Here is a 57671-nt window from a genome sequence, read left to right as displayed (position 1 = left end):
TTCCGCCATGACTTCCCGGGCCATCGGATCAATGCACTGCGCCGGGGCGGAGCCGGCGGAAAAGGCTTCGAGCGAGGGCAGAAGAAGACGGGCGAGGGCTTCGGCCATCTGACTGCGGCAGCTGTTGCCGGTACAGAGAAAGAGAATGCGTTTTTTCATGCGGTGCTCTGTGCTGAACGGGAGGGATGCCTCTGCCGGACGGCGCAGCCTTGCCGCTTTAGTGTCTGACGACATTGCCGGTCGGAGAGGCGGCAGCCCTTCGGAAAAACTGCCGGAAGCGGAGGCGGACGCGTGGCGAGGGCCGACGGGTCGGGGCGGAGATTCGCGCCGCTTCGGCGCGGACTTTTCCTGCCCGGCGGGGAAAGGCGGAACCGGTTCGTCTTTCCCCGCAGAACAGTTATGCCTTTTCCGCTGCGGTCATGATCCAGGAGACGACTTCTTCTCTGGAGGGCACACGGCCGGAGCAGACGAGCGCGCCGTCGATGGAAACGGCGGGGGTGGAAAGAACGCCTGCGGCCATCATGTCGCGCAGGTCGGACACCTTTTCCACGTCGGCGGGCATGCCGGAGGCTTCCACGGCCTCGCGGACGATGTGTTCGGTTTCTTTGCACTTGGAGCAGCCGGGGCCGAAAACTTTGATGATCATGGCAACCTCTTTATGGGAGTTTGTAGCCGCGTCCGCAAAGGGCGCGGCAGGGAAGAAACGGGGGGCAGAGAGTGCCGGGGAAAGTTTCGAGGCTTCTTTGCACGTTTCTCAGTGCCTCATTGATCGACTTTCTCCGAAATTTTGCTCGGTAGCTGCGCTTCGGCTGACGGCAGGCGAAGCCTGACGGCAGAAATGAAAAGTTTTGGGGAAGAGGGATGGGGGCGCGGGGGAAGGGAGAGCCCCTTTTGAAAAAGGGGGCTCTCCCTTCCCCCGCAAACTCTCTCTTAGAACAGCGCGTTGAGGAGCCAGCCGGTGAGGGTGAAAACCACCCACAGGTAGCCGATGAAGGCGGCCTGGAGTTTTGCGGTCATGATCTGTCTGAGCATGACGACTTCGGGGATGCTGGCGGCGACGGCGGACATGCAGAAGGCCATGGTGGTGCCTATGGGCATGCCCTTGGTGAGCAGGCCTTCCATGACGGGCACGATGCCGGTGACGTTGGAGTAGAGGGGAATGCCCACGATGACGGCGGCGGGCACGGTCCACCACTCTCCCGCGCCGAGGTTTTCGGCGAACCAGTTGGCGGGCACGAGGCCGTGCAGGGCTGCGCCGATTGCCACGCCCACGATGACCCATTTCCAGACGCGGCGGAAAATGGAGATCATTTCTCCGAGGGCGAACGTATGCCGCGCACGCACGGTCAGCCGTTTTCTTCCGCCCGAAAGGGGAATGACGGGCGTTTTCATGGCGTCGAGCACGAAGGGCTGGAGCCAGCGCCCGGCCCGGATGGAATCCATGAAGAGCCCGCCGATCATGCCTGCGGCAAGCCCTGCGGCCACGTACACCACGGTGAACTTCCAGCCGAGCAGGCCCCAGAGCAGCACCACGGCGATCTCATTGATGATGGGCGAGGTGATGAGAAACGACATGGTGATGCCTATGGGAATGCCCGCCGTGGTGAAGCCGAGAAAGAGCGGCACGCTGGAGCAGGAGCAGAACGGCGTGACGGCGCCGAACATGGCGCCGAGCGCGTAGCCTATGCCGCGCTTCTTGCCCGCCAGAAAGTCGCGCACGCGCTCGGCGTTGAGGGCGGCACGCAGCCAGGAAATCACATAGATGAGCGCGACGAGCAGAAGCAGAATCTTCACCGTGTCGTAAAGGAAAAATTCCAGCGACGCGCCGAGGTGCGACTCGCGCGCAAGGCCGAGAGCATCGTACACGATCCATGCCGCCGCATTCTGAATGCAGGAATAGGCCGTCCACCACAGCGCCGCCAGCACAACAATCGTCGCGCCGTAGCGCAGAAGCCAGCGTTTTTCTTCCTTGTCGTCCGTGCCGCGTTCAGGCTCGCGGCCGTCTGTCATACGCATGGAAAAAGCTCCTTTAAATGATACTTGTTGAACTATTGAAATATACTGCGCGAAAGAAGGGCGGACCCTCAGCGTTCGGGCAGAAAGCAGGGATCGACGTGACTTTCCCTGCGGAACTTGCGGCAGCACTCCGGATTGTCGGAACAGCATTCCGAAGTGAGGTAGGCAATGATGTCCAGCATGAGCGGGATGGAAGCCTTGTAGCGCATGTAACGGCCTTCGCGTTCCACGGTGACGAGCCCGCTCTGCACCAGCGCCTTCAGGTGGAAGGACAGGTTGGTGGCGGGAATGTCCAGAAGCCGCGAAATGTCGCCGGCCACAAGACCGTCGGGCGCGTTTTTCACGAGCAGACGGAACACGTCGAGACGCACGTCCGACGAGAGGGCTTCAAAGATTTTGCTGGCGCTTTTGCTTTCCATGGGTGAACAGTTCAACAAAAGTTGAAATATGTCAAGAGCAGGGGGGAAGAAAAAATGGGAATGCCGCGGAATGAGGTTGTGCGCCTTCGAGGAAGGCCGGTTCGTCCTGTGAGCGGACGGAGGGTGCAGAACTCCCCGGGGGCTTGGACAACGCGAATCAAAGGCCCAGCGGCGATCATCCGGCGGGGAATGCTTCCGAGGCTGTGGAAAAGCGCCTTTCTCGGAGCGGGCGAGCGGTTCCGCCCGAAGCATGCCTTCGCGCCTGCGGAAAACTTTCGTGGAAAGGCGTGGCGGCCTCTGCGGCTTTCGGGAATCCCCGACTTACGACCTGCCCGGCGTCCGCCGGAGGGGCGGAGCGGCAGAAGCGTGCGAGTCTGCGAAAAACGGCGGGGCGTTTCGAGGCTCGGCAAGGGACGAGCCGCGCTCTCGGAAAACGCAGGTCGAAGCGCTCGCGGACGAAGCCGCGTGTGCGGCAGGAGCGGGGCGCGCGTGAGGCGTCGCAGGGGCGGAGGGAGCGCCCGGCGCGGCGATGACGCCGCAGCTCGCTCGGGAGGCAGAAACGGGCAAGACCGGCCGTTGCCGCACGGCCGGACGTCTTGTCGGCGTCTTGCGGAGGTCGCCCGGACAGGCGAGGCAAACAGAAGACGCAGCCGTTGTTTTTGATGCGTCGTTGCAGACAAACGCAGGGGCATATGCGTTCGACGCTGCGGGGCGCGCTTTTCCTCTTCTGACGGAAAAGGTGGTACAGATATTATTTTTTACTGTTATATCAATATGTTAATGATGTATAAACAAAAGATGCCGCTAAAATTCCGACAGGGATGCGACAGAATATTGTCTGCATTGAGGAGCAATGCACGAGGATGATCTCTGATACTTTGGAGAAAACAGGGGAAATCGGATGCAGTTCGGCGTCGCATGCCGAAAAAAAATCCTGTTGCCTCTTGACCGGTTCTGTTCGCAGGGATTATAAAAAGGCAGTTGGTCCGAAAACTTGCGGATTTCGCAGGGATCAGATGTTTTTATATTTCATTAATATAATTAAATTGGTGAATTATATGATTTCTTATAAAAAACTCCGCAATTCGTTTTTTAAGCCATCTGCAGGACTCGCTGCGCGATCTGCTTGTTCGGTAGGGCTCTGTTCCGCAGGGGGACAGGGCTCTTGCGTTTAAATGATTGGTTTTTGAGGAGGTTTTTATGAAAATGTCCAAAGCCCTGGTGTGGGCTGTGTCTGTAGCGCTGACCTTTTCTCTGGTCGGCTGCGGTCCCAAGCAGACGGCTCCCGTCTTTCAGGCGCAGTATTATCCCGAGTGCTATGATCCCATAGCCAAGCTGTGCAAGGATCAGGACAACACGCAGGAAGTGAAGGGCGCGGCCACGGGCGCGGTGCTCGGCGCGCTCGGCGGCGCGGTGATCGGCGGCATTGCCAAGGGCGACTGGAAGGGCGCTGCGGTTGGTGCGGCGGCCGGAGCCGTGGCCGGCGGCATGGTGGGCTTTTTCCAGGCCCGCCTGAGCAAGATCAGCGACAGAAACGAACGTCTGGCGGAATACCAGAAGATACTCGGCGAGAACGCCAGAGACTGGGATATTGAACGCGCGTCCGTGGAAAGAGCCTACAAGTGCTACAGCGATCAGATCGTGGCTCTGCGCAAGGCGGCCAAGGCGAAGAAGATTTCCAAGGAAGACTTCCTTGCCCGCATGAAGGAAATCCAGGCCGGCATTGAGAACATCAATACCTACTGGGCCGGCAGCCAGACCAGAATGGACGAACGTCTTGCCGACGGTGAATCGTTCATCAAGCAGCAGGAACAGGAAGATCAGATGCTGGCCAAGGCCAAGCAGCGCCAGGCCAAGAAGGATCTGCAGAAGATCCGTTCCGCGACGAACAGCCAGAAGACCAAGGTGCAGAACGACGCCAACCGCGTGAACAAGGCCAAGGGCCAGACCGAAAAGGAATATCAGGATGCGATGGCGTCCGTGGATCAGCTTTTCGGCGTGGCTGGCAAGCTCGCCTGATCGAGATTCCGGGAACCGAAAGCCGAAAGGCGCGGCGTTATGGTCCCGTCCGGAACACCGGACGGGACTTTGGGCGTATTGCAGAAAGGGTCGTCTGCCAGGCCCGCATCATTAAGGATTGAGTCATGGGAAACAATTACATCACGACAACGGAGAGGAGCGGCCTGACCGTAGCGCAGGTGGGCGGCAACGATATTTACAGAATGCTGCATCAGATTCGGAGCATTCTGGAGCTCGACGGCAAGCTTGGCGAGGATTACCTGTCGCTGTTTGCCGAGCCTGTGGACGGCGGACGCACCATTGACTGGTATGCCGACGAAGAAGGCAAGGCCGTGCGCGTGATGGAGCTTCCCCGTGAGGAGCGGCAGCAGGTGCTGCAAAGGTTCCGGGAAATGTTTGAGTCTCTGCACGACTACGCGGAGGGACTGCGTTCGGAAACCCGGAGTCAGACGTATCGCAACTATGCGGACATTCTGGAAAAAGCGGTGCTTGTGCCGGGAATCGAATACCTGTACGCGGTGAACGGAAAGCCGGTTCTGGTGGGCTGGGGATTTTCCGAAGGCGACAGCAGCGTGGTTGAGGAAGGCAGAAAGCTCATCAAGCAGATAGAGAAGACCATAGCCGAAGACAAGGCGCAGACGCAGCCCGCGCCTGTGCCGACGCCGGCGGCCATGCCCTTTGCCGTGCCCGAGGAGGAGAAGCCCGAGCCGGAACCTGCTCCGCAGCCCGCGCCCGAGCCGAAACCGGAACCTGCGCCGAAGCCGGAGCCTGCGCCTGCCCCGCAAGTGAAGAAGGAGCCGGAAAAGAAGTCGTCGAAGCTGCTTCCCATTGTGGCGGCGATCGTGGTGCTGCTGATTGCGGCTGCGGCGTGGTTCTTCATGAATCAGAAGGACGAGCCTGCGCCGGACACGTCGTTTGCGTTTTTGAAGGGCGACATGAAGGCCGACGGCGTGCTGGCCAACGAGAACAACGAGAACGTGAATCTGCGTCTGAACTTTCCCGGCGAGGACGGCAGGGGCACGAGCTACGTGACCGAACCCTCGCAGACCTGCGAAGGCACGGTGGCGGCCAAGCACGGCCCGGGCAACACGGTGGTGTTCGAGATGAGCGAGATGGTGTGCCCGAACGGCAACAATTATCATCCGTTTTCTCTGGTGTGCGTGAAGGGCGAGAAGTCCTGCACCGGCACCAACAGCAACGGCGAGTCCTGGCATATTGAAATCAATGTCGGAGGAGGTGCGCAATGAGCGCGTTGTGGAAGTCCATAGGCTGCGCCGTCGTGGCCGCGTCGCTGATCATGCCTGCTCCGGTGTTTGCCAACAGTCTGCGTCTGGCCTCGAAGGGCGGGGCGCAGGAGCAGGCCGCGCAGGAATCGCAGCCCGATGCGGGCGGCGAGGTGTCCGAGGCGCTGAAGTCGGCGGAAGCGGCGCAGCAGGCCGCGGAAGCGGCGAACAAGGCTGCGGAGGAAGCGCAGAAGAGCGCTGAGGAAAAGCAGAGCGACGCGGCGCGCCGGGCGGCGGAAGCGGCAAGGCAGGCGGCCGACGAGGCCGGAAGCTCGGCCGAAGACGCGCAGAAGGCGGCGGCCGCGGCGAAGAAGGCCGGAGAGTCCGGCCGTGCCGATGCGGCAAAGAAGGCCGCGGAAGAAGCGGCGCAGGCTGCCGAAAAGGCGCAGAGTGCGGCGCAAAAGGCGCAGAGCTCCGCGAATGATGCGGCGCAGGCCGAAGAAGGCGAGCCGCTGGTGCTGCCTTCCGAAAAGGACGACGCCCAGTCCGGCAAGGCTGATGCAAGTGACGGCTCCGATGCGAAGAATGCGGCCGACGAGGCCGACGCGCAGAAGGGCGCCGACGCGAAGAGTGCGGAAGGCGCTCAGGCTGCCGCCGAAGACGCGGCGAAGCAGGCCGCGCTCGACGCCGTGACCGGACTTCGCCCCGGCGACAAGCGCAGCGACGTGAAGGGCGAGCCGCTGGTCATTCCCGAAGGCGCGGAAGATGCGTCGTTCCTTGCGGGCGACTGGAGTTTCGACCGCATGTTCGTGCGGCCGGACGGCGGCAGACTGCGCGCGGATTTTTCCTTTGACGGAAACGGACGCGGCGTTGCCGCGTTCACCGATGACAAGAACGTGCGGCACACGGCCGAGGCTGCGGCTTCGATGAGCGACGGCGTGCTCAAGATTCAGACCACGCCCTACACGAATCCCGAGTCCTCGCAGGTGTACTATCCCGAATTCATGGAATGCGAAAACAGCGACGGCGCGGCGCTGTGCCGCGGCACGGACGGCTTTTCCGCCTGGGAAGGCGAACGCCTGATGGGCGAGCCCTCGAAGAAGGCCTCTTCGAGCCGCGCGGACAAGGCGGCCTCGGCCGGCGGCGCAAAGAAGAGCGCGGCCCGTCAGAGCGCCGGTCAGAGCGCTTCTTCCGGCGCAGGCGCGCAGCAGTACGCCGAGCTTTCCTCCGGCGGCGCGGAACTTCCGCCCGTGGTCATGGAACAGGCCGAAAAGGCCCGCGCGACTTCCGGTTCCGACCCAGTGTCCGCGCTGGAAGGCGACTGGCGCTTCAGTCGCGATCTGGCCCGCAAGAGCGACGGTCAGAGCGTGGCTCTCGAATTTCATTTCGACAAGAACGGACGCGGCTACTCGGTGATCCGCGACGGCTCCGGCAAGGACTTCAAGGCCGACGCCGAGGCCGGCAGCATGCCCGACGGCTCCCTGCGCGTGAAGACCGACGCCTACGACAACGGCAGCGGTCAGGGCTACTATCCCACGTTCATGGAATGCCGCAAGGGCGCGTCGTCCGAGCTCATGTGCGACGTGTCCAACGGCTGGACGCGCGTGGAAGACGGACAGCTCGTGTCCAAGGATTCTCTGGATCAGCAGGAACGCCAGCTGAATATGGAAGAGCTGCTGCCCGTGGCTCCCGAAACTCCGGGCGCAGCCTCCGCGGACAAGGCCGCCTCTTCGGCGCAGGCGGATTCCGGTCAGGCGGCGGGCGGCAACGTGGACATCGCAGGCATGCTGGCCCAGCTTTCGGACAACAGCGCGGCCGCGTCGAGCAAGATGTCCGCAGCGGCGGAGAGCCGCAGCGCCGCGTCGAAGGCGTCGTCGTCGAAGTCGGCCTCGTCCTCGTCTTCGCGGGGCAGCGCGCTTTCGCTGCCGCCCAAGGACGACACCATGTCCTTCCTTGAAGGGCACTGGCGCTGCAACACCGGGCTTGCCCGCGTGACCGACAATCAGCCTGTGGTGGTGGAGTTCCGCTTCGACAAGAACGGCAAGGGCACGGCCGCGGTGCGCGAGCTCTCGGGCCGCCGCTACGACGCTTCCGCCCACGCCACCTACAAGAAGGGCGTGCTGCGCATCAATACGTCCGATTTTCGCGCGAAGGACAACAGATCCGGCTATCACAAGAGTTACATCGAGTGCTACGACCAGGGCGGTCAGGCACTCTGCAACGGCAAGAATGGCGGCATCAGCTGGTACGGCGCGTCGTTTATCCGCCTGAAGTAGAAGGAGATCCTGGTCATGCATCAAATGCCGGAATATAAGGACACGGTAAGTCTCATCCCTTACGGGCTGCCGCAGTTTCTCGATTTCGAGCTGCCGCCCGAAAAGGCGCGCAAGATAAAGAAAACCTTTGTGGAGCAGGAAGTCTCCCTGCCCGACGGCGGCGCACAGAAAGACGGAGAAAGCGTGCAGCTGTGCGAGCTCATGGAAGATCCCGAAGAAGGCTACCTGCTCAATCCCGACGGACGGGGCGAGTACCTCGGCGAGGACTACTACACCGTGCAGGCCGAAAAGCATTTCGGGCCGTGGCTCGGCAAGTGGCTGCCCGTGCCGTTCTTCCGGCATTCCGGCGACGTTCACGACGACGGCCTGCCGCGCTTCCGCTCCGGCCCCACCAACTGGGCCCGCGCCTACGTGACCCGCGTGCCCTCGGCCGCCGATCCTGAAATATTCAACTGGCGCGTGGTGCTGGCCTTCGACATGCAGGTGGAAGAGCCGCAGAACGGCCGTCACGCCGCGCTCTCGCCCGACGACGTCACCGCCCGCGCCGTGTGCTCCCTCGCCGACCGGGAACGCGACAATTCCTGGTTCCTCACCGAGGGCTGGGTGGACGGCTGGCTCCATTCGCTCTGGGAGGACTACTTCCTCGACAGGGCCCACAGAAACGAACGCCCCCGCTGCATCGGCGAGAAGGAAAACCATCTGGACTATCTGGCGTCCTATCTCGTGTATCTGCAGTTTCTTCAGGCGGCCATCGGCCATCTGAACGTGCGCATCGTCAACCTTTCCGGCACGCAGGACAAGGCATCGGATTCGCAGTCCACCGACACCATCGACGTGGATCTCATTCTCGACATCGGCAATTCCCGCAGCACCGGCATTCTGGTGGAGAATCAGCCGAGCAAAATCACCGATCTCAACGACAGCTACCGCCTGCAGCTGCGCGACCTGAGCCATCCCGAAAACTTCTACGCCGAACCCTTTGAAACGCGCGTGGAATTTTCCAAGGCCGATTTCGGCTCCATGGCCTTCAGCAAGCGTTCCGGCCGCCGGAGCAACGCCTTCACCTGGGTGTCGCCCGTGCGCACCGGCCCGGAAGCCAGCCGTCTGGCCGGTCTTTCCTCCAACGCCGAAGGCACCTCGGGCATGACCAGTCCCAAGCGATACCTCTGGGATCAGGACAAGTCGAGCAATCTCTGGTACTTCAACCGGGCCAACGTCACCGACAGGGAGGAACTCGTCTCCTCGAATTCCATCTGCCGCTACCTGAACAACGAAGGCACGCCCGTGAGCTGCGTGCGCGAGCTCAATCCTACCGGCGAGGCTCCGGCCGCCAAGAGCTACCTCGCCAACCTGTTCAACGCCACGCTCCCCGGCTGCCGCAATCAGGACGCGCTGCCCGCCAACCAGCCGCGCTTCTCCCGCTCCTCCATGATGATGTTCCTGTTCATGGAACTCATTCAGCAGGCGCTCGTCACCATCAACTCGCCGGCCCAGCGCTATCGCCGTCCGTATCCCGACATGCCTCGCCGTCTGCGCAGCATCATCTTCACGGTGCCGCCGGGCATGCCCTTTGCCGAACAGCGCATCTACCGCCGCTGGGCCTACGCCGCCGTGAACATTCTCTGGGAGGCCCTCGGCTGGAAGAAGATATTCTACGCGGAACCGCCTTCCGGCAAGGGCGGACGCCTCCGCGCCGCCGACGGCGGCACGCGCGACTTCCGCATGAATCCCGAAATCCGCTGCCGCTGGGACGAGGCCACCTGCACGCAGCTCGTGTACCTGTACAACGAAATCAACCGCAACTATCAGGGCGACGCGCATCTCTTCTTCGAGAGCATGGGCCGTCTGCGCACTGTTCCCCAGGAATTCGCCCCCGCCCAGACCGAAGTGAAGCCCACCCTGCGCGTGGCCACCATCGACATCGGCGGCGGCACCACGGATCTTTCCGTGACCACCTACGTGCTCGCCAACGACAAGTCTTCGACGAACCGCATCTGGCCCAAGCAGGAAATGCGCGACGGCTTCAACTTCGGCGGCGACGACGTGCTCAAGACCGTGGTTTCCGACATCGTGTGCCGGGCCATCATGGAAGGCCTCGTGAAGCGCGGCGTGGAAAAGAGCGCCGCCGACATGGCCATCCGCGACATGTTCGGCAAGAAGAGCGACAACACCCGCGTGCAGAACAACCGCATTCAGTTCCTGCGTCAGGTGGCGCTGCCCATCGCCTACGAAATCCTCGCCGAGTACGAGAAGAAGGATCTGCACGACGTGTCGGGCGAAATCAACGTGTCGGTGCGGTCGCTGTTCCGGGGCAAGGACGGCGCAGGCTCGGGCATCGGCGCGGCGCAGCCTCAGCAGTCCGTGGTGGACTTCTTCAACGAAACGCTTCAGACCCGCTGCGGCATCGCCATCGACGTGATGGACATGGAACTCAACGTGCGCTGCTCCGAAGTGGACAAGGCCGTGAGCGGCAGCGTGAGCGCCGTGCTCAACGGCATGGGCGAGGTCATAAGCGCCTACGACTGCGACGCGCTGCTGCTGACCGGCCGCCCCTCGTGCTGGAACGCGGTGGTGCGTCAGGTGTTCGCCATGCTTCCGGTGGCCCCCGACCGCGTGATTCCCATGCACACCTACCGCGTGGGACCGTGGTATCCCTTTGCCAACAACACGGGCCGCATCACCGATCCGAAGACCACGGTGGTCACGGGAGCCATTCTCTGCGCGCTTGCGGAAAACAGCATTGAAGGCTTCGTGTTCGATTCGAGCCGTCTGGAGCTCAAGAGCACCGCGCAGTACATCGGCGAACTCGACGTGCAGGGCTCGCTCTCGCGCGAAAAGGTGTGGTTCCCGAACCTGCATCCCGACAAGGCCAGGGGCGAGGACAAATACACCAAGGTGGTGGAATTCAGCGCGCCCATCACCATAGGCTTCCGTCAGCTTGAGGTGCCGCGCTGGACGGCCACGCGCTGCTGGCGCATGGAATTCGCCGACGAGGAGGCCCGTCACGCGGCGCAGGGACACACGCCCTACGAGGTGAAGGTGCAGTTCGTCATTCCCGAGCAGGACGAGGGGCTCGACGACATTCCCGAAACCGGCCGCGACATCAAGGCCAAGCTGGACGAACCGCAGATCGACTACAGCGATCCCGAAGCCGTGCAGGAACGCCGCATGAACGGCGGACAGATGGAACTGGTCCGCGTTCCCGGGCGTCCGGTGCGGATTCTTCTGCGCACGCTGGGCAAGAAGGACGAGGAAGGCTGCTGGATGGACACCGGCATTCTGTTCTGACGCCCCTATCGAAAGCACATTTGAAAAGGAAGCCTTTTTATGGATAAGGATACGATTGTTGCCGAGGCCAGACGCCTTACCGACGCGGCGGAACAGGCCCAGCAGTGGATAGCGCGCAACGAGGAGCGGGTGCGTTCGTGCGGCAAGTCCAGGGAAGACGTGCTCGCCAAGCTGCGCCAGCAGGCAAGGCTGCTGCGCAAGCTCGGCCGCGCCGCGGAACGCAAAATGTGCGCGGGCGTGTTCGGACCGAGTCAGGCGGGCAAGTCCTACCTGCTCTCGTCGCTCGCCCGCGATGAAAACAAGGAAGTGCGCTGCGCCTTCGGCGATCAGACCTACGACTTCCTCCGGGATCTGAACCCCGGCGGAAACAAGGAATCCACGGGTCTCGTCACGCGCTTCACCATGACGCCCCCGGCCAACATGCCGGCGGGGTATCCGGTGCATGTGCGCCTGCTCTCCGAAACCGAGCTCGTCAAGATTTTCGCCAACTCCTACTTCTGCGACTGCGACCACAAGGAAAAGGTGGACAAGACCGCCATTCAGGCCGCGGTGTCGTCCCTCAAGGAACGCGCCGGGCAGCCGTGCGCGCACATCACGCTCGACGTCATGGAGGAGCTGCGCGAATACGTGAGCAATTCCTTCGGCGGCATGAGCCGTGCGGCCGCGCTCGAAGAAGTGTACTGGCGCGACGCCATTGCGCTTGCCCCGCGCCTTTCCCTCGACGACCGCGTGAAGCTCTTCGGCATCATCTGGGACGGCATTCCGGAATTCAACGACATGTTCCAGGCGCTCTCTTCGGATCTGGCGCGTCTCGGCAACGCCGAGGAGGCGTTCTGCTCCATGGACGCGCTCGTGCCCCGCGAGGCGAGCATCATCGACGTGGACACCCTCGGCCGCACGGACTTCTCGCTCTCCCACGTGAGCGGCGAAGTGCAGATGTGTACCCCCGAAGGCCGCAAGGCCGCGGTTTCGCGCAAGAACGCCTCGGCCGTCATTGCGGAGCTCACCCTCGTGATGACCCACAAGCCCGCCGACTACTTCGATCACACCGATCTTCTGGACTTTCCGGGCTACAAGGCGCGTCTGGAATGTTCGGACATCCGCGACTACCTGCACAAGGGCCGCGCCGACAGCGCGGTGGAACAGTTCTTCCGCCGCGGCAAGGTGGCGTACCTGTTCCAGCGCTACAACGCCGAGCGCGAGCTGACGAGTCTGCTTCTGTGCGTGGCCACCACCGACAACACGCCCGGCCTGCCCGCCGCCGTGGAGGAATGGATCACCGCCACCCACGGCAAGACCCCGGAAGACCGCGTTCACGCCAAGACCGCGCTGTTCTACATTCTCACGAAGTCGGATCATCACTTCGAGGAGAAGAGCGGCGCCAAGTTTGAAACCCGCTGGGACGACGTGGTGAAGGGCGTGTTTCTCGGCCACTTCTCCGGAGCGTACAGTCAGAACACCCGCTGGGTGGAGGAATGGACGCCGAATCAGCCCTTCAACAATCTGTACATGCTGCGCAACGTGAACATCCGCTGGGACAACATGATGACCTACAACGCCGAGGGCCGGGAAACGGGCGTGCGCGAGGACAAGGAACAGTATCGCGACGAGCTGCGCAAGGCGTTCATTGAATCGGCGCTGGTGCAGCGTCATTTCCGTTCGCCGGCCACGGCCTTCGACGAAATCATGAATCCCAACGACGGCGGCATCGAGCACATCAAGCGCTGCCTCCAGCCGCTGTGCGATCCCAATCTCAAGCTCGGTCAGATATCCAACGCCCTCTATGCCGCGAGACAGACGCTCTACGCCACGCTTGCGCCGTTCTATCATTCCGGCAATCAGGAGGAGGAGCTCAAGAAGAAGATGGCGCTGTTCGGCCGCTTCGGCAAGCTGTTCATGAATCCGAACTTCCAGGAACGCTTCCCCGAACTGCTGAACAACTTCAAGATTTCTCCCGAGCAGCTCTACTATCTGTACAGCGAGGCGGAACGCAGCTACGACGAATATCGGGAGTCGTCGTTCAGCATGCCGGAGGAGGCGGAAAGCGCGCCGGAAAGCGATTCTCTCGACATGTCGGAGGTCGATCCTCTGGACTTCTTCGACGAGCCCGCGCCTGCCGCGCCCGGCAAAAAGGAACCCTCGCCCGCGGACAAGGACGAGCTTTCGTTCTACGCCGAGCGCATCATCGAGGCGTGGAGCATGCGCATGCGCGCGCTTGCCGACACCACGGAATGCACGAGCTACTACCTGTTCCCGAAGACCATCTTTCTTGCGGTGCTCGACGAGTTCGACGCGGCCGTGGCCCGTCTGAACATCGAGGGGCGTCTGGAAAGCAAGTTCCGGGAAATCGCCCAGCCCGTGGACGTGCCCAAGGAAAGCAAGATACGCAAGCAGGCGAGCTACGCCATAGGCGTGCTCAACGATTTCGTAAGCTGGATGGGCAAGAAGCCCGCGGAAAGCAACGAATCGCAGCGCGTGGTGAACTATCGGGGGCAGAACGTCACGGTGTTCCGCGACAAGCCGCAGATCACGGGATATCCCGTGCTGCCGGAAACGTTCAAGCCTTTCGTGAAGCAGTGGTACAAGGACTGGCTCACCACGTTTTACGGCATGCTGGTGGACAACGTCACCTTTACCGACGGGCTCAGGATCAATCTTGAGGAAAACGCGAAGCTCGGCAGGATCATCAATCAGATTAACGGGGAACAGGCAAGCGCATGAGAGCGGAATTTACACAGGACGGAATGAATCAGGGCTATGCCCGGGTAACGCTGACGCGGGAAGCAGGCGACGCCGCCTTTTACGAAGAGGGCGACAGCATTGCGCTGGGGCATTTTTCGGGAAACGGGTGCGAGTATCTGTGCGTGAGCGGGAACAAAAACTGGAGCGGCGCGCCGGAAGCGCTGGCTCTGGAAGTGAAGCCCGAAGTGCAGGGCGAGAGCGTGTCGTTTGAGCTCCAGCCCGCCTATGTGGACAGCATGCCCGACGGCACATATCGCGTCTGCCTCATGGGCGCGGACGGGCGCGTAAAGGCGGAAAACAGTCACATGCCCGCCTACAGTATAGCCTGGTCAGAGATGGAAGGCACGAGCACCATCAAGGATTACCGCCTTGAGGAAGCCCGCCTCCGCGAAGAAGAGGAGGCCGCGCGCCGAAAGGAACGCGAAGAGGCGGAACGGCGCAGAGCTGAGGAAGAGGCGGCAAAGGCCGCAAGCGCGGCGGAAGCCGGATCTTCCGAGGAGCTGCCCTCGCTTGACGCGGGCGGCAGCGCGCCTGAGGCCCCGCAGGGCAAGAGCCGCGCGCCGCTCATTGCGACGGCCGTGGTGGTGGCGCTTCTTGCGGCCGGCGGCGCGTATTTCATGACGCAGGGCGGCAGCGAGCCTTCCGCCGAGCAGGCCGAGCAGGACAAGGCGGCGCAGGAAAAGGCCGAGGCCGAGAAGAAGGCCGCGGAAGAAGCCGCCCGTGCCGAAGCCGAAAAGAAGGCCGCCGCGGAAAAGCAGGCGGCCGAGGAAGCGGCGAAGGCCGAAGCGGAAAAAGCTGCTGCTGAAAAAGCCGCGGCGGAAAAGGCGGCTGCGGACAAGGCTGCGGCCGAAAAGGCTGCCGCGGAGAAGAAGGCCGCGGAAGAGGCGGCCATGCGCGCCGACGCCAGGGGACGCGTGGCCTCGTTCTTTGCCGGGGAACGCAATCCCGAGGCGGCCATGAAGCTTGCGGGCGAACTCGACGCCGACACGCCGGAACAGCAGGACGCCATTTTCCGCCTGTACTACTACGCTGCGGGCGAAGACAATGCGCAGGCCGCGCAGCGCTATGCCGAATGCGTGGATCCCTCGCGTCCGGCGTGGGGCAGCATCAGCAAGGACGGCGCGGAAGCCTGGTACTATTACGGCAAGTCGCCCGACGGGGAAAAGGCCCGCGCCTCTCTCAAGGCCTGGACGGAAAAGGCCGCGGCCGAAGGCAACGCCGAGGCGGCCGCCTGGCTCAAGGACATGAAGTAGGTTTCCCATGAAGCATGTTATTGCAGCATCCATGTTGTGCGCGCTGACGCTTTTCGCGCCCTGCCTTGCGCAGGCCGAGCAGCCTCTCGTGCAGGAAGGCAAGACCACGGTGTTTCAGCGCGTGGTGTCGCATCCCGGGGCAAAGCTCTACAGCGACGCCTCGGCCTCCAAGGTGGTGGGCAATCCGCGCACCTTCACTTCCTATTACGTGTACGCCCGGCAGAACGACATGCTGCGCGTAGGCGTGTCCTCCACCGGTTCGGACGGCTGGCTCAAGATCTCCGAAACCACCGAATGGCCGCAGGCCATCACCATGGTGTTCACCGATCAGATGGGGCGTCAGCCGGTGCTGTTCTTCCGCAGTCACGACGCCATCGTGGATCTGTGCACGGCCGACAGCATCAAGGACACCGTGGCGCAGTACGTGGAGCTCTTCAACACGCCCGGCGCGCGCAAGCCCGCGGATCTGCCGGTCATTGCCGCCGAACCCATGGAAAAGGACGGACAGGTTTCGCAGAAGAACTTCTATCTTCTGCCCGTGCTCTCCACGGACGATCAGTTCAAGGACAGCGGCACGCAGCTTCTTCAGGTGGCCTGCATCGATCCCGGCGTGCAGAAGGATCCCGAAAAGGACGCCGACAAGGAAAAGGCCAAGGGTTCCGACGGCATGACCACGGGCATCGTGTTCATCATCGACACCACGAAGTCCATGAAGCCCTACATCGATCAGACCCGCGAAATCATCCGCACGGTGTACGACAGACTCCAGAAGTCGCCCGCCAAGGACAAGGTGGCCATTGCCGTGGTGGCGTTCCGCAGCAACGTGGAAAAGCGCCCGGCCACCGAGTACAACACGCGCATCGTGAGCGATTTCGCCACGGTGGAGGAGCGCTCGTCGCTGGAGCGCATGCTCGATCAGGTGGAGGAATGTCAGGCGTCCACCCACGCCTTCGACGAAGACTCCCTTGCCGGCGTGAAGGAGGCCGTGGATTCCTTGAGCTGGAACCGCGTGGACGCCAAGACCATGCTGCTCATCACCGACGCCGGGCCTCTTGCGGGGAGCGATCCCACGTCGAAGACCGGCATGTCGCCGGAAGGCATGGCCGACTACCTGCGCACGAACAAGATATTCCTCACGGCCGTTCACGTGAAGACGCCCGCAGGCAAGAAGGATCATTCCTACGCGGAAGAGAGCTACCGCGCGCTTTCCATGTTGAGCAACAACCGTTCGAGCTACATTCCCATCAACGCGCCCACGCCCGCGGAAGGCGCGCGTCAGTTCCAGGCCGTGGGCAAGCTCATTGCCGAAACCTACTGCAACATTGCCGAACAGCAGCTCAAGGGCGGCATGCTGAACAAGCCCAAGACGCAGGATCTGCCCAAGTCCGCCTCGCCGGAAGAGCGGGCCCGCCGCACGGCCGAGGCCATCGGCTACGCCATGCAGCTTCAGTTCGTGGGCGACAACCGCGGCACCACGGCTCCGCAGGTGGTGAGCGCCTGGATTGCCGATTCCGACCTCACGTCGCTGGAAGAGAATCCCAACGGCGCGCCCGTGCCTGCGGTGTATCCGGCGGTGCTGCTCACCAAGCTGCAGCTCAGCCAGCTGCGCAAGCAGCTCAAGCTCATCATTTCCACGGCCGAAGAGGCGTTTTTGCAGGACAGCGAACACTTCAACTTCTATGAACAGCTCATATCGGCGGCCGCGCAGATGAGCCGCGACCCGTCGAGCTTCAACAAGGATCCGGAAGCGAACCTCGCCCAGAAAGGCGTGCTGCTCGAAGTGCTGGATGGCCTTCCCTACAAGAGCCAGGTGCTGCGCCTGCGTCAGGAGGACTGGACCGACATGAGCACCGGTCAGCAGCAGGAGTTCATCCGTCGCCTCAAGGGGCTCGTGCGCCGCTATGAGGAATACGACCGCGACAACACCCACTGGGAGGGCTTCGGTTCCCCCAACACCAACGAATGGGTGTACCGCGTGCCGCTGGACATGCTGCCGTAATGATAGCGCATCTTGAAAACGTGACCAAACAGCGCGACATGGGGGCGGGCTACCGCCTCCATATCCGCCGTTTTTCCGTGCAGGAAGGGGAGAGCATCGCCATCACCGGGCCGAGCGGCTGCGGCAAGAGCACCACGCTCGACCTTCTGGGCATGGTGCTGCGTCCCGACGAGGCGGAAACCTTCGTTTTTTCCTTCGACGGCAAAGAGGCGGACGTCGCCGGACTGTGGAGCCGGGGCAGAACCGACGCGCTCACGGATCTGCGCCGCCGTCACCTGGGCTACGTGCTCCAGACGGGCGGCCTCTTTCCCTTCCTGACCGTGGAGGAAAACGTGAAGCTCACGGCGCTTGCCGCAGGCATGGAGCCCGTGCAGGCCGCAAAGCGCGCCGACGCGCTCATGGAACGCCTAGGCATCGCCAGGCTGCGCCGCGCGGAGCCTGCGTCGCTGTCCATAGGCGAGAGGCAGCGCGCGGCCATCGCCCGGGCGCTTGCGCCGCAGCCGCGCCTTCTGCTCGCCGACGAACCCACCGCCGCCCTGGATCCCGGACTCTCCCGCACGGTCATGAAACTGTTTCTCGACGTGGTGCGGGAAAGCGGCTCGTCGGTGGTCATGGTGTCGCACGACGTGTCCCTCGTGCATGAGTTCGCCTTCCGCGAAGTGCCCGTGGTCGTGCGCAGCGAAGGCGATCACTTGAGCGCCTTTCTGGACGATCAGGCCGGAGGTCGCTGATGTTCCGTCTGCTGTTTTTGTCCCTGCGTCTTGCCCTGCGCGACTGGCTGCACGAACGCAGCCTCTCCTTCTGCGGCGTGCTCGCCCTGGCCAGCATGCTTGCGCCGCTGCTCGTCCTGCACGGGGTGCACATGGGCGTCATCGAGCGCCTCAGGGAAAATCTCATGCGCGATCCCGCCGTGCTGGTACTCATTCCTTCCGGGGGGAGCGGCGCAGGCTTTGAGGAAGACTTCATCCGCAAAGTCGCCGAGCAGCCCGGCTGCCGCTTCTGCATCGGCCGCACCCGCGACGTGGCTTCCGAACTGCAGCTCTCGGCGGGCGAGCGGCGGCAGACCGTCACCCTGGAAGCCTCGGCCCCGGGCGATCCCGTGCTTGAGGACTACGGCGCCTCTTCGCCGAAATCCACGCCGGAGCGCTTTGAAATCGTGCTTTCTTTCAGCGTTGCCGACAGGCTCAAGGTTGCGCCCGGAGACACGGTTTCGGCGTCGCTCGGGCGGCGGCTTTCGTCGGGGCAGTTCCAGCGACGTGCGCTGGAATTCGTGGTGACGGGCGTGCTTCCGCCCTCGGCCACGGGCATGGACACCGCCTTCGTGGACATGAACACCCTCACCGCCGTGCAGGATTTCCGCGACGGCGTGAGTTCCGATCTTCTGGGCTTTGAAGGCGATCTGCCGCCGGCAGAGGCGCGGCACTTTGCCTCGTTCCGCGCCTACGCCCGCTCGCTCGACGACGTGGAACCCCTCGAAGACTGGTTTGAAGCGCAGCATGTGAGCGTCAAGACGCGCTCGCGCGACATCGCCAACATCAGGAGCATCGATTCCACGCTCTCGTCGGTCATCATGCTCATTGCGCTTGTCGCCTGTGCGGGCTTTTTTGCGTTCATGGCAAGCACGGCGCAGGCGGCCGTGCGCCGCAAGTGGAAGCTCATGGGCATGCTGCGGCTCATCGGCTTCACGCGCTCGTCGCTGCTGGCGTATCCCGTGGCGCAGGCCATGGCCACCGGAGCCGCGGGCAGTGTGCTGGCCTTCGCCTTTTACGGCGCGGCGGCGCATGCCGTGGACATGATGTTTTCCGCGCAGACCGGGGGAGAAGCCATCTGCACGGTTTCGCCCGCGTTTTTCGCGTTCACGTTTCTTTGCGTGCAGCTTCTGGCCGTGCTGGCTTCGCTGCACGCCGCCGTGCGGGCTTCGGCCATCGAGCCGTCGGCGGTCATCAGAGAGTTGTAGAGAGTTCGGGGGTATGTCATGCTGAAAAGAACGGTCATTGTTTCCATGCTTGCTGCGGGGCTTCTTCTGTTGCCCTCCGTGGGCGAAGCCGCGCTCAAGTCCGCCAGGAAGGAAGCCGCTCAGGCGGCGGATCCCGCGGCCCTCTGCAATCCCCGGCCCGCGCCCGACGATCTGGAACTGCCCATGCCCTGCGGCATGAAAATGGTGCTGCGGCCCGTGGCCATTCCTGTGAACGGCCTTCTCGGCGATAAGTCCTTCAACATGGGCCTGAGCTCCACCGACGAAAACCGCGGCTTCTACGAAAAGCGTCGCACCGCGCACGTGAGCGCGCCGTTCCGGCAGGAAAATCTGCCCGCGGCCTGGGCGGGCAGACTTCCCGCCGATGAAAAGGACGCCTATTGCTATTACTTCATCGGCAAGTACGAAATCACCAACGCGCAGTGGGCCGCGGTCATGGACGGCGCTGCGGTCACGGAAAAGGGCGATCTGCCGAAGAGCGACATTTCCTGGTATGATCTTCAGGAATTTCTGCGCCGCTACAACGAATGGCTGCTCTCCGAACACGCGGGCGACGTGCCCGCCATCGACGGCGTGCCGGGCTTCTTCCGCCTGCCCACGGAAACGGAATGGGAATTCGCCGCGCGCGGCGGCAATCTGCCGCCGGAAATGGAAGTGGACAACGACTTCATGCTCGGCGACGGCAAAACCGTGGAGGACTACGCGGTGTTCGGCTCGCGCTACGAGAACCCTCTGCCCGTGGGCTCGCGCATGGCAAACGCGCTGGGCATTTACGACATGGCGGGCAACGTGGCCGAACTTGTGCAGAGCGGATTCCGCTTCACCATTTCCGACAGTCTGGAAGGGGGAGGGCACATCCGTCGTCTGCACGGCGCGGAAGGCGGTCTGCTGGCCAAGGGCGGCAGCTTCCTCTCCGGCGATGAAAAGGACGTCTATCCCGGCAAGCGCGTGGAAGTGCGCATGTTCCAGAAGGAGCGCGACGGCAGGTTTCAGCCCTACAGCACGCGCTCGCTGGGCGCGAGAGTGGTGCTCGCATCCATCAACATTCCGGGCATGGGCCGCGCCGAGGCCATCAGCAAGGAAGATGAGCGCCTGAGCGGCAGCGCCGCCTCCGCAGAAAAGGCGGCCGAAGCGCCCGCGACTGAAGTTGCGCAGGCTCCGCAGGCTGCGTCCGAGGCCGCGCCCGCCGCAGACGAGGCGAAAAGCGCCGCAAAACCTGCTTCCCGCGGGGACAGACTGGTCACCGTCAAGCTGGACGGCGATCCGCTCAAGGAACTGGAAAAGATCTACGCGGCCACGTCGTCGCCGTTCGTGAAGAGCAATCTGGATCAGTTCCGCGACCTGCTCAAGGACGTGAACGCCTCGCTGGCGCGCGAAAGAGACGCCAATCTGCTGAGCTCGCTGCGTTCGGCCGTGTACAAGGCAGACTCGCTGTCGAACATCGCGTTCCGCTGCTATCAGCTCGACTTCACGCTTCGGGACGTGAAGCGGAAGATTCCCAATCTGCCCGCGGACAAGGAACGGCAGATGCGCGAACAGATTCTCGAACACTACAAGAATCTGGAAGTCTCCACCAACTTCTACCGGCTCAGCGTGAAGGAAATTGCGGCCTATCCGCGCAAGGACGTGGAAAACAAGATTCTTCAGCTGCGCAAGGAATACGTGGGCGACGACCGCCTCAACACCAACTTCCGCAACAATCTCGCGGCATTTGCCGAGCACGTGGAATTCGCCAGGTCGCAGGGCACGAGCCGCCTCACCAACAAGATGGTGTGGAACAAGATCATACCTTCCAAGGAAATGCTTTCGCTGCTGGACAAGCTTGGCAAGGAAATGAACAAAAAGAAGGGGAGATAGCTCATGGGCGGAAATGCGGGAGCCGGGCGGGAGCCGAAACGCGGCATCGGCGGATGGTTGCTGGTCTATGTCGTGCTCACGGCCCTGGGCATAACGTTCACGCTGCTGCGAAGCCTGATGGATCTCTCGTCGGCGATGCATCCCGTGCTGTGGCGCTGCGAGCTTGTCGCCGCGCTGCTCACCTTTGCGTGGTATCTCACCTACGCGGCGGCGCTGTATCGTCTGGTCAGGCTGAAACCGGGAGCCGTGTCGAGCATCAAGACCATGATCGCTCTCACGCCCGTGTTCAGTGCGAGCCTGCCGTTTGCGTACTCGGCCGTGCTGACGCTGTCCGTGCCGGGGGCGTCGCTTCTGCAGGTGCTGCTCGCTGTCTATTCCTCCCCTTCGCTTTGGGGAACTCTCGTCGGCATGGCTGTTGTGGCGTTCGTGTGGCATCGTTATTTCTCGGTTTCCGAGCGCGTGCGCAACACCTGGCCGGAAACGCGCTTCTAAGGCGTTTCTCGCATCATTCCTTTCTTCCTTTTTGCCTGAGAGAGGCTGCGGCGGCTTTGGCCGTCGCAGCCTCTCGGCGTCTGGTCGGCGGAGTGCGCCGGAAGTGCCTTTTGGCAAGGTGCGTTGGGCAGGCGAGCCGCAAAGAGGGGAGGCGTGACAGCAGGAGCGGGAAGCGCGCAGGGGAAAGAGCCGCAGGGGGCACGCCCGGCCCGAAGAGCATGGGAGAGCTGGAGCGCGACAGGAGCGGGCGAGCGTGAGGCGGCGCAGGGGAAAGGGGAGTGCCCGGCGCAGTCATGACACCATAGCTCGCGTGGAGGGCAGTCCGGGGCAGGCGGGTGCTCAGAGGGGAGGGGGGGACGGGGAGAAGAGAATATGAGGAGCAGAGGCGTTCGGGAGGAAAACTCGCCTTCTGCGGACGGGCAAAGACGTTCCGGCAGTCCCGCCCGGAGAGGCGCGCTTCGGAAAGGTGTTCCCGTGCGCTCCCTGCGGGAAAACAAAAAGCCCGGAACAATGTTCCGGGCTCGAAATATGGTGCCGAGGGACAGAATCGAACTGCCCACACGGGGATTTTCAGTCCCCTGCTCTACCAACTGAGCTACCTCGGCGCGACGAAAGATTCGTATAGGAAGGCTCCGCGTTTGGCAAGAGGCAACAGCTGTTATTTTGTGGAAAAATACGGAAAAGGTGCTGTTGCGGATTCCGTCCGGAGGGGCGGAAAACCGTTCGGGAGAGGTGCATGGCTGCAGAGCTTTTCACGACGAAAGGCGCTGTTTCCTCCGTGCCGCTCCGTCATGCCGCAGCGCCTGCGGACGGCGGAACGACCCTTACCATATGCGGTTCAGCAGTCTTTCCGCGTTGCCGTGGAAGAATTTTTCCAGATGCCGTTCGGAAAATCCGAAGCGTTCCACGTCGTGCACAGCCTGCTCCATGTTGTAGCAGGGATAGGCGGAGCTGAAGAGCACCCTTTCTCCGTCAAGCCAGCGCATGGCCTCGGCGTACATCTGATTGCCGGGGGCGTCGGGATTCATCATGTAGATGTCCGGCAGCAGCCACACGTTGGGGCAGACAAGACAGACCTGAAAGACATGGGGAATCCAGGGATAGCAGCTGTGGGCCAGCACTATCTGCAGATCAGGAAAATCCTGGGCCACATGCTGCACGGCCGTGGGATTGGAATAATCCAGATTTCCTTGGAAGAAGCTCATGGTCAGTACGACGGGAAGTCCCGCCTTTTCGCAGCGGGAATAAACGGGATACAGTACATTGGCGTCGGCATGTCGGGGTGGCATGAAATAGGCCGGTTCCATGGCAACGCCCTTGAATCCCATATCTATGCAGCGCTCAAGCTCATCCATGGCTGCCGAAATGCCACGGGAGACGTCCAGACTGCCGAAAGGAATGATCTTGTCGGGAAATTCCATGGCAAGGGCATGGATGTCGTCGTTGCTGACGGATGCTGTATCGTCGGGAACCTGTCGACCAATGGCCACGCCTTTTTTTATACCGGCCTTATCCATTTCTTTCCAGAACAGATCCATGGACCGCTCTTCGGCCGAACGGCTGGGAACGGCGTGATGTTTCTGGGGCGCCGATTCATTGCAGACGGGATGAAATATGCCGAGTCTGGTGAAGCTCCGGTAGGGAGGCCGCAGACGAAAATCCAGAATTTCCATAATAACCTTCCGTGTGAAATATTGAAGACAGAGAAAATGCGGACGCCTCGGAGGCTGGCTGGAGGCGATGCGTGATTCCCGTACAAGGAGATGCCGCAGAAACGCGGCGGAAAATCACTTCGTCATGCTCGTCCCGCGTGAACGGACAGTGTCCGACAGAAGAGAGGGCCTGCCGGAACCCTGAACGGATGCCCCGGCAACGAGTCGTGCATCGCGGACGCCGAGTCGTCAGGCGAGATTCTTCGTGGCGTCGAGCCTTCTGACGAGTCGCGCCACAGCTCGTCCCAGCTCCTCCGCATAACGGAGGCCTCCGGCATCCTGTTCCACGTCTCCGGGCTGAAGCCCGGTGGCCACGGGCCAGTAGCTCACGCCCGGAACGATCATCTGAACATTGAAGAACATGCTGTGCATCTGCTGAATGGCATTGACGCCGCCGGTGAACGCATGACAGGCAAGCGCGCCGCCCACCTTGTTCTTCAGAGAACCTTCGAGGTTGCCTGCACGGAGTCTGGCTCTGGCAAGATAGGTGGCCCGGTCGAGGAATATCTTCATTTCGCCCGTGACGCCCCAGATATAGGTGGGAGAGGCCAGAATGATGCCGTCGGCCTCCTTCATTTCCGCATACCAGGCGTTCAGAGGATCATTTTTTATGATGCACTCTTCTCTGTCGTTTTTTCGGCACGCATTGCATCCCCGGCAGGGCTGTATGCCGCTGCCTCCGAGCTGAATGAACCTGGTTTCCACTCCTTCGGCTTCCACTGCGGCGAGACAGCGGCGAAGCAGTGCGGCCGTATTGCCGTTTTTCCTCGGACTTCCATTGAAGGCCATGACTTTCATGAGTGCTCTCCTTTTCTGCATGAACGATCAATGTTCGTTGACCAGTCGTTCCCCCAGAAGAGAAGCTGCCACACCGACCAGGTGTCGCATTTTTTCTCCGGGAAGCGAGACATTGCCCATGGGATAGGGCCTGCTCAGCATGGCATACTTGTTGGCCCCGAGACGGTGATACGGAAGCATTTCGTAGCGGACCGACGGGGAAAGCCGTTCCACAAAGCAGGCAATGGCCGTTATGGCCTCATCGGTATCGTTCACGCCGGGAATGACCGGCGTTCTGATCAGAATGTCGAGATGCGGACGACGCTGCGCCAGCGTACGGATATTCTCCAGAATCAGCGCATTGTCCACGCCCGTATGCCGTTTGTGCATTTCGGCATCCATGTGCTTGATGTCGCAGATCACGGTATCGAGATGTTCTGCGATGTTTTCAAACGTCTCGTAGCGGCAGAAGGCCGTGGTTTCCACGGCGGTATTGATATAGCGGCGTTCCGCCTGCCGAAGCAGCGCAAGCAGAAAGTCCGGCTGCATGAAGGGTTCGCCGCCGGAAACCGTAAGGCCGCCTTCCGAACGTGCATGGAAATCACGTTCGCTTTCCACAATATTCATCACCTCCGCCACGCTCATGCGCTCGCCGAAAAGAAACATCGCCTTCGACGGGCATACTCCGCGGCAGGGGCGGGCACACGAGTCGCTGCACAGATTCCGATCGAGCACGGGCTTGCCGTCCACGCCTGCGGAAAGCGCTCCCCGCGGGCATATGCCTATGCAGTCTCCGCACTTGTCTGTTCCCATGCACAGCGTGTTCTTGACCACAAGCTGGGGACGGGATTCCTGCGATTCGGGATTGCTGCACCATGCGCAGCGCAGCGGACAGCCTTTAAGAAAGACCAGCGTGCGGATGCCCGGTCCGTCGTGAATGTTGAAGTTCTGAATGTTGAAAACATATCCTGAAGTGGTCAGATCACTGTTCATGCCGCGGGCTCCGTGGCTGCCGGATGAGGACGACTGCCCTCATCCGGCAGTGCCTCAGATGTTGTCCTGTTCGGTTCGGTTGATGATGTCATCCTGCAGGTCGCTCGTCAGGTCGACGAAGAAGGCGCTGTAGCCGGCAACACGGACGATCAGGTTGCGGTACTTCTGAGGCTCCTTCTTGGCACGGATGAGCGTGGCGCGGTTCACGATGTTGAACTGCACATGCCAGAGCTTGAGATCGACGAAGGTGCGGATGAAGTCCATCAGGTGACGTGTTCCGGCCTTGCCCTCAAGGGTTTTCGGGCTGAACTTGATGTTCAGAACTCGACCGGCTCTTGCAATGAGATCGCGGTTCTTGACGGCGGCATTGCTGAGCAGAAGCGCCGTAGGACCATGGGCGTCGGTGCTGTAGCCCGCGGAGGCACCTTCGGAGAGCGGCGACCATGCCTTTCTTCCGTTGGGGGTGGCCGACACCACACGGCCGTTCGGCACATGGGCCGTTACCGTCACATACCGTATCTGCATGAGGAAGCCGAGTTCGTCCTTGTGGGCGAGACTGTATTCTTCCAGAACACGGTCTATGTCCTTGCCGATGGAGTCGGCGTAGGGATCGTTGTTTCCGTATGCGGGACTGTGACTGAGCAGTTCCTGCGTCTTTTCATGCCCTTCAAAGTCGGCATTGAGGGCCGCAAGAAGTTCGTCCATGGAGATGTCCCTGTCTTCATAGACGTGCTTCTTCACGGCGGCAAGGCTGTCTATGAGCGTGGAATAGCCCACGAAGTCGGAGCAGGCCACTTCATAGCCTTCAGGAATGTGCTCACTGTGCAGATCCATGCAGTGCTTGCGGCACAAGGCATGAAGCGCCGACGCCATGGGCTGGGCAAAATGTTTGGGACGTTCCTTGTTGATGACGTACTGCACCGCAAAGATGATGCGCATGAAGTTGTTGAGCTGGACCTTTACGGCTTCCCAGAACTCGTCCCAGGTCTTCATGTTCCGCGGATCACCGGTTTCCATGCCGAGCAGCTTGTCGCCGTATTTCTTCATGCGGCCGTTGTTGAGCGCAAGCTCGATGGCGGCTGCGAGGTTGATCATGCCGCCGCCGGAAGTATAGGTGTCTCTGTTGGGCATGCGCACTTCCGTGCAGCCGCTCACGGAGTAGTCCAGAGCGTCGCCCATGGGCGCTCCCTGACTCACCAGCAGGGGAATGACTTCCTCGTCGTTGAGCAGCTTCGGAAAACCGCTGCCGAACTTGATGGTTTCGGCAATGTCGGCAAGGAAGGAGTCGGGCGTGCGGGAATGAACGCGTGCGGCAAGGTCGGGATAGTGGCTGGGAAATTCGCGCTTGGACTTGAGCAGAAGGTGAGAAAGTTCATTGGTGGCGTCATTGCCGTTGCGGTCCTGTCCGCCAATGCTTACGGCCTCCCAGTGCGCATAGCCCTGGAAGAAGGCATTGGCCTGAGAGCTGATGTACAGCTCCACGAACTGCGACATGCCGGCCCACATGCATTCAAGCAGTTCCAGCGCTCTTTCTTCCGTGAGCGAGCCGTTTTCCATGTCCTGCTTGAACAGAGGGTAGAGATACTGATCCATGCGGCCGTTGGAAATGGTGGTTCCGGTACGCTGTTCCAGTCTGGAGAACATCTGCACGAACCACTGACACTGCACGGCCTGGTGGAAGTTCCTGGCAGGATAGGCGGGAACCTGATCGCAGTTTTCGGCGATGACGAGCAGCTCTTCCCGGCGTACGGGATCAGTTTCCTGAGCGGCCATGCTTCGGGCCAGTTCGGCATGACGGTGCGCCCAGAGAATGATGGCGTCGCATACGATGACCATGGCCTCGAGGAACGGCTTCTTCTCAATGACGTTTCTGGGGTTGTCCAGATCAAGGCTGTCGAGTCTTGCCTGCGATTCGTCGCGTATGGCCGCAAAGCCCCGGTTTATGGCCGTGCCGTAGTCATGCACCCATTGCAGGGAAGAGCGGTAGCCCGACTGTTCCTGAACGATGAACCTTGATTCCGTGCCTTCGCGATTCAGGAAAAGAAAATCCCGGATATCGTCGGGAAGGGCCGCCGTGAAGTTTTCATGGTAGGTTTTGCCTTCCCAGAACGGTCCTATTTCCTCATTGATGATCTTGTGATCTTCGGGAGTGAGGATTACATGGTTGCCTTCGCGGGAAGAGAGATTGCTGAGGAAGGTACGATAGAAATCCCCCTCGACTTCAGGATACAGAATGCCGTATCTGGTATTCTGTGCGCCTATGCGGCCGGCGAGGAGCTGATTGTCGTCGATATAGACTTCGATGTTTTCGGCAATGTGGTGCAGAGCCTTTGCCCAGCGCAGGATAAGCGGCTGTCCCACGGTTGCCTTCATGCTCTGAGTAAAATACAATCCCCGCTGGATATCGAGACGGGGAGTGGTATTCTCAAAGCTTTTTACAATCTGATAGACGCGCGGATGGGCGTTTTTAAGAACGTTCACATGTCCGAGCACGTTTTTTTCGTGTTCGGAGAGAACTTCGCCGTCATGATATGTTTCTTCGGTCGCGGAACAGCAGCATTCGACAGCTTGACTCATAATGTTTTCCTCTGTTCTGAAAAAAGGAGATGAGGGAAAGGCCGGAAGGAGGAGTTTCCGGCAGCATCAGAATTCCCTCTTCACATTTGCAAGAAGTATGCCAACAGGAGTGCTCTCATGAACGGATGCGACTGTTATAAAGCCGTGCTGGAACTCATGACCGAGGGCTGCGTTATTACCGACAGCGAAGGCCGACATGTGTTCTTCAATAACGCCTATGTGCAGCTTAGCGGCATTTCTGCTGAATATCTCAATAGTTACGACGTGCATCAGATGCTGCGGAAAAAAATAGTCACCGCAGCGCTCAACCCTGCTGTCGTAAAGACGGGAAAGGTGCAGAAGGGCACCTGCGTGAGCAGAAACGGCAGCACCTATGTACTGACCTCCTACCCGCTCTTCGGAGACGATGGAAAGGTGCAGTATGTCGCCACGCTGAGCAGGGATATTTCGGAACTTGAACGGCTTAAGGATGAAATTCAGGAGCAGAAACGGCAGCTTTCTGCCGCCGGATTCGGCACCGCTCCGGCGGCCGACAGCTTCGTTGTGGAAAGCGCGGTTCTGCAGGAACTCATGCAGAAAATCACATACATCGCCGACACTCCGGCCACCGTGCTTCTGCTTGGGGAATCCGGCGTGGGCAAGAGCATGTTTGCTCGAAGAATCCACGACATGAGCGGGCGCAGAGCAAAGAAGTTCGTCACGGTGGACTGCTCGTGCCTGCCGGAGAATCTCATTGAGGCGGAACTGTTCGGCTACGCGCCCGGAACCTTCACGGGCGGCAGTTCCAAGGGAAAGATAGGACTTATCGAGGCGGCCAACGGAGGCACGCTGTTTCTTGATGAAATAGGGGAGCTTCCTTTCCACCTGCAGAACAGACTGCTGCGCGTGCTCCAGGAAAAGGAACTTTTGCGCATGGGGTCGACAAGTCCGGTCAAAATAGACGTACGTTTCATTGCTGCAACGAACCGGGAGCTGAAAAAGGAAGTCGAGGAGGGAAAATTCCGCAAGGATCTGTACTATCGCCTGAATCTTCTGCCCATCACCATTCCTCCCCTGCGGGAACATCGGGATGACATTGTTCCCATGTCCTTGAATTTTCTTGTCAAGTACGGGCGTGAATACGGCAGACCCATGAGACTTTCAGACGAAGCCGCCGGAGTCCTCACTGCGTACGGCTGGCCCGGAAACGTGCGTGAGCTGGATCAGTTCATTCATGGCCTTGTCCTTACGCTGAGAAAAAATATCATAGAAAAAAAGGACTTGTACAGTATTCAGGAAAAAGCTCCCGAAATTTTGGAGCCGGAGAATCCTCCCTCGGAAGAGTTTCTTTCCAATGAAAGGATACTCCGCTCGTCGTTCAAGGAACTGAAGCGGGATTTTGAAAAAGCTCTGCTCACACGGGCCGTCAGGCTGTACAAGACAAGGATTTCCCTTTCTCGTCACCTGAAAATTGACAGAGTAACGCTGTTTCGCAAGCTCAAGGAGTACGATATATCTTTCGACGAGTCAGAAAACGATGAAAAAATGTAACATGATATTTTTTTAAAAATAAAATAAAATAGTTATGAGAGAGTTTTTATGTTACAAAAATACAACTAGTCTTGTAAAAAATGTAACATGATTCTGTCGTGGAAAACGTTCTCCGAGGTGTCGGGGGATGAAATTCCCGTTTTTTTCTTTTGGGAGGCGCCTTCAGTTTGGCATGATTCTTGCTTGAGTGCTGGTAACGTTTTTGAATACGGCTCATACCAACACTTCGTACAGGAGACCCCATGCTGAAACATCTTTTCGTTGCTCTGGCGCTTGCTTCCATGCCCTTTGCCGGTCTTGCCGGCGAATCCCATGCCGCAACCTCCATGAAAATCGGCAATGCCTTCACGTCGGACAGCATCATTACCAAGGCCGTGCATGAGCTTTGCGACACCATAAAGGAGCGCACCGGCGGTCGGTATACTCTGGAAAGCTATGACGACAGCAAGCTCGGTCCCGTTCCTGCTCAGGTCAAGCTGCTCAATGCGGGCAACCTCAACTTCCTTGTTTCCAGTTCCGGCAACCTTTCCGGTTTTCTTCCCAAGCTGGATGTGTTGGATATGCCCGGCATCACCAAATACCATCCCGACATGGCCTCGGTGCTCAACGGGCCTACCTCCATGGAAATCTACAAGGCCGCGAGCAGCAAGAACCTCATCGTCATCGGAGCCTTTGCCACCTCTTCGCGCGTGTTCATGCTCACCCGTCCCGTCAAGACGCTTGAAGACGCCAAAGGCCTCAAGCTGCGCGTTACGCCTTCCAAAATCCATCTTGCGACCATGAAGAAGCTCGGTATGGCTCCCGTACCGCTCGCCTGGACGGAATGCTATACCTCGCTTCAGCAGAAGGTCATCGAAGGGGTTGATCCCGAACTCGCTCAGGGCGTGACCGCCAGCATCATCAGTGTTGCTCCCTACTGGTCCAAGTTCGACATCATGCCCATGACCGCCGTGGTCATCGCCAACCGCAGATGGTGGGACAAGCTCCCCGAAGCCGACAGAAACACCATCAGGGACATCATCATTGAAGTCGGCAACAAGAATATCAGAGCCATGTATGACGACGACAGACGGCTGATGGATGAACTCGCTGCCGAAGGTCATCCCGTATTCGTGCCGGGCGAAGAAGAACGCAATCGTTGGACGGCCGCCGTCAAGGACGTGTACAAGGACTTCTCCCATGTTCCCGGCGAGTGGGTGGAAAAGCTCTACAGTGAATATTCCAGCCTCAAGTAGTCCGGGGCCGCTCAGAACATTCTTTTCGGTTCGACGGGTCGCCTCCAGTCCGGATTTCCGGAATGTTCCAGGGCGGCGGCCCGCTCCCGGCCTGCAGATAAATCTTTCTTACCAAAGGGATGGTTATGAAAACGTCCATCGTTGACAGGATTACCAAAATCCTCTTCTACGTGGGCAGCGCGGCCTTTGCCTGCCTCATCGCGGTACTGTTTGTCAGCGTTATTTCCCGTTACTGCCTGGGACATGCCTTCTCCTGGAGCGAAGAAGTCTATTCGTTCATCTTCCTCTGGGTATCGTACATCGGAATCATTCTCGCCATGGAAAATGACTCCCATCTGCGCATCGACACGCTGCTCATGTATATGTCGCCTTCAGTACGCAGAGTGTTCGACGTTATAAATATGGTCGTCGTCATCATCTTCTGCCTCGTGCTTGCATGGCTCGGCGTGGAACTCGTGCTGGAAACCATGGACATGGAGCAATACGCCATTACCGTGCCCGTTCCCATTGCGCTGGTTTCCACGGCCATTCCGCTGAGTTTCCTGGCCATGTCGCTGTACTGCCTGAGAAATCTCATCAAACTGCTCAAGACTCCCGTAAACAAGTAGAAGGTCAACATGGCGACTCCTCTTCTCGTAATGTTCGTGCTGCTCGTGGTGCTTCTTGCCATCGGCGTGCAGATAGGTGTGGCTCTTTCTTTGGCAGCCATGGCTGCGGTTGTCATCGGCGACGTACCCATGGCCATTTTTTCCGGCATCTTTTACAGTACGTTTGAATCCGTTCCACTGCTGGCCATTCCCTTCTTCGTCATCGCCGGAGAAATCATGTCTCAGGGAACGCTGGCAAGAGTGCTTCTTCAGTTCTCCAGAACGCTCGTCGGCCATATGCACGGCGGCCTCGCCCATATTTCCGTCATGACCAGTCTTTTCTACGGCGCTCTCTGCGGATCGGCTCCGGCAACGCTCGCAGCCGTGGGCGGCATGGTTCTTCCTTCCATGAAGGAAGAAGGGTATCCTGAGCCTTTTTCTGCCGCCCTCTGCGCCGCAGGCGGCGCGCTCGGTCCCATCATTCCTCCGAGCATCGCGGTCATTCTCTTCGGTTCCATGTCCGGCGCATCCATCAGCGATCTGTTCATAGCCATGATTCCCGGCGGTATTCTCATTGCCGTGGCCTTCATGGGCGTGTCATACTACTACAGCAGGCGCTACGGTTACGGTCGCCTTGCTCCCAGAGCTTCCTGGGGTGAACGAGGCAGGGCTCTGTGGAATGCGAAGTGGGCGCTGCTTGTTCCCGTCATCGTTCTCGGCGGCATCTACGGCGGCATTACCACGCCCACGGAAGCCGGCGGCGTCGCCGTAGTGTACAGCCTGTTCGTGGAATGCTTCATTACCCGCAACATGACCTGGGAGCTGGCCGGAAAAATCTTCATGAGCTCTCTGCGCTCCACCGGCATGATCTTCCTCATCGTCATCGGTGCCCTCGTACTCGGTCAGGTGCTCGTATACTTCCAGGCCGACGCCGTCATTGCCGGCTATATTACCGGCATTACCACGAACAAGTACATTCTTATGGCTCTGTTCGTGCTCCTGTTCATCCTTCTCGGATGCTTCATGGAAGTTTCCTCCGCCATTCTGCTCATGACTCCCGTGCTCATGCCCATCGTTACGGCTGTCGGCATCAATCCCATCCACTTCGGCGTAGTCTTCGTCACTACCATTGTCTGCGGCGTCATTACGCCTCCTGTAGGAATCAACCTGTTCATGGCCTGCGCCATGACCGGCACTCCCTTCAGCGCCGTATGCCGCGCTGCCGGACCGTTCATATGCGCCATGCTCGGCGTTACCGTGCTCATCGCCTTTGTTCCACAGGTCTGCCTCTTCCTGCTCTGACGGAAAAATGTGATCTGAATCGGACATACTTTTCCTGCTGCAGAAAACAGCCGGAGGAGAGTTCTCCCCGCGGCCATCGGATGTGACTGCAGCCGCAAGTTCTCCGCGTCGGACCGCCCCTTCAAGGGCGGTCCTGGCGTTTAAGTCCAGGGCCGGAATCACCCTCATCATGCAGTTTTGAAGGGCAGGGGGGAGCCATAATAAAACGTCCCATGCTTCCTGTGGGGGGGAGAATGGGACATTCAACGTTTCCCGAGCGTTCTGGTGCTCAAGGGGAGGGCGGAAGATGGGAGGCTTGCGGGGAGGCCGCGACGTTTTTCTCTTTGGAAGAATAAAAAAATAAGGGTTACAGCCGTTCAGCCGTAACCCTTTCTTATCATTGCGTGGTGCCGAGGGACAGAATCGAACTGCCCACACGGGGATTTTCAGTCCCCTGCTCTACCAACTGAGCTACCTCGGCGTGACGAAAGACTTTGTATAGGAAGGCTCGGCGTTTGGCAAGGGGAAAATGGGCCATTTTCGCAATTTTTTTCGATTTTCGCGAATTTCTCCGGAAATTCAGGAGAATCGGCCCCGATCCGCACGGCGTTAACAGGGAATTTCGGATGGAAAGCCTCGAATCATGCGACCGGAGCGCCAGTCTTCTGGAACTCCCGGCGCGTCGAAGGCGCCTTCATGCGGCCCGCATCGCCCGGGCTCCGCGCCGAAGTCGCCCGGAATTTCACTCGGGACGCCTCGTTTTTTGCGATGAGCTCGCAGCTGAAAGGCCGCCTCGGTCTTGTGCCGTTCAGGCGCTGGTCCGGGCCGCCGACGTTCCGCCGCTTCGGATTCCGCGCAGGAGCCGCCGCGGCGAAAGTCTCTCAGTGCTCCTCCGTTTTTTGGGGGGGAGGGGCCGCCGCGCGTAGGCTCACACTTCGCCTCTGGCAAAGCGCGAGATCATGTTCATGGTGAGCGAAGAGTCGTCGGGGCAGGGGGGAATGTCGGCCCGCTTCACCCAGCGGGCCTCGGCCAGTTCCGAGGCATCGAGGCGGATATCTTCCGGGCCGTCGAGCTCCGCAAAGAATCCCACGGCCATCGTGCCGGAGAATCCCCACGGCTGACTGCCCGCGTAGCGCAGATTTCTGATGCGGAGTCCCGTTTCCTCCATCACTTCGCGCGCGGCGGCCTGCTCGGCGGTTTCGCCTATTTCCACGAATCCCGCCACCAGCACGAGGCGCGTCGCTCCGGGCCGCGCGTAGCGGGTGAGAAGCAGCTTGTCGCCGTTCGTGACCGCCGCCAGAATGCAGGGAGCAATCACCGGATAGATCACTTCGCCGCAGGCGGGGCACTCCAGCGCCCGTTCCTTGGACGAAGGACGCACGGGCCCGCCGCAGCGCCCGCAGAAGCGATGCGTGGCGTACCAGTGCGCAAGATGCTGCGCCGTGGCCGCCGCAAGAGGCAGAGGCGCGGCCTGCGCCCGCAGTTCGGAAGGCGGCGTGCGCTGCCAGAGTGAAGGCGCGGCGGACGCGTCGTCCCCTTGCCGCAGCGCAAGAAAAAATCGCGCTTCCCGGCCCTCGGCGCATGCGCGCTCCGTCATGGGCGCATCGCCCCGTTCCGATTCTTCGCGGCGCATCAGACGGAAGGCGTACACAAGGCCTGCTCCCGCGTTCATGGCCCGCCATTCGCGCACCGTGGGCACGCGCAGCCCGTTCTTGCGCAGCAAAAGGCCTTCCGACGTCACGTCAAGCACGTTGTCGTCGTCGGAAGGCACCGCCGAAAGAAATTCGTTGCCGAAGCGCCAGGGCGCAATATCCTGAATCATGCCTCGCCCGTCTCCTGAGACAGATAGTCCCGAACGGCGAAAAGATCGGGAAACACGCCCGAAGCGCGATTTTTCATGAGATCGTCCGGCGGAACCATGTCCGGCACAAGAAGCGCCTTCATGCCCGCCGCGCTGGCGGACAGAATGCCGTTGCGCGAATCCTCCACCGCGTAGGACTGCGAAGGCTCCACGCCGAGTTCCGCGCACGCCCGCAGGTAAATGTCCGGCGCAGGCTTGCTCGCCGTGAGCATGTCGCCGCACACCAGCGTGTCGAAATACGGCCCCATGCCCGTGACTTCCATGTTGTGCCGTACGTTGGCTTCCCGGGAGGAACTCGCAAGCCCCGTACGCCAGCCCCGTTCCTTCAGCCACGAAAGCAGCTCCATCACCCCGGGCTTGAGCGGCACGCCGTTCTTCGTGAACTCCATGTAGTACACCCGCGTGCGCGCGCGAAACGCCTGATAGTCAAGCGCGTCGCCGTACACCGCCGCAAACAGCTTCTGCGTGCTGGCGTGCGTGGTCCCGATGCAGCGGAAAAACAGGTCGTGCAGACCGTCAAGCCCCAGATCGCGCCCCACGCATTCCCAGGAGCGCAAAACCAGACGCTCGGAGTCCACAAGAACCCCGTCCATGTCGAAAACTATGCTGGGCATCATCAGGCCTCGGGCAGCGGACGCTCCACAAGCGGAAGTCGATAAATGCGGCCTACACGCATGTGCTCCCCGTTGTCGCTGGGAAACGTGTAGTTGCCGATGACCGCGCCGAGCCTGTCGTACAGCGGAAACGCCTTCGGATGACTGGTCTTCAAATACACCGCCGTGTAGCCCTGATCGGCATAGAACGGCATGATGAGATCACGCAGCCAGAACGTTCCGTTCCCGCGCCCCGCCGGCGCAATGTGAAAGTAGCTCAGCAGCGCCACCTGAGCCGGAGGATCGGAAATGGACAACCCCGAACACGCATAAATGTCCGGATCTATCGCACCATGCGTCAGCATCACCATGCCGAGCTGCTCGTCGCCGCGCCGCAACGTGTGAAAATCCATCACCAGCCCGGGCTTCTCGCTGAAATCGTGGATGATCTTGCAACAGTGATGAAACTCGTCGTAGTCGTCCCACTCTTCGTTGAGAAGCTTTTCCTTCATGTTCTCCAGCAGCGATACCAGAAACTTTCCCTCAAACTTGTCGCTGAAACAAAATTCCAGATCGCCCTTGCGGTAAAGTACCGTCGTCATGACAAGCCTCCTTGCCTGTCCGCCCATCATGTACGTCCCCCCATGTTCATGTCAAGAAAATGCGCAGGATGAGGGGAGAAAATGCGGGGGAAGAGAGGGAAAATTTTGAAAAATTTTCCCTCTCTTCCCCCGCGCCCCCATCTCTCCTTTCAAAACTTTTTAATTTTTAAGGGGGGGGAAGGTCGACAAGGGGAGATAGGCAAAGGGAGAGGAATAATTGAACACGTTTCCCAGAGCGTTGAAAGAACATTTTTCGGTCTGCTTTCGCAACACTCGATGTTTCTCCCCCCCCCCCAACATCTGGAAATCCCATCCTTTGACACGACTGTCCGGCGCAGGCCGGACAGGAGTCGGCCACCGCAGGTGGGCGCAGAGCGCACACCTGCACTGAGTCCGCAGCCCGAACAGCGCCTGCCAAGCACTCCGGCATCCGCAGTCCCTGCCTTTCCGAACTTCCGTCCGTCTTCGGCAACGCCCTTTGCCTTCACGCTCCCGCCCGCCGAGGGCGAAGCCTTCGGCGGAAACAGGGGGGCGCGGGGGGAATTATTTCCCCCGCATGCCTTTTCTGTCTTCTCTGCCTTTTCTGCCTTTCACGGGAGGGGGTTGCGGCCCATGACCTGTTCACGGGAGGGCTTGGGGGGAGCGCAGAGGGAGGCGGCGGCGGATTTGAGCATGCCGATGGGAGTGAGGGGGACGGGGGCCCAGTCGACCTTCATGCCGAGGAGGGCTCCGAAGGGGTGGGGGAGGGGAGCGAGGTTGAGGGGGGAGGCGGCGTGTCGGAGCGAGGCGAGCAGGCCGGAGGAGCCGTCGGGCCAGGAGGCTTCCCAGAGGGGGAGGGCGGAGACGAGGCTGACGCAGCGGCCGGGGCAGGCGCGGCGGACCATGGCGTAGAGGTCCCAGGGCTTGGAGCCTTTGGCGGGTTCGCCGCAGACGGCGCAGGCGTCGTCATCCGTGGCGGCGGGGGATTCCCAGTGTTCGAGGGCGCTTTTCGGAACGCCGGCGAGGGAGAAGCGGTTCCACTCCATGATGATGATGCCGCGGGCGGCGACGCGCAGGGCTTCGCGGAGCACGGCTTCGCCTGCGGGGGTGGGGGCGAGGCCGTGGTGAACGAGCACGGCGTAGTCGAAGAAGCCGTCGTCGAAGGGCAGGCGTTCAGCGCTGCCGCACACGTATTCCACGCGGTCGCCGGTTTGCGCTCTGGCGGCGGAAAGGCAGGCGGGGGAACGGTCGAGGGCGGTCACGTCGAAGCCCGCCTCCCAGAAGAATTCCGGGGAAAAGCCGGCGTTGAGTCCCACCTGAAGCAGGGAGGAGCCGCGGCGCTTCCATCCGGAAATGAGCTGGTGAAGCACCTTTTGACGGGCTTCGGAAAGGAAACGGCGTCGACATTCGGCCATGAAAACTCCTTGCGGCGGCCCGGAATGGATCGGGCCGCCAGAGGGGAGGCTTATTTCTCCCCGTTTTCGTCGGACATCCAGCGGCTCAGGGCGTCCACGATGCGGCGGGCCTGATCGTTGCTGGAAATGGTAAACTTCGACTGCTGGCGGTATTCGCCGCCGGACTTCTTATAACGGCGTATCACGTAGCGATCGGGGCCGTAGGTGTCGTTTTCCTGCCACTCGCGGTAGCGGAACAGCACAGTGGCCCAGGCTCCCTTGGAAAGGATTTCCTTGTCGATTTCCTTGATCTTGAGAATGCCGTCTTCTTCGTAATCCACCGTCAGTTCGTCAACCGTATTGTTCATGGGATGTTTCTCCGATGCTTGTTTTCCCTTGCGGCGCGCCGTGCGGGGCAGGGCGCGCTCATGAATTTTGCCGCGCGGGGCGGCAGCCTGTCGAGGGCGGTGCGCAGCGCCGGGAAACGCGGCGCGACCGCCGAAATATGACGCCGCTTCGGGCCGACCTGGCATCAGCGCCTTGCGCGGAAGAAGGACCTGAGCAGTCTTGCGCAGGCTTCGGCTTCGACGCCGCCGTAGCTCCAGGGCGCGGAGCCGGTGCGGGCGTAGTCGAGGCCTTCGAGGCAGGAGCACACGGCCCCGGCCCGGGCGTCGGACGCGCCGAACACCACGCCGGACACGCGCGCCTCGCGCAGGGCTCCCGTACACATGAGGCAGGGTTCCAGCGTAACGACGAGAACGCTTCCGCCGAGGCGGTGATTGCCTGCGGCTGCGGCGGCCCGGCGCAGGGCGAGCACTTCGGCGTGCGCCGTGGGATCGCGCAGGGATTCGGTTTCGTTGTGCGCGCAGGAGAGCACGTTGCCTTCGGCATCCACGACGAGGGCCCCCACGGGGACCTCGCCGAGTCTGGCCGCCCGGCCCGCCAGACGCAGCGCCCGCAGCATGAGCGCGCGCCAGCTTGTGCCTGCCGGCGGCGAAGGTTCCGGGCCCCACGAGGCGAAGGCCCGCCAGCGATCCTCTTCCGGGCAGATGTTGCAAAGATCCATGCGCTAGAGCACCACGCGGCGGCGGATGGTGGAAAGCACTTCTTCGGGCGTGTCGCACACGGTGACGAGATCGAGTTCCTCTTCGCGCAGGTAGCCGTCTTTAATCATGCGGCCGCGAATCCATTCCAGCAGGCCGTCCCAGAAGGCGTGGCTGTACAGAATGATGGGGAACGGCTTGATGCGGTGCGTCTGCGCCAGCACAAAGGCTTCGGAGAGCTCGTCGATGGTGCCCATGCCGCCGGGCATGACCACGTAGGCAATGGAGTACTTCACGAACATCAGCTTGCGTATGAAAAAATACCGGTAATCGCTGCGCACGGTCAGATACTTGTTGGGATCCTGTTCCATGGGCAGGTGGATGTGCAGTCCCACGGAAGGCGCGCCGGCCTCGAAGGCTCCGCGGTTGCCTGCGGCCATGAGTCCGGGGCCGCCGCCCGTGATGATGCCGTAGCCCGCTTCGCCGAGGGTCTTTGCCACGCGACGGGTTTCCTCGTACACGGGGGAATCCTCGCCGGGGCGCGCCGAGCCGAAAATGGACACGCAGGGCGGCAGCCCGCTCAGGTCTTCAAAACCGTCCACGATTTCGGCGAGAATGCGGAAAAGCCGCCAGGATTCCTGCGCGGACAGCGTATCAATAATATATTGCTGCGACGATGCGCTCATGATCTGCTCCTGTAAAAAGCCTTTGGAATCTTCATCATAGCCTGCGGAAAGGCGGGGTGCAAGACGTGGCTTCGTCCGCCTGCGCCGACGTTTTTTTCATATCCTGCGGGGAGGCGGGAGGCAAGAGGGGCGGGGAAGCGCAGAAGAAAAAAGCGTCGCCCGCGCCTCTTTCGTGCGGCCGCGCCCTGCGGACGACTCGTTTGCGGCAGGTCGTCTTGAAAAGGCCGGGCGTTCGTCGTATCCATGAAGGATGGAAGAGCGGAAGCCGAAAAGGCCCGCCCTCCGCCTGAACCCGCCGCAAACAGGCTGCGCACGCCGAAAACGCGCGGCAAGCTCTCCGGAAACGGCGCGTTCGCCTTTCGCCTTCACGCCTTGTTACGTTCGGGAGCTTTCATGTCCCAACCTCATTCCACGTCTGCGGGATTCGGAAAAGCGAATCTTTCCTATCTGTTCCATTCCCTCGTCTGCCTTGCCGTCATGTTCGGCGTGAGGCTGCTGCCCCCGTCCCCTCCGCTCACGGCGCAGGGCATGGCGCTCATCAGCATTTTCCTCGGCGTGCTGTACGGCTGGATATTCATAGAAATCATCTGGCCCAGCATCGCCGGCATGCTGGCGCTCGCGCTCATCGGCGGCCTTCCCCCGCAGCAGGTGCTCGCCCAGAGCTTCGGCAGTCCCACCGTGGTCATGATGTTCTTCATCTTCGTGTTCTGCGCGGCCATCAATCACTACGGGCTCTCCAAACAGATTTCCCTGTGGGTGATTACCCGGAAATTCGCGGCCGGAAGACCCTGGCTGTTCACCTACCTGTTTTTTCTGTCCGTCATGCTGCTCGGCGGACTCACCAGCGCCTCGCCCGCCATTCTCATCGGCTGGAGCATCCTGTACGGCATCTGCGACGTGTGCGGCTATCGCAAAGGCGACGCCTACCCCAAAATGATGGTCTTCGGCGTGGTGTACGCCGCGCTGGTCGGCATGTCGCTCATTCCCTTCAAGCAGCTGGCCCTCACGGTCATGGGCACCTACGAAAGCATTTCCGGAACCCACATCGCCTACGCCGGATACATGGCGACGTCGCTCGTCATCTGCCTGCTGTGTTCCCTGCTGTTTCTGCTCTTCGGCCGCTGCGTTCTGCGGCCGGATGTTTCCGCTCTGAAGAACTTCAACGCCGCGGCCCTCGGCAACGGCGACGAAATCACGTTTTCCGGCAGTCAGAAAACCGTTCTCGGTTTTCTGTGCGCCCTGGTCGTGCTGCTGCTCATTCCGGCGTTTCTCCCGGAAGACTTGCTTCTCGTCAGGCTGCTCAAAGGCATCGGCAATACGGGAATCTGCATGCTCGTCATTGCGGTCATGGCCGCCATGAGAATAAACGGCAGGCCCTTTCTTCCCTTCCGCGACATGGCCGGAGGCGTGGCCTGGGGCATCATTTTCATTCTTGCGCTGGTGCAGCCTCTTTCCGCCGCCATGGCCGCGCCCGAAAGCGGCATCACGCCCTTTTTCATGAGCCTGCTCCAGCCCGTCTTCGGCTCCGGCTCCCCCATGTTCTTCGTGGTCTGCATGGGCGCGCTCGCCCTCTGCCTCTGCCAGTTCATCAACAACGGCGCCGTGGGCGCCATGCTCATGCCCGTCATTTTCAGCTACTGCTCCAACAACGGCATCAATCCGATTCCCGCGGTGGTCATGGTGGTCATGAGCGTGCATCTGGCCTTCCTCACCCCGGCCGCCAGCTCCAGCGCCGCACTGCTGCACGGCAATGAATGGATCACCAGCCGGGACATCCTGAAAATGGTTCCTCCGATCATGGTAGTTTCCTGGCTCATCATGTGCGCCTCGGTGCTGACGCTCTCCGCCGTCTTTTTCTGAGGCGCGGCCGAGTTTTCTCGCCGACCGGGGAGGGGACGCACCCGCCTGTCGGGGGGCGTCGGAGGGAGAGCATGCTCCGGAATGTGGAAGGCGAGACCTCATGCCGATCGAAATCCGCGACGAACCGCCGCGCCGAAAACTGCCCCGCAGTCAGCGCTGAAAGTCGCGCCGAAATCCGCATCGCCGTCAGCGCCGGGAAGGGGGCGGAATCCTGTTTCGCGCCGCCACGGCTTTTTCGCCTCCGCCGAGCCTTCATTTCGCTGCGCCTTTCCCCCATCCCCGCGTCATCCCGCCGTTGCGCGCCCTGCGCAGGCACTCCATTGCGCTCCCCACCGCGAACAAACACACCGCCGCGCTCCCCACCCGCACAGGCCGTCGAGCAGGCACACCTCCGCGCCCCGTTCCATTTCGGCGCTCATGGCCCCGGGCTGACGGAAAAGTCGAGGCCGAAAACGGGGTTAGCCGCGTCCCGCTCCCAGTCCCCGCAGCGTTCCTCCGCGTTTTTTCCGCCGCCCGCTCCCTCTTTTTTCCGCTTCTGTATAACGGAGCACAACTAACGCAATACCGCGATTTTTTCTTTTCCTCCGCCCACATTCCTTGCGAAAACAATGAAAAACTTCTATACTCCCATCTTACGGAACCCTATTCCAGGAGTCGTGTTATGAAAATCACCTTTCTGGGGGCCGCCCAGACCGTTACCGGTTCCTGCTACGTCATAGAAACCGGCTCGTCCCGCTTTGCCGTGGACTGCGGCATGTTCCAGGGCAATTCCGCCATTGAAGAGCGAAACTTTCAGACGGACGCCTATCGCCCCGAAAACCTGGATTTCATTCTGCTCACCCACGCCCACATCGATCACTCGGGTCTTTTGCCCCGCATGGTCAAAAAGGGCTTCAAGGGCAGCATCTACTGCACGCGGCCCACGGCCGAGCTCGCCTCCATCATGCTCGAAGACAGCGCCCACATTCAGGAAATGGACCATGAATGGAAAAGCCGTCACGACAAGCGGCGCGGCGCTTCCGAAGTCGCCGGCGGCGAGCCCCTCTACGAAACCGAAGACGCCCTCGCCACCGCCAAGCTTCTGCATCCCGTGAACTTCGACGACACCATCCTTCCCGCGCCGGGCGTGAAGGTCGTCTTCCGCCACGCGGGCCACATCCTCGGCGCGGCCTTTCTGGAACTCACCGTCGAGGAAGAGGGCAAATCCACCCGCATCGTCTTTTCCGGCGACCTCGGCCGCCCCGGAGCCCTGCTCCTGCCCGACGCCGAAAAGCCCGACACTCCCGACTGGCTCTTTGTGGAATCCACCTACGGCGACCGCGATCACAAGGGCGAAGACGACACCCTCGAAGAACTCGCCGAAGCCGTCAACTACAGTTTCAGCCATCACGAAAAGGTCATCATTCCGGCCTTTGCCGTGGAACGCACGCAGGAAATCCTCTACAGCCTGCTCATCCTGAAAAAGCAGAACCGTCTGCCCGAACCCATGCCCATCTTCGTGGACAGCCCGCTGGCGTCCAAGGCCACGCGGGTGTTCATGAATTACGCCGATCATCTGCGCACTCCCGAGTTCACCGTCGAAGACTTCAAGGCCACTCCCGACGGCCTCGTGCGCTTCACCCAGAGCGCGCAGGAATCCCAGAAGCTCAACACCATGGAAGGCCCGGCCATCATTCTTTCCGCAAGCGGCATGTGCAACGCGGGCCGCATACGCCATCACCTCAAGCACAACCTGTGGAAGGAAGGCGTCAGCATCGTGTTCGTGGGCTATCAGGCCATGGGCACCCCCGGAAGAAAGCTCGTGGACGGCGCAAAATCGCTGCGCCTCTTCGGCGAAGACGTGGCCGTGGCCGCAAGAATATTCACCATCAACGGCTTCTCCGCCCACGCCGGACAAAGCCAGCTCCTCGAATGGATAGGAAGCATGGCTCGTCCGGGCATGAACATCGCGCTGGTTCACGGCGAACCCAAGGCCCAGGAAATCCTTGCCGGACTCATCAAGGATCGCTTCGGCATCACGGCGCGCATTCCCGAATACCTCGAGGAAGCCACCATCGAGGGCGCGGTGCGCACCGAAATCCACATGCCGAGCCCCTCGCGCGCCAAGCCCCGCGTGGACTGGAACTTCCTGGCCGGAGAGCTCGAACAGCGCGTCGCCCAGGTGCGCGAACGTCTCGCCCACGTGGACGAAATTCCCTGGGAAGAGCAGACCGAACTGCGCGACCGCCTCGTGGAAATCGAACGCGAACTCGTGCTCTTCCTCTCTCAGCTCTGATCCCGGTTCCGGGCTCCGAACCCGTGCGGAGCCCTCTTGTCAGAGCGGCGCTCAAGCGTTACCTTTGCAGCTCCCGCGGCCCCGAAACGGTCGTCGCGGGAGCTTTTCGCGCTTCGTTGTCAAAACCTTCATCCCGGATGCCTTCCGGCGGCGCGCCTCAGGCTCGCCTTACTCAGGAAACCTTTCATGCGAATCATTGCCGGCGCCTGTCGCGGACGCACTCTCCACACCGTTACCGGACCGGGCTACAGACCCGCCATGGGAAGAGTGCGCGAATCCCTGTTTTCCATGCTCGAAGCCCGCGGCGTCGTGTGGGGTGCCGTGCGCGTGCTCGACGTGTTCGCGGGCAGCGGCAGCCTCGGCTTCGAGGCGCTCAGCCGCGGCGCGCGCTTTGCCGACTTCATTGAAAAAGATCACAAAGCCGCCGAATGCCTGCGGAAAAACGCCGCCAACCTCGGCCTCGCCGATCGCTGCGCCATCCATGAAGAAGACGCTTTGCGCGTGACCGCCCGCCGTCCTGCGGAACCCTGTCAGCTCATCTGCATCGATCCGCCCTACGGCGCCGATCTCTTCAAGCCCGCCCTCAAGAACATCATCCGTCAGGGCTGGCTCGCCGACGACGGCTTCCTCGTCGCCGAAGTCGAAAAAGGTCTCCCCCTCAGGGCCGACGCGCAGTACAATCTGCGCCTTGAGGCCGAACGCTTGTACGGCAACACAAGGATTCTGGTATGGGTGAAGAACGTATAGCCATTTATCCCGGCACCTTTGATCCGCTTACCAACGGACACGAATGCATCATACGCCGCGGCCTCGAACTCTTCGATACCGTCATCGTCGCCGTGGCCAAGGATTGCGGCAAGCATCCGCTCTTCACTCTCGAAGAGCGCGTGGACATCGTGAAGGAAGTCTTTGCCGGCATCCCCGGCGTGAAGGTCATGCCCTTCGCCGGTCTGCTCGTGGATTTCGCCGCCAGCGTGGGAGCCAAGGCCATTCTGCGCGGCCTGCGCGCCGTTTCCGACTTCGACTACGAATTCCAGATGGCTCTCATGAACCGCAAGCTGCAGCACGACGTGCAGACCATATTCCTCATGTCCGACCTGCGCTGGATGTACATAAGTTCCACCAATATCCGCAACGTGGCCTCCCTCGGCGGCGACGTGCGCTGCCTCGTGCCCCCCACCGTGATTCCGCGCCTGCGCCGCGCCTACGGCCTGCCCGAATCCTGGCCCGCGTCCGTGCCCTGCGCCGGCCCTAATCCCGAAGACGACGACCTTTTTGAATGCCCCGGAGACGATCGCGCATGACCCCTGCGCCCCGCATTCTCTGCCTGGTCGGCCCCACGGGCTCCGGCAAAACCGCCGCCGCCCTGCACCTTGCCGCCATGCTCGAACGCTGCGGACTTCCCGCCGCCGTCATCAATGCCGACTCCCGCCAGGTGTACCGCGATTTTCCCATCATCACGGCCCAGCCCTCGGAAGAGGAAAAACAGGTCTGCCCTCATAAGCTCTACGGCTGGCTGGAAACCACAAAAAAAATCTCCGCCGGACAGTGGGCCGACCTCGCCGACGCCGCCATCCGCGAAACCCTCGCCGAAGGCCGCCTTCCCATCCTTGTGGGCGGCACGGGCTTCTACCTGCGCGCCCTGCTCGACGGCATAGCCGCCATTCCCGCCGCAGACCCGGAAGTGACGAAACGCCTCACCCGGGAATGCGAAACCCTGGGAGCCCCGGCCCTCCACGCGCGCCTCGCGTCCATAGATCCCGACTACGCCGCAAAAATCCACCCCAACGACAGCCAGCGCAACGTCCGCGCCCTCGAAGTCTGGGAAAGCACCGGAAAAACCTTTTCCTGGTGGCACGCCCAAACCCCTCCCCCCGCCAAATGGCAGACCCTCCGCCTGGGCATAGGCCTCCCCCTTCCCGAACTTACCCCCTTCCTCGAAAAACGCATCAAAATCATGATCCGTAACGGAGCCCTCGAAGAGGCCGAAACCGCCCTCAAGGCCTGCCCCGATACCTCCGCCCCCGGCTGGACCGGCATAGGCTGCGCCGAAACCGCCGCCTACCTCACCGGCTCCCTCTCCCTCGACCAGTGCGTCGAACTCTGGACCCGCAATACCCGCGCCTACGCTAAACGCCAGTGGACCTGGTTCCGCGCCGATAAACGCATCCTCTGGTTCCGTCCCTCCCAAAACGAAGACCTTACCCCCGTCGTCAAAACCTTCCTCAATATCTGAGAGAAAGGCAGGAAAGGACGGGATCGGCAAGAGCCTCCGGGGCGCTGCCCCGGACCCCGGCGGGGGAAATAATTCCCCGACAAAGTCGGGACAAGCCCCCCGCGCCCCCCTGATTCCGCCGACGGCTGCGCCGTTCGGCGGGGCGGGAGCGTGCATGCAGAGCGCGTTGCCGAAAACGAACGGAAGTTCGGAAGAGGAAAAGGCAAAGAATGCGAGGCCTGGAAGTGCTTGGCGGGCGCGGTTCGGTCTGCGGACGCAGTGCAGGTGTGTCCTGTCGGACCCACCTGCGGTGGCCGACTCCTGTCCGGCCTTCGCCGGACAGTCGTGAGTAAGGAAGGGATTTTCAGATTTTTTTGGGGGAACACTGAGGGCAGTGCCCAAAGGTAAAACGGAAAACGCTCTCTCAACGCTCGGGGGAATGTGAGCCACGCCCAGCCGAATACGTCTATGCCGAAAGGCGTTCCAGATGTTGGGGGAGGGGTACGCGCGTGCCGATAATGACTGCGCCTCATTTCAATGGTTTTTCTCCCTTTTCGTTTCTCTCATTTCCGCTTTCCTTTCACTACGTTGTCTCATCCCCTTAAAAATTAAAAAGTTTTGAAAGGAGGGATGGGGGCGCGGGGGAAGGGAGGGATAAATTTTCAAAATTTTCCCTCCCTTCCCCCGCATTCTCTCCCATCATCCATCTTCCTTTAAAACTTCCATCCCAAGGTAAGGCCTGCGTTGACGGCGGAGGCGTGGGGGCGGAAGAGTTCGCCGCCGAGGTTCATCTGGAGGGAGAAATTATCTTTGGCGGTGAGGGTGAGGCTTGACTGGAGCACCATGGCGTCGCGGCCGGTGAGGGAGGTATCGGAAGCAAAGCCGAAGGTTCCGTAGTCCCGGAAGGAGGCGCGGGAGGAGAGGGCGTCGTCGGCCAGTTCGTGCTTCCAGCCCGCCATGAAGTCGAGGCCGAGGGTGGAGCCGTTGGCGGTGGCGGTGTTCCATGCCATGTGTGCGCCCAGGGTGAGGGGCACGGAGTGGAAGGCGTCGCTTTCAAGGTGCAGGCGCGAGGCCGAGGAGCCGCGTTCCGAAATGCCGGGGCGGCGCAAGGCGTTCCATTCGAGGAAGGCGAGGGGGCCAGCGGCAAGAGTGCCTGCGTTCGTGTGCCACGTCCAGTCCTTGCCTGCACCGATGAGGGAGCCGAAGGCAAAGCCGGTCCAGTCGCTTTCGTTGTGGGCGGCGTAGGGGCCGATGAGGACGTTTCGCTTCATGTCGCCGTCTTCCACGCCTGCGCGGGCCTGAGCGGTGAGGTAGAAGCCGTTCCAGAACTCAGGGGCGTAGAGGCCCTGAACGCCGATGAGAAAATCGCGGGTTTCGGCCGTGGCGCTGTGGCTGCCGCCGGTAAAGGTGCGGCGCGCGCCTGCTGCAATGTGTGCGCCCAGAGTGAGGCCGGAATCAGAACGGCGGTCGAGGCCCGCCATGAGGCCCGCGCCGGTGCTGTTCCAGCTCGAAAGTCCGCTGCGGCCGCTCTGCCAGGAGCCGGAGCCGTAGGGCGCGGCCCAGAGCGTCCAGTGTTCCGCGTCGGGGGAGTCCGGCAGAATGCCCGCGCGGCGGGCGGTTTCGGCGGCGGTCATGTGCCGGAAGAGGAGCGAGCTGAACTCGCTCACCTGGTTCAGGGAGGCGCGGGCGGCGTTGTCGTAGGCTTCCGGGCCGAGGGCGTTCAGGCCGCGGGTTACGCCGGAGCCGTCCGGCGCTGACCAGTCCAGCGCGGCGAGAAGGTTTTGCATGTCGCCTTCGGCCACGCCGGAAATGCCCCAGAGCGCATTGCCGAGGGAGCGTGCGCCCGCGTTTTCGGCATAGCGGCTGTAGGCGTCGCGGTCACGGGAAGCGGTCATGGTGAATTCGGGGGCGAAGCTCAGGGAAAAATCAAGCGTGGGGGAAGTATTTTCCACCACGGCGTTAGCAAAGTCGCCGGAAATTTGTTCGGCCTCCACGGGGGATTCCGGGCGGATGACGGCGCCTGCGGCGTAGAATTCCGGCATGGGGCGCAGGGCCCAGGTACCGGCAAGATCGGCGGAGTTCGCTTCAATGCCGTTCACCTTGCCGGAGGCGGAAACGAGGGTTTCAAGCACGGCGTTTTCGCCGTTCACGAAGCTTGAGGTCAGGTGAGCGGACTTGCCGGATTCATCCACGCCGTAGAGAGCGAGGCGGCCGGAGTTTTTAAGAGAGTATGCGTTCACCGTGCCGGTGACGGCAAGGCGTCCGGCGTCGAGGTTCATGTTGATGCTTTTTGCGCCGTTGACGGAGCCTAAGAGCGTCATGTCGAAGTTGCTGTCGGGAGTACCGGCGGTTCCGTCGGCATTGGCGGCATGGCCGAAGGTGAGGGCGGTGTGAAGATCGCCTCTGTCGCCCGTATACTGAATGGCGTTGTTATTCGGGTCCCATTCGGAAACGATGTCGCCGATGACCTGCGCGCCGGAAAGAATATTGATGTCCTTGACCAGCGCGTTTTCGGAAATGAAGATGGAGGCATCCGATCCGGCGAGAAGACCGCTCACGTCGAAGCGGGAAACGAGCGGACCGTCGAGGTTCAGGGGAAAGCCGGAAAGATCCGTGTTTTTGCTGTCGGCAATTGATATGTCCATGCTGTTGTTCCATATCCATGAGCCGCGATATTCCGGGTCGTTGCCGTTTGCGTTGTTGCCGAAGTCGAAGCGTGCAGCAATGCCTCCCTTGCCGAGGGCGGTAATATCGCCGCGGCTTATGACGGTCTGATTTTTGCCGTAGGCCACAAGAAGCCCCGTGCCCCAGGAGCCGTCGGCCGCAATGCGCACGCCGGGGGCTATGGTGAGGTTGTTGGCGCTGCCGTCCACGCGGATGCCGGTGCCCGCCGTGCCGCAGGCGAGAAGGTCGGCGGCCTGAACAATGGTGTTGTTCTTGCCGTAAACGTGCAGGCCCACGCCGAGCCTGGCCGTGTTCGGCACGCCGTTCAGGTAGGCGGTGCCTTCGGCGTTTCTGGCAAAGTAGCCGTTTTGATTCACGATGGTTGCGCCGTCGCCGTACACGGAGAAGCCGTAGTAGTTCTTGCGGTCGAAGTTGTAGCCTATGTCCTGAAGCGCGGCCAGTTCCGCTTCCATGAAGGTGGTGTAGTTGCGGTAGTACTGGTGGCTCATGAGACTGTGCTCAAGCTCGATGTGCGAAAGATTGGGGATGTTGCCCTCATAGCCTTCGATGAGCAGGCCGTTGCCTTCCCCCAGCACTTCGGAAACGTGCTTGCCGTAGAAGCGTACGCCGCTGTTTGTTAAGTCGCCTACGACGAATTTCGGTTCTTCCACGCTGTCGGCCTCGCTTTCCGAAACCACGTTCATGCCCGGCTGGAGCCGGTTGCCGTACTGGTCCACGAGGTGCGAGTCCCATACGGAAATTTGATTTACGGGGCCGGCGTAGCTGTGATCCGGGGCTATAGTGGCAATGCCGAGGGCGTGCCCAAGTTCATGATACAGCACGGCGGTGAAGTCGTACTTGTCTGTCAGGGGGACAGGAGAAAGATGATCGGCAATGGAGAAATCCAGAGTGCCGATCTCGATGATTGCCTCGTAGTCCATGTCCGTGCCGTCGACGATGCTGCCCTGAACCCCGGTGGGAACGATGGGAAGATCGGATAAGTTAGGAGAGGAGAAGGCGCTGGCGTTCTCGTAGTCGACAGTACCGATGGTGAGGTGGAGGGGCGAGGTGTTGCGACTTGACGTGCCGAGCATATCGGCCCAGAGGCGGACGGCCTCGACGGCGCTGTTTTTCTGTTTTTCGGAGAGCGTCCAGGTGGAGGTGCTGGAGGTGCCGTCCGTGTACATGACATACAGTTCTCCCTGGTCGAAGAAGTCCAGCTCGAACAGGGGCGAGCCGTCGGCTTTGTAAACATAGCGTGACTCATACGCCTGCGCCGCGCCGGAAGGGAAGAGAGAAGAGATGCCGCACGCCATGGCGAGAACCGAGGCCAGGGCAAGGTTCGAGGACAATCTGCCGAAGCGGGAAAGAAGAGAAGCAAACATGGAAGAAGGAAAAGCTGTTGAAGGTTGGACGCATGCAGCAAAGGCCATGCCGCATGGTTTCGGAAGGAGAGTCCGAAAAAAGGCGGGGCCCCGTTGTGGAGTCCCGCCTGTGCATCAGTGTTCGTCGTGGGAAGTATCGTCGCTTTCGCCGTGAGCGTCTTCCCCGTCGTGCTCGTGGGGAGCCTCGTCGCCCATGTAGGGATTGAAGTAGCCGAACTTCAGGTTCGGGCAGTATTTTCTGAGCCTTTTGCGGAAGTTCACGAGTCCCACCGAGGGGCCGAAGGTGATGCCTTCCATGAGCTTCATGTACAGTTCCGGATCAATGTTCAGATTGCGCAGCTGAATGAAGCTCACGCCGCAGGTGTTGATGAGTTCCACGAGAGCCTCGATTTCCTCTTCGCAGTCGGTGATGCCCGGGAAGTAGAGCAGGTTCAGCGACACGAACACGCCGCGGCTCGACGCTTCGGTGATGGAACGGCGCACATCGGCGAAGGTGAAGCTGCGCGGACGGTAGTAGCGCAGATACACCTCGTCGCGGGCGCTGTTCATGCTCACGCGCAGGGAGGTGAGTCCGGCGTCGGCGAGCCTGGCGACTTCGTCGGGCATGGAGGCGTTGGAATTCAGATTGATGGTGCCGTGACCGCCTTCGGCGCGGAATCTCTTCACCACTTCAAGCAGCAGCGGGGCCTCGGTGAGGGGTTCGCCTTCGCAGCCCTGGCCGAAGGAGAAGATGGGATGTTCCTCGTTTTTCATGTGATGGAACATCATTTCGAGGATTTCGTCGGCCGTGGGGGTGAAGGTGAGGCGATCCTGCGGGGTGGCGCAGATGGTGGAATCCTCATTCTTGTGCGAAATGCAGCCCACGCAGCGGGCGTTGCACACGCGCGAGGTGGGAATGGGCGCTTCGTAGCGGCCGATGGCGAGATTCTTGGCCGCGGGGCAGCCGTATTTCAGCACGCAGTTCTGCATGAGGTGCTGAATGAAGCGGTTGTGCGGATACTTCGCCATGAGTTCCTTTGCCGCCTTGTTGATCTTCTTCTGCGGAATGCCGGTAAAGATCTGGCGCGGGTCTTCATCGACCTTTTTAGCGCACACGTAGAAGCGGTCGCCGATCATGCCCACGGCGGCGTAGGCGAAGAGGGGCAGGGTGGGGGCGTCGTCGTCGGTGACGTACACGGGGTGCCCCGTGAGGGTGTGCGCGGGCGCGATGAAGGCGGCCACGGCGAGTTCTTCGACTTCCACGGTGTCGCCGGTTTCGGGATCAAGACCGGCGGCGTGACGGCCGGGCAGCAGAAAGAGCTCGCTTTCGGGAGGCAGGGGCATGAGTTCGTCGGGACGCGGCAGCGTCCATTCGTTGCCCTTGCGGCAGAGCATGAGCAGATCGGGATCGTCGTATATCTGGCCCTTGTCGTCGGCCAGGAGCATGCGGGGACGGGGATGAGATGTGGCCATGATGATTCTTTGCGGCGCAGCGGCCTGTGAAATGGTGACGCCGTATCGGCGACGGAAAATCCGGCGTCCGGCCGGAACGGGAAAGGTGTGCGCGCCCTCGTGCGACGACGGGGCCGGGCGTGCGTCGCCCCGCGGAGGCGGAAGACGTCCGGACTGTTCTTCCTGCGGAGCGTGGCAGCCTCTCAGGCTCGGCGGATCCGGCACCGGGGTGCCGTCTGTTTTCCCTGCGGAGCGTGACAGCCTCGCGGGCATGCGGCAGCCTTGTGCCTTCGACTTCGGTTCGCCGGAGGAGGTTTCGGCCCGCCCGGCGGGAGCGGACGCGTTCCCGGTTCGCTCGGCGTCGAAATCGTCCGGGCGCGGGCTCAGTTGCCGTGTTCCTCACCGAGGAAGCGGTTCCAGAGCCGGATGGCGGCTCCCTGCGACACGGCCCACTGCGTCAGCGCGCAGCCGCACGGGCACACGACCCGCCACAGTTCATGGCGTCGGCCGGCGGGCAGGCATGATTCCAGTTTTTGTTCCCGGCTCCCGCAGGTGGAGCAGGGAAGTATGGGCGGCAGGTATTGATCCGGCATGAAGACCTCCTTCTTCCTGCTGAAAAACGGCAACGATTCCGCCGCATTGAGCAGGGTGCGCGGAAACTGGCGGAGAGCATGATAACCTTCTCGCCCTTGTTAAGCAAGGGCGGCGGAGGTCAGACGAGTCCTGCGAACTGCATGGCGAGCATGACGAGCGGCAGCGAGACCAGCGAAAGAATGGTGGAGGCGATGACCGTCATGGACGATTCGGTGGGGCAGGCGTGGTAGCGTTCGCCGAGAATGTACACCATGGTTCCGGTGGGCATGCCTGCGGTGAAGGTGCCCACGGCCACGGCGATGGGAGAGCAGCCGGCGAGAATCAGCACGAGGCAGGTGAAGAGCGGCTGAAGCAGAAGCTTTGCCACGCAGATCAGGGTGAGGTTCTTTTTGCTGAAGGATTCGGCGTTGTCGCCGGCGCCGTAGGAGCCGGAGAGCTGGGCGGAGAGCACCATGCCCATGCCGAACAGGGCGCAGGGGGAGGCGGTGGAGCCGAGCATCTGGGTGATGTTCAGAATGGACTTGGGCAGGGGCAGACCGGAAAATCCGACGCACGCGCCGAGAACGGCGGCCACGATCATGGGGTTGTGGATGACTTCGCCGAGGAGTTTCTTTCCGAGGCCGCGGCGATCGTTGCCGCTGGAGGAGGCAAGGATGTCGAGGGTGCCGTCGGCCACGAGGAAGACGCCGGTGTAGAGCAGGGCGCCGAGCATGCCGACGGTGGCGGCGGGTTCGTTGTCGGGGAAGACCATGAAGATGAAGGGCAGGCCGAAGAAGGCCGCGTTGGGGAACACGGCGGCAAGGGTGCGTATGGTGGTTTCGGGCCTGTGGGAGCGCCAGAAGCCCGAGAAGAAGAGATAGGCGAGCAGATAGCAGACGAAGGAGGCGGCGAGGAAGGACCAGATGAAGGTGGAGGCTTCTCCGGTCATGGGAATGGAGCACATCTGGGTGAAGATGAGGGCGGGCAGGCCGATCCAGTACACGAACTGATTGAGGCAGAGCGCCATGGTGGGCGCGAGAATGCGGCGACGTTCGGCGAAGAGACCGAGAAGCATGATGCCGAACACGGTGACGAGGGCGGAAAAGATGCCGTTCATGGGAAGCTGATCCTTGAGGCTGGCCGCGGGGCGGCCGGGAAGAGGTTACATGTGGGCGAGGGTTTGCGCGAGGCTGTGTCTGACGGCGCGCAGATGTCGCAGGAACAGGATCACGGCCGCGCCGATGACGATGGCGCAGAAGAGCATGGTGACGGGCGCGCCCACGCCGTCGGCCATGGCGCCGAAGGCGAGTTCGCCGGCGGGGCCGAGACCTGAGGTAAACATGACGTAGAGGCTGAGCACGCGACTGCGGCAGTCGTCGGAGCTGGTGAGCTGGCAGAGGGTGTTCACGCTGACGTTGGTGGTGGTGATGCCGAAGCCGATGAAGAAGGCGGCGATGAGGGAGAGCCAGAGGGTTTCGGAGAAGCTGAAGACGGCGAGGGCGACGGCGGTGACGGCGGCGGTGCGGGCGAGGGTGCCGGGAATGTGCCTCGGCACGACGTAGATGGACACGATGATGCCGCCGGTGAACGCGCCTGCGCCCACGGCGCCGAAGAGCCATCCGAGGGTTTGCGAGCCTCCGCCGAGCACGACGGTGGAGAACATGGGGAAGAGCACGCTGTAGCACATGCAGAAGATGCTGAACACGAAGAGCAGGCGGAAGATGTGATTGAGAAAATATTCGCTCTGCACGTGCCTGAGTCCCTCGACGATTTCGCTGAACATGTTTTTGCCGGCGTGGGAGCCGACGCGTTCGCGCAGGCGGACGCGGAAGGCGAGCAGGAAGATGAGGGGCAGATAGGTGAAGGCGGAAACGAGGAAGCAGACGCCCTCGCCGCAGAGATAGATGACGAAGCCCGCGAGAGAGGGGCCTACGAGCTTGCTGATGTTGAAGGCCATGGAATTGAGGGCGATGGCGCTTTTGACGGCGGCCTGATCGGTCACCATGAGCGAGACGGAGGACTGTCTTGCGGTCATGTCGAAGGAGCCGATGACGCCGAGGCAGAGGCTGAGGGCGACGAGCAGCGGATAGTTGACGATGCCCGAGAAGGTGCAGAAGGTGAGAATGGCGGCCTCGATCATGCTGAGGGCCTGGGTGACCATGAGGGCCTTTCGCAGGTCGTGATGCTCCAGGAATGCGCCGGCCACGAGGCCGAGCACAAGGATGGGGGCGAGGCTGACGAATTCGACGATGCTGAGCAGAAACGCGGACTGCGTGAGCCGGAAGACGAGCCAGCTCATGGCGAGGCGCTGCATCCAGAGGCCGAGCATGGATATGGTCTGGCCGATGATGAAGAAGAAAAACGCTCTGTGCGCGAGGGCGGGAAAGAGCTGATAGATGTTGCGCATGAAGACCTCTTGGACGATGCGTGCATTTAGGAAGCGGGATTTTTTTAATTGGGGTGCAAAAAATCTAACGAAATTTGCGCAAAAGGGAAAGATGGGTGGGAGAGGGCTTCCGGGGCGGGGAGGGATGCGAAGGATGATACGGCTCGGAACGGAAGACGGAGCGCCGGGCATGGAGGGGCCGGGCGCGGCGCGTCTGCCCCGGCTGCCGCACCTGCTGAGGAGCGTGGGGAACGCGTTCGGCGCGCAGGTTCGGAAGCGGGGGAAGCCAGGAGCTGCCCCAAAAGCCGGGGAAAAAGCGGAAGGCGCGGCGCGGATTCAGGTGCAGGGCATTTCGGCGGCGGGCGGATTGAGTCGCAGAGCGAACGGATGGCGGCACAGGCGAGTCCGGCTCGGCAATTTCGGCGCAGGTAATTTCGGCGCGGGGGGAACGCAGGGGCTTGAGCGCCGGGGATTGAGCGCGGTAGATTTCGGTACGAGGGATTGAATGGGATTGCGGGGAGCACGGAAATTTGAGCGCGGGGGACTGGTCGCAGGACGCAGAAAACCTCGGAGGATCGGGGATCCTCCGAGGTTCAGCGCGCCGCGGGGCGCGTTCAAGTGTTTGCGTTGCGGAAGGGAGCGGGCGTCAGCCCCAGATCATGCGTCCGACCAAGGTTCCCGCCCAGGCCACGAGGTAGGCCACGCCGGTGTTGAACGCCATGCTGAAGAAGAGCCATCTCCAGCCGCCCGCCTCATTCTTGAGCACCACGAGGGTGACGAAGCAGGGCGAGTAGATGAGCACGAAGAGCATGAGCGCGAGGGCCACGGTCTTGGACCAGCCGGGATCGGCGGCCAGACGGGCGGAAAGGGAATCGGGTTCGTCGGGATCGGTTTCGCCGATGGAGTAGGCCGTGCCCATGGTGGAGAGAATGGCTTCCTTGGCGGCCACGCCGGAAATGAGGGCCACGTCGGTGCGCCAGTCGAAGCCGAGGGGCCGGAACACGGGTTCCACGAACTGGCCGATGCGGCCGCCCCAGGTGTTGCGCACGGTTTCGGAAGCCAGCGCGTTTTCGGTTTCGGACTTCTGTTCCTCAAGGGCCGCCTTCTGCTCCGTGGCGTCGGCAAGGGCCCGGCTCATGGCGGCATCGGCGGGCGCGCCTTCAAGCTGCTGCTTCAGCGCGGCGATCTGCTCGTCGAGGGGCGCGATTTGAGCTTCGAGCGCGGCGATTTTTTCTTCAAATGGCGCGGACTGCTTTTCGCTGAGCGCCGGGAAGGTGAGCGCGGCCCAGAGAATCACGGAAATGGCCAGAATGACGGTTCCCGCCTTTTTGATGTACATCCAGCCGCGTTCCCAGGTGTGGGTAAGAATGCTGCGCAGCGTGGGCAGACGGTAGGGGGGCAGTTCCATGACGAAGGGCGTGGATTCCCCGCGGAACACGGTTTTTCTCAGGAAAAGCGACACCAGCAGCGCCACGGCCCAGCCGCACAGCGTGACGGCAAACATGATGCCCGCCTGATTTTCCGCAAAAAACGCGGCCGTGAGCATGAGAAACACCGGAATTTTCGCGCCGCAGGTCATGAGGGGCAGGGTCATCATGGTGGCCATGCGTTCCTTCTCGCTGCGCATGGTGCGGGTGGCCATCACGCCGGGAATGGCGCAGCCGCCCGCAATGCCGCCCGCAATGATGAAGGGCATCACCGAAGAGCCGTGCAGTCCGAAGGCCCGCATGACGCGGTCGAGCATGTAGGCCATGCGCGCCATGTAGCCGCTGTCCTCAAGGAACGACACGATGAGAAACATGATGAGAATGAGCGGCACGAAGCTGAGCACGCCGCCCACGCCGCCGATGACGCCGTCCACCACCAGCGACTGCACGAGACCTTCCGGCAGCACGCCGGTCATGAGTTCGCCGAGCCAGCCGAAGAAGTCTTCCACCCAGCCCTGCGGATACGCGCCCACGATGAACGTGGTCCAGAACATGAAATACACCACCGCCAGCATGATGACCGGGCCGAAAATGGTGTTGGTGAGCACCTTGTCGAGCTTGTCGGTGAAGGCAAGGCGGTCTTTGGCGTTGTCCTTGCGAAGCACGCCGTCTTTGAGCACGCTGTTGATGAAACCGAAACGATAGTCGGCAATCACGGCGTCGGGCGTGGTGTCGTGCGTTGAGGAAAGGTGTGCGGCGAGCGCGTCGCGCTGCGCTTCCAGATCGCGGGCGGCGTCGGGGTCGGCCTTGCGTATCTGATCGAGCACCACTTCGTCGTTTTCCAGAATCTTGATCGCGGTCCAGCGGGCGGGGTAGCGTTCGACAAGCAGCTTCTTTTCGCTGATGAGGGCGCTCATGCGCTGAAGCGCGGGGTCCACGTCCGGGCCGTAGGCGAGCACGAGCGGCTCGCAGGGCTTCTGCGCTTTTTCCAGCGCCAGGGCGAGCGCCCTGTCGAGCCCTTCGCCGGAGCGCGCCACCGTGGGCACGGCCCGCACGCCGAAGCGCGCGGAAAGCTTTTCCAGATCAATGGCTATGCCCGCGCGCTTCGCTTCGTCCATCATGTTGCAGGCGAGCACCACGGGCTGCCCGAGTTCGCGTATCTGCACGGCGAGCATGAGGCCGCGCTCCAGCGTGGCGGAGTCGATGACGTCGATCACCGCGCGGGGGCGTTCGACGGCGTTCTCGGGGGCGAGCACGTCGCGCACCACGCGCTCTTCCATGGAATAGGGCGTGAGCGAATACGCGCCCGGCAGATCGACCAGCAGCACTTTTTGATTGCCGCAGCGCGTCCAGCCTTCCTTCTTTTCCACGGTCACGCCGGGATAGTTGCCCACGTGCTGATGCGCGCCAGTCCAGGCGTTGAAGGCCGTGGTCTTGCCGCAGTTGGGATTGCCCGCCAGCGCAATGCGCACGCCGTTCTTCTTTTCTTCTTCGGTAAGGGCGGATGCGCCGGGCACGCCTTTCTTTTCACACATGGGGCAGCTCATTTGACCTCCACGGAAACGAAGTCGGCCTCGCTGTTGCGCAGGGCGATGGTGGAACCTTCAATGCGCAGCGCCACGGGATCGCGCAGGGGAGCCTTGCCCACCACCTGCACGGACATGCCGGGCACGAGTCCCATGTCGCGGATGCGGCGTCCGAGTTCTCCGTGAGCGGTGATCTTGACTATGCTCGCCTTCTGTCCCGGCGCGAGCTGGCGGAGATTCATCTGTGACATGGCGTCCTCCTGAATAAAAATGAAATTCTTTTTCAATAAAAGTTCAAAAAAAAGATTGCGGAAATCCGAAATCGAAAAGACCGTGAATGGAGAGTCCGCCGGAAGGGCGGGGATCTGCCGGAGAGCCTGAGAGTTTTTTCTCATGGCGGATGGAACAGAAATAGTGAAATTGAAAACCGTTGTCAACTTAAAATCACAACAGGCGGGGTTCCGGGCGAAAAAGCGCTGCGGCAGGGGACAAAGCCGGGAGGCGGAAAAGCGGGGCGGCAAAAATTGCGGGGGGCGGAAAGGGCGGCGAGAGAAACGTGGAGGGGCGAAAGAAAAAGAGAGGGGGAAAAGCGGAGGGAGGAAACACCGGCGTGGGCGGGCGAAGAACAGCGACGGAAGTCGAGAGGGGGAGAGGCTGGGGAGGAACTGGCGACGGCGGAGGGAAAATGCGCCGGGGAAAGCAGGCGAGGGAGCAGAGGGAAGAGGGGGGGGAGGGAAGCCGAACCTTGAGAAGTCCTTCCGTTTGCGGGCGGGGAGACCACGGGACGCGGATGCATCGGACAGCCTGCGGGGATGTCGGCAAAAGAGAAAACATCGAAACGAAAGAGGGCGCGCACGGATGCGCAGAGATGAGGGACGGCGCAGGGAGAACACCGCGGAGTCGTGGGATGCACGGAACCTTGGAGCGGTGCGGGAAGAGCGCCGGAGCTTGGCGGAAGGCGACGAGTGGGAAAATTCCGAAGCCGGAAGTTCGGCGAGCGGATCGGCTGGCGGAATGCACGAAACTGTGGAGCGGAGAAGAGAGTGGTGGGGCTGCGGCAAGAAAAAAGGAATCCCCAGAGAGTCAACACGCCGGAGCGATATGCACCCTGCCGCGCCTTTTTTCCGCGCCCGTCCCCCAAAAATAAAAGTTTTAGGAAGGGGGATGGGGGTGCGGGGAAAGGGGGACAGCCCTTTTTCAAAAGGGTGTCACCTTTTCCCCGCAAACTTTTCCATCTCTTTTTCTTCCTCTGCCTGTCGGCGGGCGGAGCAAAAAAATCCTGACTAGTCAGGTACGGAGAGGGCGGCGCACGGAACGCAAAGACCTGCGTCAAGGGGAAGCGGATGAAGGAAAATCCAGAGACATACGCACCGCGGCGCATCCCTTGCCGCACGTTCCTTCCGCGCCCGTCCCCTCAAAAATAAAAGTTTTAGGAAGGGGGATAGGGGTGCGGGGAAAGGGGGACAGCCCTTTTTCAAAAGGGTGTCCCTCTTTCCCCGCAATCTCTTCTCTCCTCTCTC

At 61.3% G+C, this 57671-nt stretch carries 43 protein-coding genes and 2 tRNA genes (1 of these 45 running past the window's edge); 20 read left to right on the top strand and 25 right to left on the bottom strand.

What is annotated here, in order from left to right:
• The 4 genes from Q0K02_RS03880 to Q0K02_RS03865 form a co-directional block, all read right to left on the bottom strand.
• Nucleotides 1–159: the 5' portion of an arsenate reductase ArsC gene (locus Q0K02_RS03880; RefSeq protein ID WP_294485257.1), read on the bottom strand. The gene continues 279 nt to the left of window position 1, outside the view; only the first 159 of its 438 coding nucleotides appear in the window; its start codon is at nucleotides 157–159; its stop codon lies beyond the left edge, outside the window.
• Between the two features lie 238 nt (nucleotides 160–397).
• Nucleotides 398–646 (bottom strand): thioredoxin family protein, encoded by a 249-nt coding sequence (locus Q0K02_RS03875; RefSeq protein ID WP_294485255.1) that lies wholly within the window; start codon nucleotides 644–646, stop codon nucleotides 398–400.
• Between the two features lie 284 nt (nucleotides 647–930).
• Nucleotides 931–2016, bottom strand: a complete 1086-nt coding sequence (locus tag Q0K02_RS03870; protein ID WP_294485253.1) for a permease — start codon at nucleotides 2014–2016, stop codon at nucleotides 931–933.
• A 68-nt stretch (nucleotides 2017–2084) separates the two neighbouring features.
• Entirely contained in the window at nucleotides 2085–2435 is a 351-nt protein-coding gene (locus Q0K02_RS03865; RefSeq protein WP_294485251.1) for a helix-turn-helix domain-containing protein, read from the bottom strand.
• A gap of 1200 nt (nucleotides 2436–3635) precedes the next feature.
• Between Q0K02_RS03865 and Q0K02_RS03860 the strand changes: the two genes are divergently transcribed.
• From Q0K02_RS03860 to Q0K02_RS03810, 11 genes are all read left to right on the top strand, one after another.
• Complete coding sequence (locus tag Q0K02_RS03860) at nucleotides 3636–4454, top strand: YMGG-like glycine zipper-containing protein (RefSeq protein WP_294485249.1); 819 nt, start codon at nucleotides 3636–3638, stop codon at nucleotides 4452–4454.
• 125 nt (nucleotides 4455–4579) lie between these two features.
• Nucleotides 4580–5701, top strand: a complete 1122-nt coding sequence (locus Q0K02_RS03855; RefSeq protein WP_294485247.1) for a hypothetical protein — start codon at nucleotides 4580–4582, stop codon at nucleotides 5699–5701.
• Complete coding sequence (locus Q0K02_RS03850) at nucleotides 5698–7953, top strand: hypothetical protein (RefSeq protein ID WP_294485245.1); 2256 nt, start codon at nucleotides 5698–5700, stop codon at nucleotides 7951–7953. The genes Q0K02_RS03855 and Q0K02_RS03850 overlap by 4 nt, the downstream gene beginning before the upstream one ends.
• A 15-nt stretch (nucleotides 7954–7968) precedes the next feature.
• Nucleotides 7969–11241 carry a virulence factor SrfB gene (locus Q0K02_RS03845; protein ID WP_294485243.1) on the top strand — a complete coding sequence of 1091 codons (3273 nt, stop codon included), beginning with the start codon at nucleotides 7969–7971 and terminating at the stop codon, nucleotides 11239–11241.
• A gap of 39 nt (nucleotides 11242–11280) precedes the next feature.
• Nucleotides 11281–13962 (top strand): virulence factor SrfC family protein, encoded by a 2682-nt coding sequence (locus tag Q0K02_RS03840; RefSeq protein ID WP_294485240.1) that lies wholly within the window; start codon nucleotides 11281–11283, stop codon nucleotides 13960–13962.
• 23 nt (nucleotides 13963–13985) lie between these two features.
• Nucleotides 13986–15236 (top strand): hypothetical protein, encoded by a 1251-nt coding sequence (locus tag Q0K02_RS03835; RefSeq protein ID WP_294485238.1) that lies wholly within the window; start codon nucleotides 13986–13988, stop codon nucleotides 15234–15236.
• 7 nt (nucleotides 15237–15243) lie between these two features.
• Nucleotides 15244–17235 (top strand): vWA domain-containing protein, encoded by a 1992-nt coding sequence (locus Q0K02_RS03830; RefSeq protein WP_294485236.1) that lies wholly within the window; start codon nucleotides 15244–15246, stop codon nucleotides 17233–17235.
• Nucleotides 17235–17966, top strand: a complete 732-nt coding sequence (locus tag Q0K02_RS03825) for an ATP-binding cassette domain-containing protein (RefSeq protein ID WP_294485233.1) — start codon at nucleotides 17235–17237, stop codon at nucleotides 17964–17966. Before Q0K02_RS03830 ends, Q0K02_RS03825 begins: the two co-directional genes overlap by 1 nt.
• On the top strand, nucleotides 17966–19192 hold the full coding sequence (locus Q0K02_RS03820) for an FtsX-like permease family protein (protein WP_294485231.1): 1227 nt from the start codon (nucleotides 17966–17968) through the stop codon (nucleotides 19190–19192). The genes Q0K02_RS03825 and Q0K02_RS03820 overlap by 1 nt, the downstream gene beginning before the upstream one ends.
• Nucleotides 19193–19210: 18 nt before the next feature.
• Nucleotides 19211–21067: an SUMF1/EgtB/PvdO family nonheme iron enzyme gene (locus tag Q0K02_RS03815; RefSeq protein ID WP_294485230.1), complete on the top strand. Its 1857-nt coding sequence runs from the start codon at nucleotides 19211–19213 to the stop codon at nucleotides 21065–21067.
• Nucleotides 21068–21070: 3 nt separating this feature from the next.
• Nucleotides 21071–21559 (top strand): DUF2569 family protein, encoded by a 489-nt coding sequence (locus tag Q0K02_RS03810; RefSeq protein WP_294485228.1) that lies wholly within the window; start codon nucleotides 21071–21073, stop codon nucleotides 21557–21559.
• A 529-nt stretch (nucleotides 21560–22088) separates the two neighbouring features.
• Here the strand turns inward: Q0K02_RS03810 and Q0K02_RS03805 are convergent.
• The 5 genes from Q0K02_RS03805 to Q0K02_RS03785 form a co-directional block, all read right to left on the bottom strand.
• A tRNA-Phe gene (locus Q0K02_RS03805) sits at nucleotides 22089–22164 on the bottom strand.
• 219 nt (nucleotides 22165–22383) lie between these two features.
• Nucleotides 22384–23232: an amidohydrolase family protein gene (locus Q0K02_RS03800; RefSeq protein WP_294485226.1), complete on the bottom strand. Its 849-nt coding sequence runs from the start codon at nucleotides 23230–23232 to the stop codon at nucleotides 22384–22386.
• 228 nt (nucleotides 23233–23460) lie between these two features.
• Entirely contained in the window at nucleotides 23461–24069 is a 609-nt protein-coding gene (locus Q0K02_RS03795) for a flavodoxin family protein (protein ID WP_294485225.1), read from the bottom strand.
• 27 nt (nucleotides 24070–24096) lie between these two features.
• Complete coding sequence (locus Q0K02_RS03790; RefSeq protein WP_294485223.1) at nucleotides 24097–25041, bottom strand: glycyl-radical enzyme activating protein; 945 nt, start codon at nucleotides 25039–25041, stop codon at nucleotides 24097–24099.
• Nucleotides 25042–25095: 54 nt separating this feature from the next.
• Nucleotides 25096–27618, bottom strand: a complete 2523-nt coding sequence (locus tag Q0K02_RS03785) for a pyruvate formate lyase family protein (RefSeq protein ID WP_294485221.1) — start codon at nucleotides 27616–27618, stop codon at nucleotides 25096–25098.
• Nucleotides 27619–27735: 117 nt separating this feature from the next.
• Between Q0K02_RS03785 and Q0K02_RS03780 the strand changes: the two genes are divergently transcribed.
• The 4 genes from Q0K02_RS03780 (at nucleotide 27736) to Q0K02_RS03765 (ending at nucleotide 32272) form a co-directional block, all read left to right on the top strand.
• On the top strand, nucleotides 27736–29148 hold the full coding sequence (locus Q0K02_RS03780; RefSeq protein WP_294485219.1) for a sigma 54-interacting transcriptional regulator: 1413 nt from the start codon (nucleotides 27736–27738) through the stop codon (nucleotides 29146–29148).
• 242 nt (nucleotides 29149–29390) lie between these two features.
• Entirely contained in the window at nucleotides 29391–30383 is a 993-nt protein-coding gene (locus tag Q0K02_RS03775) for a TRAP transporter substrate-binding protein (RefSeq protein WP_294485217.1), read from the top strand.
• 125 nt (nucleotides 30384–30508) lie between these two features.
• Nucleotides 30509–30991 carry a TRAP transporter small permease gene (locus Q0K02_RS03770; protein ID WP_294485215.1) on the top strand — a complete coding sequence of 161 codons (483 nt, stop codon included), beginning with the start codon at nucleotides 30509–30511 and terminating at the stop codon, nucleotides 30989–30991.
• Nucleotides 30992–31000: 9 nt separating this feature from the next.
• Nucleotides 31001–32272, top strand: a complete 1272-nt coding sequence (locus tag Q0K02_RS03765) for a TRAP transporter large permease (RefSeq protein ID WP_294485214.1) — start codon at nucleotides 31001–31003, stop codon at nucleotides 32270–32272.
• A gap of 384 nt (nucleotides 32273–32656) precedes the next feature.
• On the opposite strand, the gene Q0K02_RS03760 is transcribed toward Q0K02_RS03765, so the two are convergent.
• The 8 genes from Q0K02_RS03760 to Q0K02_RS03725 all read right to left on the bottom strand — a co-directional run bounded on the left by Q0K02_RS03760 (nucleotide 32657) and on the right by Q0K02_RS03725 (nucleotide 38409).
• Nucleotides 32657–32732, bottom strand: a tRNA-Phe gene (locus Q0K02_RS03760).
• A 447-nt stretch (nucleotides 32733–33179) separates the two neighbouring features.
• Nucleotides 33180–34073 (bottom strand): NAD(+) diphosphatase, encoded by an 894-nt coding sequence (nudC, locus tag Q0K02_RS03755; RefSeq protein WP_294485212.1) that lies wholly within the window; start codon nucleotides 34071–34073, stop codon nucleotides 33180–33182.
• Nucleotides 34070–34726: an HAD family phosphatase gene (locus Q0K02_RS03750; protein ID WP_294485210.1), complete on the bottom strand. Its 657-nt coding sequence runs from the start codon at nucleotides 34724–34726 to the stop codon at nucleotides 34070–34072. Before Q0K02_RS03750 ends, nudC begins: the two co-directional genes overlap by 4 nt.
• Before the next feature lie 2 nt (nucleotides 34727–34728).
• Nucleotides 34729–35307 carry a hypothetical protein gene (locus tag Q0K02_RS03745; protein ID WP_294485209.1) on the bottom strand — a complete coding sequence of 193 codons (579 nt, stop codon included), beginning with the start codon at nucleotides 35305–35307 and terminating at the stop codon, nucleotides 34729–34731.
• Nucleotides 35308–35897: 590 nt separating this feature from the next.
• Nucleotides 35898–36701 carry a class I SAM-dependent methyltransferase gene (locus tag Q0K02_RS03740; protein ID WP_294485206.1) on the bottom strand — a complete coding sequence of 268 codons (804 nt, stop codon included), beginning with the start codon at nucleotides 36699–36701 and terminating at the stop codon, nucleotides 35898–35900.
• Between the two features lie 50 nt (nucleotides 36702–36751).
• Complete coding sequence (locus Q0K02_RS03735; RefSeq protein WP_294485204.1) at nucleotides 36752–37048, bottom strand: hypothetical protein; 297 nt, start codon at nucleotides 37046–37048, stop codon at nucleotides 36752–36754.
• Nucleotides 37049–37212: 164 nt separating this feature from the next.
• On the bottom strand, nucleotides 37213–37746 hold the full coding sequence (locus Q0K02_RS03730) for a nucleoside deaminase (RefSeq protein WP_294485202.1): 534 nt from the start codon (nucleotides 37744–37746) through the stop codon (nucleotides 37213–37215).
• 3 nt (nucleotides 37747–37749) lie between these two features.
• Nucleotides 37750–38409 carry a TIGR00730 family Rossman fold protein gene (locus Q0K02_RS03725; RefSeq protein ID WP_294485201.1) on the bottom strand — a complete coding sequence of 220 codons (660 nt, stop codon included), beginning with the start codon at nucleotides 38407–38409 and terminating at the stop codon, nucleotides 37750–37752.
• A 393-nt stretch (nucleotides 38410–38802) separates the two neighbouring features.
• Here Q0K02_RS03725 and Q0K02_RS03720 point away from each other — a divergent pair, with 393 nt between their 5' ends.
• From Q0K02_RS03720 to miaA, 5 genes are all read left to right on the top strand, one after another.
• Nucleotides 38803–40269: an SLC13 family permease gene (locus Q0K02_RS03720; protein WP_294485198.1), complete on the top strand. Its 1467-nt coding sequence runs from the start codon at nucleotides 38803–38805 to the stop codon at nucleotides 40267–40269.
• A gap of 661 nt (nucleotides 40270–40930) precedes the next feature.
• Nucleotides 40931–42544 (top strand): MBL fold metallo-hydrolase, encoded by a 1614-nt coding sequence (locus Q0K02_RS03715; RefSeq protein ID WP_294485195.1) that lies wholly within the window; start codon nucleotides 40931–40933, stop codon nucleotides 42542–42544.
• A gap of 186 nt (nucleotides 42545–42730) precedes the next feature.
• Nucleotides 42731–43291 (top strand): 16S rRNA (guanine(966)-N(2))-methyltransferase RsmD, encoded by a 561-nt coding sequence (gene rsmD / locus Q0K02_RS03710; RefSeq protein WP_294485193.1) that lies wholly within the window; start codon nucleotides 42731–42733, stop codon nucleotides 43289–43291.
• Entirely contained in the window at nucleotides 43273–43848 is a 576-nt protein-coding gene (gene coaD, locus Q0K02_RS03705) for a pantetheine-phosphate adenylyltransferase (RefSeq protein ID WP_294485191.1), read from the top strand. Before rsmD ends, coaD begins: the two co-directional genes overlap by 19 nt.
• Entirely contained in the window at nucleotides 43845–44780 is a 936-nt protein-coding gene (miaA, locus tag Q0K02_RS03700; protein WP_294485189.1) for a tRNA (adenosine(37)-N6)-dimethylallyltransferase MiaA, read from the top strand. The genes coaD and miaA overlap by 4 nt, the downstream gene beginning before the upstream one ends.
• 692 nt (nucleotides 44781–45472) lie before the next feature.
• On the opposite strand, the gene Q0K02_RS03695 is transcribed toward miaA, so the two are convergent.
• The 8 genes from Q0K02_RS03695 to Q0K02_RS03660 form a co-directional block, all read right to left on the bottom strand.
• Entirely contained in the window at nucleotides 45473–48808 is a 3336-nt protein-coding gene (locus Q0K02_RS03695) for an autotransporter outer membrane beta-barrel domain-containing protein (protein ID WP_294485188.1), read from the bottom strand.
• A 114-nt stretch (nucleotides 48809–48922) separates the two neighbouring features.
• On the bottom strand, nucleotides 48923–50260 hold the full coding sequence (locus tag Q0K02_RS03690) for a radical SAM protein (RefSeq protein WP_294485187.1): 1338 nt from the start codon (nucleotides 50258–50260) through the stop codon (nucleotides 48923–48925).
• Nucleotides 50261–50622: 362 nt separating this feature from the next.
• Nucleotides 50623–50832 (bottom strand): serine acetyltransferase, encoded by a 210-nt coding sequence (locus Q0K02_RS03685; RefSeq protein WP_294485185.1) that lies wholly within the window; start codon nucleotides 50830–50832, stop codon nucleotides 50623–50625.
• Between the two features lie 119 nt (nucleotides 50833–50951).
• Nucleotides 50952–51929, bottom strand: coding sequence for an AEC family transporter (locus Q0K02_RS03680; RefSeq protein WP_294485184.1), 978 nt, complete (start codon nucleotides 51927–51929; stop codon nucleotides 50952–50954).
• Between the two features lie 45 nt (nucleotides 51930–51974).
• Complete coding sequence (locus tag Q0K02_RS03675; RefSeq protein ID WP_294485182.1) at nucleotides 51975–53219, bottom strand: MFS transporter; 1245 nt, start codon at nucleotides 53217–53219, stop codon at nucleotides 51975–51977.
• Nucleotides 53220–53844: 625 nt separating this feature from the next.
• A complete protein-coding gene (gene feoB / locus Q0K02_RS03670; protein WP_294485180.1) occupies nucleotides 53845–56160 on the bottom strand; it encodes a ferrous iron transport protein B in 2316 nt (771 codons plus the stop codon).
• 8 nt (nucleotides 56161–56168) lie between these two features.
• Entirely contained in the window at nucleotides 56169–56402 is a 234-nt protein-coding gene (locus Q0K02_RS03665; RefSeq protein ID WP_294485178.1) for a FeoA family protein, read from the bottom strand.
• A 1078-nt stretch (nucleotides 56403–57480) separates the two neighbouring features.
• A partial coding sequence (locus Q0K02_RS03660) for a hypothetical protein (protein WP_294485176.1) occupies nucleotides 57481–57671 on the bottom strand: 191 nt, incomplete at its 5' end.

The sequence above is a fragment of the uncultured Mailhella sp. genome (assembly GCF_944324995.1).
Classification (GTDB): Bacteria; Desulfobacterota; Desulfovibrionia; order Desulfovibrionales; family Desulfovibrionaceae; genus Mailhella.
This window is presented reverse-complemented; position numbering and strand designations above follow the sequence as displayed.

Bases quoted from the DNA above. Each gene is read 5' to 3' on its own strand.
- Q0K02_RS03875 (WP_294485255.1), bottom strand. From the start codon at position 646: ATGATCATCAAAGTTTTCGGCCCCGGCTGCTCCAAGTGCAAAGAAACC.
- Q0K02_RS03870 (WP_294485253.1), bottom strand. From the start codon at position 2,016: ATGCGTATGACAGACGGCCGCGAGCCTGAACGCGGCACGGACGACAAG.
- Q0K02_RS03865 (WP_294485251.1), bottom strand. From the start codon at position 2,435: ATGGAAAGCAAAAGCGCCAGCAAAATCTTTGAAGCCCTCTCGTCGGAC.
- Q0K02_RS03860 (WP_294485249.1), top strand. From the start codon at position 3,636: ATGAAAATGTCCAAAGCCCTGGTGTGGGCTGTGTCTGTAGCGCTGACC.
- Q0K02_RS03855 (WP_294485247.1), top strand. From the start codon at position 4,580: ATGGGAAACAATTACATCACGACAACGGAGAGGAGCGGCCTGACCGTA.
- Q0K02_RS03850 (WP_294485245.1), top strand. From the start codon at position 5,698: ATGAGCGCGTTGTGGAAGTCCATAGGCTGCGCCGTCGTGGCCGCGTCG.
- Q0K02_RS03845 (WP_294485243.1), top strand. From the start codon at position 7,969: ATGCATCAAATGCCGGAATATAAGGACACGGTAAGTCTCATCCCTTAC.
- Q0K02_RS03840 (WP_294485240.1), top strand. From the start codon at position 11,281: ATGGATAAGGATACGATTGTTGCCGAGGCCAGACGCCTTACCGACGCG.
- Q0K02_RS03835 (WP_294485238.1), top strand. From the start codon at position 13,986: ATGAATCAGGGCTATGCCCGGGTAACGCTGACGCGGGAAGCAGGCGAC.
- Q0K02_RS03830 (WP_294485236.1), top strand. From the start codon at position 15,244: ATGAAGCATGTTATTGCAGCATCCATGTTGTGCGCGCTGACGCTTTTC.
- Q0K02_RS03825 (WP_294485233.1), top strand. From the start codon at position 17,235: ATGATAGCGCATCTTGAAAACGTGACCAAACAGCGCGACATGGGGGCG.
- Q0K02_RS03820 (WP_294485231.1), top strand. From the start codon at position 17,966: ATGTTCCGTCTGCTGTTTTTGTCCCTGCGTCTTGCCCTGCGCGACTGG.
- Q0K02_RS03815 (WP_294485230.1), top strand. From the start codon at position 19,211: ATGCTGAAAAGAACGGTCATTGTTTCCATGCTTGCTGCGGGGCTTCTT.
- Q0K02_RS03810 (WP_294485228.1), top strand. From the start codon at position 21,071: ATGGGCGGAAATGCGGGAGCCGGGCGGGAGCCGAAACGCGGCATCGGC.
- Q0K02_RS03800 (WP_294485226.1), bottom strand. From the start codon at position 23,232: ATGGAAATTCTGGATTTTCGTCTGCGGCCTCCCTACCGGAGCTTCACC.
- Q0K02_RS03795 (WP_294485225.1), bottom strand. From the start codon at position 24,069: ATGAAAGTCATGGCCTTCAATGGAAGTCCGAGGAAAAACGGCAATACG.
- Q0K02_RS03790 (WP_294485223.1), bottom strand. From the start codon at position 25,041: ATGAACAGTGATCTGACCACTTCAGGATATGTTTTCAACATTCAGAAC.
- Q0K02_RS03785 (WP_294485221.1), bottom strand. From the start codon at position 27,618: ATGAGTCAAGCTGTCGAATGCTGCTGTTCCGCGACCGAAGAAACATAT.
- Q0K02_RS03780 (WP_294485219.1), top strand. From the start codon at position 27,736: ATGAACGGATGCGACTGTTATAAAGCCGTGCTGGAACTCATGACCGAG.
- Q0K02_RS03775 (WP_294485217.1), top strand. From the start codon at position 29,391: ATGCTGAAACATCTTTTCGTTGCTCTGGCGCTTGCTTCCATGCCCTTT.
- Q0K02_RS03770 (WP_294485215.1), top strand. From the start codon at position 30,509: ATGAAAACGTCCATCGTTGACAGGATTACCAAAATCCTCTTCTACGTG.
- Q0K02_RS03765 (WP_294485214.1), top strand. From the start codon at position 31,001: ATGGCGACTCCTCTTCTCGTAATGTTCGTGCTGCTCGTGGTGCTTCTT.
- nudC (WP_294485212.1), bottom strand. From the start codon at position 34,073: ATGATTCAGGATATTGCGCCCTGGCGCTTCGGCAACGAATTTCTTTCG.
- Q0K02_RS03750 (WP_294485210.1), bottom strand. From the start codon at position 34,726: ATGCCCAGCATAGTTTTCGACATGGACGGGGTTCTTGTGGACTCCGAG.
- Q0K02_RS03745 (WP_294485209.1), bottom strand. From the start codon at position 35,307: ATGACGACGGTACTTTACCGCAAGGGCGATCTGGAATTTTGTTTCAGC.
- Q0K02_RS03740 (WP_294485206.1), bottom strand. From the start codon at position 36,701: ATGGCCGAATGTCGACGCCGTTTCCTTTCCGAAGCCCGTCAAAAGGTG.
- Q0K02_RS03735 (WP_294485204.1), bottom strand. From the start codon at position 37,048: ATGAACAATACGGTTGACGAACTGACGGTGGATTACGAAGAAGACGGC.
- Q0K02_RS03730 (WP_294485202.1), bottom strand. From the start codon at position 37,746: ATGGATCTTTGCAACATCTGCCCGGAAGAGGATCGCTGGCGGGCCTTC.
- Q0K02_RS03725 (WP_294485201.1), bottom strand. From the start codon at position 38,409: ATGAGCGCATCGTCGCAGCAATATATTATTGATACGCTGTCCGCGCAG.
- Q0K02_RS03720 (WP_294485198.1), top strand. From the start codon at position 38,803: ATGTCCCAACCTCATTCCACGTCTGCGGGATTCGGAAAAGCGAATCTT.
- Q0K02_RS03715 (WP_294485195.1), top strand. From the start codon at position 40,931: ATGAAAATCACCTTTCTGGGGGCCGCCCAGACCGTTACCGGTTCCTGC.
- rsmD (WP_294485193.1), top strand. From the start codon at position 42,731: ATGCGAATCATTGCCGGCGCCTGTCGCGGACGCACTCTCCACACCGTT.
- coaD (WP_294485191.1), top strand. From the start codon at position 43,273: ATGGGTGAAGAACGTATAGCCATTTATCCCGGCACCTTTGATCCGCTT.
- miaA (WP_294485189.1), top strand. From the start codon at position 43,845: ATGACCCCTGCGCCCCGCATTCTCTGCCTGGTCGGCCCCACGGGCTCC.
- Q0K02_RS03695 (WP_294485188.1), bottom strand. From the start codon at position 48,808: ATGTTTGCTTCTCTTCTTTCCCGCTTCGGCAGATTGTCCTCGAACCTT.
- Q0K02_RS03690 (WP_294485187.1), bottom strand. From the start codon at position 50,260: ATGGCCACATCTCATCCCCGTCCCCGCATGCTCCTGGCCGACGACAAG.
- Q0K02_RS03685 (WP_294485185.1), bottom strand. From the start codon at position 50,832: ATGCCGGATCAATACCTGCCGCCCATACTTCCCTGCTCCACCTGCGGG.
- Q0K02_RS03680 (WP_294485184.1), bottom strand. From the start codon at position 51,929: ATGAACGGCATCTTTTCCGCCCTCGTCACCGTGTTCGGCATCATGCTT.
- Q0K02_RS03675 (WP_294485182.1), bottom strand. From the start codon at position 53,219: ATGCGCAACATCTATCAGCTCTTTCCCGCCCTCGCGCACAGAGCGTTT.
- feoB (WP_294485180.1), bottom strand. From the start codon at position 56,160: ATGTGTGAAAAGAAAGGCGTGCCCGGCGCATCCGCCCTTACCGAAGAA.
- Q0K02_RS03665 (WP_294485178.1), bottom strand. From the start codon at position 56,402: ATGTCACAGATGAATCTCCGCCAGCTCGCGCCGGGACAGAAGGCGAGC.